This is a genomic window from Lacinutrix sp. Bg11-31, from assembly GCF_002831665.1.
GTDB lineage: Bacteria > Bacteroidota > Bacteroidia > Flavobacteriales > Flavobacteriaceae > Lacinutrix.
Genome location: NZ_CP025118.1, coordinates 2,479,874 through 2,537,544, shown reverse-complemented (window position 1 = coordinate 2,537,544; position 57,671 = coordinate 2,479,874). Strand labels below are relative to the sequence as shown.

The following is a 57,671-nucleotide window of genomic DNA, read 5'->3' as shown; positions in this document are numbered from 1 at the left end:
TGATCATTAATAAAGTAACCTACAAGTTTACCGTTTTTCATAATCACTTTTTCGATTCCTAATTTGGTAGCAGTCCATTTTAAGCGTACACTATCTAATAAATCGACTACTTGCGTTGGCAATTCTCCAAATCTATCTATTAATTCGGTTTCAAACTTAGCTAACTCTTCTTCAGTTTTAAAATTATTAAGTTGTGTGTAAAGGTTTAGTCTTTCGGCTATGTTATTAACATAATCGTCTGGGAATAGTAGTTCTAAATCACTATCAATAGTCATGTCTTTTACATATTCTTTGTCCTCGGGATCTTCATCATATAAATCCTTAAACTCATTTTCTTTAAGCTCTTCAATAGCTTCATTTAATATTTTCTGGTAGGTGTCGAAGCCAATTTCATTTATAAAACCACTTTGTTCACCACCTAATAAATCTCCAGCACCACGAATTTCTAAATCCTTCATCGCAATATTAAATCCGCTTCCTAAAGCAGTAAATTGTTCTAAGGCCTGAATACGTTTTCTTGCATCGTCTGTCATTGCAGAATACTCAGGCGTAATAAAATAACAGAAGGCCTTTTTGTTGCTTCGTCCTACACGACCACGCATTTGGTGTAAATCGCTTAGTCCAAAATTATTGGCATTATTAATAAAAATAGTATTTGCATTTGGTACATCGAGACCGCTTTCTATAATAGTTGTACTTACTAAAACATCAAAAGCGCCTTCCATAAAAGAGAGCATTAAAGTTTCTAGTTTTTTACCTTCCATTTGTCCGTGGCCAACACCAACTTTAGCATCTGGAACCAAACGCTGTATCATACCAGCAACTTCTTTAATGTTTTCTATACGATTATGAATGAAGAATACTTGTCCGCCACGCTGAATTTCATAACTCACAGCATCGCGAATGGTGTCTTCACTAAAACGAATAACATTGCTCTCTATAGGGTAACGATTAGGAGGAGCAGTAGTAATTACCGATAAATCTCGTGCAGCCATTAAGCTAAACTGAAGCGTCCTTGGAATAGGAGTAGCAGTTAAAGTCAAGACATCTACATTGTCTTTTATTGTTTTTAATTTCTCTTTTACTGCGACACCAAATTTTTGCTCTTCGTCTACAATTAATAAACCTAAATCTTTAAATTTTACTTTTTTATTTACCAGTTGATGCGTGCCAATAATAATATCTACATGGCCTTTTTCTAGCTTCTCTAAAGTCTCTCGTTTTTGTTTTGCAGTACGAAAACGGTTAACATAATCTACAGTTACAGGAAATTCTTTTAAACGCTCTTTAAAGGTTTTATTATGTTGAAATGCCAATATGGTCGTTGGCACTAAAACCGCGACTTGTTTACCATTATCGACCGCCTTAAAAGCAGCACGAATGGCAACTTCGGTTTTTCCAAAACCTACATCGCCACAAATTAAACGATCCATTGGTCGTTGGCTTTCCATATCTGCCTTAATATCTGCAGTTGCAGTAATTTGATCTGGAGTGTCTTCGTAAATAAAAGACGCTTCGAGCTCGTGTTGTAAATAACTGTCCTCTTTGTATTGATAACCTTTCTCTAGTTTGCGCTTAGCATAAAGCTTTATTAAATTAAAAGCAACGTGCTTAACTCTAGATTTGGTTTTTTCTTTTAATACCTTCCATGCTTTACTACCAAGTTTGTAAACCTTTGGTGGCTTCCCGTCTTTACCATTAAATTTAGTGATTTTATGTAAAGAATGAATGCTTAAATATAATACATCGCGTTCGCCATAAACTAATTTTATAGCTTCTTGCTTTTTCCCTTCTACATCTATTTTTTTTAGTCCACCAAACTTACCAATTCCATGATCTATATGTGTAACATAATCTCCAATATCGAGATTAGTAATTTCTTTTAAAGTAATCGCTTGCTTTTTTGCGTATCCATTTTTTAGATGAAATTTATGGTAACGCTCAAAAATTTGATGGTCTGTATAAACCACCATTTTATTACCATGGTCTATAAAACCTTGAAAAAGTGATAGTGTTATGGTTTGGTATTTTACATCTTGCTCTACATCATCAAAAATATCATGAAAACGTTTAGCTTGTTGCTCGCTTACACAGGCAATGTAATTTGTAAAACCGTTGTTATGGCTTTCGTTTAGGTTATTAATAAGTAAATCGAACTGTTTATTAAATGCAGGTTGTGGTGTGGTGTTAAATAAGATTTCTTCTTGTGGTTTTAGCCAAGAATCTGTACCAAACTCTACCACATTAAAATCTAAAAGCTGTTTTTTTAGTAATGTTGAATTACAGAATAACTCTACAGGCTCTGCATGTTTTACTTCGGTTGAAAGGCTTTTGAAGGCGTCTTCGGCTTTTATGAAGAATTCGTCTATTCTTGAGAAAAGCACTTCTACATTTTTTGTAAAAACTACGGTTTTTGAAGCAATGTATTTTAAGAAACTCTCACGAGACTCGTCTAAAAACTTGTTTTCAACATTTGGAATAATGCCAATTTTTTTAATCTGCTCGTTAGAGAGTTGTGTTTCTACATCGAAGGTTCTAATACTATCGACTTCGTCTCCAAAAAATTCAATTCTGTAAGGTTCGTCATGCGAAAAAGAAAATACATCTACAATACCACCTCTAACCGAAAATTCTCCAGGTTCTGTAACAAAATCGACACGTTTAAATTTGTATTCGAATAATACTTCGTTTACAAAATCGATATTTAAATCGTCGCCAACATTAATTTTTAACGTGTTACGTTCCAGCTCTTTCCTTGTAACTACTTTCTCAAAAAGTGCGTCTGGATAGGTTACAATTATTGCAGGTTTCTTACGCGAGTTTATTCTGTTTAAAACCTCTGCACGTAGCAGTATATTAGCATTATCTGTTTCTTCAATCTGGTATGGTCTTCTATAACTTCCAGGATAGAATAAAACATCTTTACCGTTTATAAGTTGCTCTAAATCGTTAAGATAAAAAGCAGCTTCTTCTTTGTCGTTAAAAATTAAAAGAAAAGGTTTTTCGGCAGTTTTAAAGCTTTCGTGTATTACAAACGAAAGTGCAGAGCCAACAAGGCCTTTTATATGCGTTTTATTTGTTTTTTCTTGAGTTTTGGCAATAGCGGTTTGTAGTTTTTGCAGTTGCAAAGACTGTGCATATGTTTGCGAGATTAGCAGTTTGCTCACGTATTAAAGTATTGGACAACAAATATAAGAGATAGAATGGTTAAATGGTAATTATGAAATTATTATTATAAAGTAATTGCTTTGTTTGAGTTATGTTTACCATCATGACAATAAGAACGTGCTTTATTCGTGTAGAAAACGATAGGATGGTTGCTTGGTAATGGAAATACGCTTAGAATTAAAGCTACTAAGCAAAGTAAAGATCATGTTTATGTAAAAAGTGTTTCAGTTAATGGGAGAGTTTTGAAAGACAATGTTCTGTCTCATAAAGATATAATTGGAGGTGGTGAAATTGTATTTGAAATGCATAATTTATATTAATACTTGTAGTAATAAAAAAAGAAAGATTTCATTTTAAAAGATTTGAACTTTAACTATCTTTGCTACTCTAAAACAATAAAATATATGTCATTTTCAGATTTATTCGATAGCGGATTTAAAAAGCGTAACGAGGACCATTTTGCATCAATTGTAAAAGTGGCAATGGACGATGGAATTATTACGGACGAAGAAAAAACATTTTTAGATCGTTTAGCACGTAATTTAGATATTGGTGAAAACGATTATAAGATAATATTAAAGGATTACCAATCGCACCCAATTAATCCACCAAGTTCTTACGATATTCGTTTGGAACGTTTATTTGATTTATCACGCATGGTTTATGTAGATCATATTAAAGGTGATCATGAGGAGATTTTATTACGTAAAATTGCTGTTGGATTAGGATTTAATCCAGACAACGTAAAATACGTAGTTGGTAAAGCATTAACTTTAGTTAGTAATGGTGTAGACTTAGATACGTTTATAGACGAAATAAAAGGAATGAATAGATAACTTATTTCATTTAAATAATTTAAAAAGCAAGCTATATAGCTTGCTTTTTTTGTATAATATATTTTAATTTTCTTAGTATTTCGGCTTTATCAAAAGGCTTACCAATATAACTATTTACGCTTCTCTGCTTACAATCGTTTTCTTCTTCTTTAGATGGGTTTTCGCTTATTACAACAATAGGTATTTTGTTAATGTCTTTATAGTCTGAATGCCTTATGTAGCGTGTAGTGTCCATGCCATCCATTTTAGGTAATTTAAGATTTAGTAATACTAAATTAAAAGTAGATTTATATAACTCTTCTATAACTTGATCTCCATTTTCTACAATAACAACATCACAATTTTTTAATTTACTAATAATCTCTAGAAGTTTTTCTTGATTACTTCGTAATGGTTCAGCAAGTAAAATTTTAATTTCATTTTTAGCTGTGTCTTTAGAGATTTTAGTGATTAGCTTATCTTCTTTTTGGTTAGGCGCTATTTTAAAGTCTAAAGTAACCGAAAATATAGAGCCTTTGCCAATTTTACTTTCTGCTTTTATTTCACCATCCAATGCAAGAACAAGTTTTTTTGTTATAGCAAGACCTAATCCTGCGCCATTATTAACCATGCTGTTATTAACTTGATGAAAACTATTAAAAATAGAGTCTATTTGTGCAGTATCAATACCAATTCCGGTATCTTTTATACTAAACATTAGTGTGGCAGAATCGCTAGTTTTAGTAACACATTTTGCTTTTAGCTCTATGGTACCTGTTGGCGTAAATTTAATAGCATTACCAATAAGGTTGTTTACTATTTGGGCAAGCCTATACTTATCTGCAATTACATATTTAGGACATTCAGGATCAATACTATATTTTAATGTTAGTCCTTTTTCTTTGCACTTAAGAGTATATATAGCAATAATAATGTTTAATTCTTCGAGTAGATTATAACGTGTTGTGAGTATAGAAAATCGATCAATTTCAATTTTTGAGATATCAATAATATCGTTAACCATTGTTTTTAACTTATCGTTTGTATTTTTAATTACGTTAAGGTTGTAGCGTTGGTTTTGTTCTAAATTAGTGTTTTCTAAAAGTGAAATAAAGCCATTAATGTTATTAATAGGCATTTTAATTTCATGACTAAAATTTGCAATAAAATTGTTTTTAAAGGCTTCTTTTTCTTGTAATATAATATTATTGTAATCAAGAAGTTGAGATTTAATTTCAGATACATTTCTTTTTTGTGCAGCCTTTTGGTGTAGAATATATTGTTTTGTTAATTCTTGAAAAACAAAAGCAGAAGGTTTTTTTTTGTCACTAGTATGCAAAACAGTATCAATAGTATAGTTAACACCATCAATATCTAAATTGATGCATTCAAAATTAAAGGTCTTATTTTTTTGAGGTAACAAGTCTAATAAACTTTCAAAGAAAGGATGTAAGCTCTTAATAGATTTACCTATGCAGTTTTTAAAAAGAATAGATTGAGCATCTAAAATAATCCCTTCATCACTAATAAGTAGTATTTGATTAGTGATTTCCTTATAAGGAATAGTATAATTTTCGAGCATATTTTATGTATTGACAAAAAATTAGAACTTTAAAGATACTATATTTTGTAATAATAATATAAAATGTTCGCTTTCTTACTTTAAGTTTTTTGTAATTATTTCTAATAACTGACTCTCGTTAAAAGGCTTCTTTAAAACATCGTCTATTCCAGCTTTTTTATAGCGTTTTAAATCTTCTTTATAAAGTTTTGCCGTCATAGCAACAATTGGTACTTTTTTCTGGTGTCGTTCTGGGAGTTTTCTAATTTGCTTTGCAATAGCGTCACCTTGAAATTCTTTGAGCTTTATATCCATTAAAACCAAATCTACTTCATGATCTAAACTAGTTATCCTTGTGATAACCTCGTCTGGTTTAGTAGCAATGTCTAAGAAAAAATGACCTTGAGATGCTAAAATTTTTAATACAGAGAGTTGAGTTATTTCAGAATCTTCAACTAATAATATATTGTATTTTTTTGAAGTGTCCAATATGGACTTCTTTTTGTTTTTACTTTCTTTAAGTGTTAAAGAGGATGAGGAAATAAAATTAATGTTTGTTGAAAATTTTGAACCTTTTCCGTATTCTGAACTTACACTTATTTTGCTCTTAGTAAGCTCTACTAAGTATTTTACGATTGCTAAACCTAATCCTGTGCCTTTAAACTCGTTAGCCCTGCTTACTTGTGTGAAACTTGTAAATATTTTGTTTAGATTTTCTTTTTCTATGCCTATTCCAGTATCAATTATTTCAAAGTGAATACTTGCTTTTTGCGCTCTAAGTTGGTTTAAAGATACATTAAAAGTAATACCACCATGATTAGTGAATTTTACTGCATTATCCAGTAAATTGGTTAAAACTTGCTGTAGTCTTTTTGCGTCTCCACCAATAATTTTTGGCAATTTCTCGTCAAAGTTAAAGCGAAATGTTAGTCCTTTTTGTTCGGCAATAATCTTGTACGTAAACTTGATTTCTTCTAATAACGCATGGAAATTAAAAGGTTCAATAGCTAATTCAAGATTTCCAGATTCAATTTTAGAAATATCAAGAATGTCATCAATCATTTTCTTTAAAAAACTTGATGAGGAATTTAATATTTGAACGTAATCCTTTTGTTGTAAGTCTAAATTAGTTTTACTTAATATATCTGTAAAAGTTAAAATACCAGTTAGTGGATCTCGCAACTCATGACTAAAATTTGCAATAAAAGTATTTTTAAAAGACTCTTTCTCTTTTAAATACGTGTTTTTAAGCTCTAGAATTTGTGAGTTTATAACAGATTCATTTCTTACTTGTGCAGTGGTTTGGTAGTTTTTATAATGAGAAGTTAAATCATGAATAATTAATAGTGGGTTTTTACCATCATTAAATGTTTGTAAAATAATATCTGCTGTAATAGTTTTATCTACAATATTAAGATGAATACAGGAAAAGATAGTTTCATTCTCTTCGGCAATTAGAAGTGAAGTGAGTGTTTCAAAAAACGGATGAATATCTCCAATATATTTATTTGAAAAGCCTAAAAACAAGGCATCGTCAGATTCTAAAACGTTTCCATTGAAGTTTAATATAGAATATTGTAAAACTACTTTTGTGTATTTTTTCTTGTATTCTTCTAGCATTATAAAGCTGTTCTTTTGCTTATTTAATAAGCGCCTCAGCTAAATTAGAGAAAATTAAATCAACTTTGTCTCCTGTCTTTGCACTTACATATAAATCTGTTAAACTACCAAAATTATCGTTGTTCTGCTTTAAATATGCCTTGGTGACCAAGTCTTCTTTGTTTCCAACAACAGTTATAGGTGTGTTTTTTTGCTTTTCTTTTAGGAAGTTTATTTCAGTTTGTAAGTTTTCGTAGGTAGCAGGTCTAGTAACATCGTAAACATAAATAAATGCATGAGTACCTAAAAGATAAGATAGTCTAGTATTATTTATATCATCATTACCTTCTAAATCCCAAATAACTAGAGATACATCTGCGCCTTTTTCAGGAATTGTAACATTTTTTTTAAAAATATGTACACCTATGGTTACTTTATAGTCTTCAGAAAAGGTGTTTTCTACAAAGCGCCTAATGAGAGAGGATTTACCAACACCAAAATGACCTAATAAGACTATTTTTTTAGAGACTTTCATTAATTGAAATATAGCTTTAGTTTTTGAATTAGCATAATGTAGCAAAAGTAATAAAAACCAAGCATTTTATATGTTTTTGAACCGATATTTGTTATTGAAAATATAGTTCCAACTTTTTAGAAAACGAATCGCTATCTTTTATATCATCTTTGTTAATATAATTCTGTGCAAAATCTAATAGTTTGTTTTCTAGCTTACTTTTAAAAATAACATTATATGGTCCAGAGATAATTATAGCCATGTAATAAGACGAGAAGTTTTGTAGGTGAATATGAAAGTTGTCATATTCGATGTATTGTAATTGTTGTTTGTCTTTTTCGAAGGCATCTTCTGCAAAACTTTTAATAGCAGTAAGCATACCAGCAACCATGTCTTCTTCTATAGCTTGTGTTTTAGAGTGTTCTGAAATTATAATACCAGAACCTTTTTCGATAACCATAACTTGTTCTATAACTGGTTGTGCGAGTTCTTGTATTATTAAGTCTGCTTCACTAACTCCTGTTCTTTTAGATTTAAATTTGCGCTTTAATGCTTCAAAAGAAAATGCGGTATTCATTTTTGCGTTTATCTGTTCAGATAGAATTTGCATCTCTTGTTGTACATACTTTTTTATCATTTTTCCAATAATTGGAAATAATGCTTCTACAACAGCATCTTGAGAGTTTTTAATTTCACTCTTTAATGCTTCGGTAATTACAGGTCCTAAAGTTTTTGGTATTTCTGTAACAAAATCATTGAGTTTTTGATCTATAATAGGATCTACACGTTTAGATAGTTGATTCTGTTTATTAATAATGTCTTCAACTATCTTAAGTTTTTCTTCAACTTTTTTGGCGTACTCACGCTCATCTGTTAGTAAGATGTCCTTTAAAATAGAAAGTTTTTCGTCTTGATTCATGGCGTGAGAATCAAATTAGTTACTTATTTTCTCGCCAAGTTTAATTAGTAGATCACCAAAAAGTTTGCGGTCTAATTTTTTCTCATCCAGAGTCTCTGCTTTGTCTTCTAGCGTGTTTTCTAGTTCTGTAATTCTAATATTAATATCTGTACTTAAGTTATCAATATTTTGAAGTAACTCAGACTTAACATCATCAAGTAAGTTCTCTAATTCTTTCTTCTTCTTGAGTATGTCTTGTTTTACAGCTTCAAATTCATGATTATATTCTTGGATATTTTCTCCAAAAATAAGCTGCTTAATCGCATCAATTTTAGAAGTAGAATCGGTTGCGTTTGTATTGTTAGTTATGCTATTATCGTTCTTTGCCATTACCATTTAATTTAATAAAACACGGTAAAAATAGCAAAATTAATTAGAATAAAGCCAATTATGTTTTAAAGTGAGTTATATAATTTGTTTTGAATGCGTATTGGTATAACATGTTTATTATGCCTTTTGCATAAACTCTTCAGCTTTTTCTACCATATTTTTACTTCCGCAGAAAAAAGGAACACGTTGGTGTAACTCTGTTGGTTCTATATCTAAAATTCTTGTAAAACCATCACTAGCCTTACCACTGGCTTGTTCTGCGATAAAAGCCATAGGATTACATTCGTAAAGTAAACGTAATTTTCCAGCAGCGTTTTTAGAGCTTTTTGGATACATGTAAATACCTCCTTTTATCATGTTTCTATGAAAATCGGAAACCAAAGAGCCAATATATCTTGAAGTGTAAGGTCTATTGTCTTCTTCTTTTTGGCAATATTTTAAATAGTCTTTAACACCTTGAGGGAAATGGTTGTAATTACCTTCGTTTATAGAGTAAATGTTACCATCTTCAGGGAACTTCATGTTTGGATGCGATAAATAAAGTGTTCCTAAAGCTGGATTTAATGTAAATCCGTTTACACCATCTCCAGTTGTGTAAACCAACATTGTAGAAGTCCCATAAACCACGTAACCAGCTGCTACCTGCTGATTTCCTTTTTGAAGAAAATCGTCTATTGTAACAGGTGTCCCAACTGGTGTTATACGTCTGTAAATTGAAAAAATAGTACCTACAGAAACATTAACATCAATGTTACTTGAGCCATCTAATGGGTCTATTAATACTACATATTTATTTTGGTTGTTTTCGTCTTGGCTATTTATAGAAATAAAATCGTCTTCTTCTTCACTTGCAATACCACAAACAATATTTCTGTTTGTTAAGGTTTGTATAAATTTTTCGTTAGCATAAACGTCTAGTTTCTGTTGGTCTTCACCTTGAATATTGGTGTCTCCTGCAGCTCCTAAAATATCTACCAAACCAGCTTTGTTAACTTCGTGATTTACTACTTTCGCAGCTAGACGAATGGAGTTTATTAATCTTGATAATTCACCAGAAGTGTATTTAAAAGATGATTGGTTTTCAATAATAAATTCTCCTAAAGTTTGATTTTTTCTAGACATAGTTTTAGACTTTCGCTTTTGCAAATATCGTTTTTTTTAACCAACTACAAGGTTTTCGTAAAAGTAATTATGTTAGCTTATTTAACTTTAAACTATATTTGGTTTTCAAATGTTTTAAATATGAAGAACTCAATACGTCTAGCAACTAAAAAGGATATGAAAAGTGTTCATAATCTAATCGTTGAGCTTGCTGTTTTCGAAAAAGAACCTGATGCTGTTGAGATTACAGTGCAAAATCTTGAAGAAGATGGTTATGGAAAACAGTCAAAATTTACTTGTTTTGTTGTAGAATCTGGTAACGAGGTTGTTGGAGCAGCCTTAGTTTATAAACGTTATTCTACTTGGAAAGGAGAAATTTTACATCTTGAAGATTTAATTGTTAAAAAAAGCATGAGAGGAAGCGGATTAGGCACTGTGCTCTTAGATGAGGTTGTAAAATACGGTAATAAAATGGGTGTTAAACGCATAAGTTGGGAGGTTATAGACTGGAATGAGCCTGCAATTGCTTTCTACGAAAAAAAAGGTGCAAATGTTAAACGCGATTGGGATGTTGTACATCTAGATGAAAACGGAATTAAAAATTATTTAAATAATATATAGTGCAGGTATTTAAGTTTGGAGGTGCTTCAGTAAAAGATGCCAACGGAGTAAAAAACGTTGTAAAAGTACTAGAAAAAGTAGGTTATGAAAATAGGCTTATTGTAGTGTCTGCAATGGGTAAAACTACAAATGCACTAGAAGTTGTAATCGATAAATATTTAAATGAAAGCAATGCTTTTAAGTCTGAATTAGAAACCGTAAAAAACTACCATCGCGATATTATGATGGATTTGTTTAACAACAAACAACACGCTGTCTTTAATACTGTTGATGCGCATTTTAAAGAATTACTACAGTTTTTTATAAGTAATAAATCACCAAATTATAATTTTATTTACGATCAAGTTATAGGTTATGGCGAATTAGTTTCTACAACCATTATTAGTCATTATTTAAACGAAATGCATTTAACTAACACATGGTTAGATGTAAGACAATGTATAAAAACAGACGATTATTATCGTCGTGCAAATGTAAATTGGGAAACCACCCAGAATAATATTATTAACAAGGTTAAAGAATCTACTTTATATATTACTCAAGGTTTTATAGCTAGCGATAGTAACAATTTCACAACCACTTTAGGAAGAGAAGGAAGTGATTACACAGCTGCGATTTTCGCATATTGCTTAAATGCCCAAAGTGTAACCATTTGGAAAGATGTTCCTGGCGTTTTAAATGGAGATCCACGTTATTTTAATAATACACAATTATTAAATACTATTTCTTATACCGAAGCTATAGAACTTGCCTTTTATGGAGCATCTGTAATTCATCCAAAAACTTTACAACCATTACAACGCAAAGAAATTCCTTTGCATGTAAAGTCGTTTTTAAATCCAGAAAATCCTGGAACAACAGTAAATAAGTCTCAAGGTATTGAGCCAAAAGTACCTTGTTTTATTTTAAAACAAAATCAAGTTTTAGTATCCTTATCTACTTTAGATTTTTCATATGTAGTAGAAGAAAATATTAGTGAAATTTTTAACTTACTAGCGCTTTATAAAATGAAGGTTGATATGATTCAAAACTCTGCTATTAGTTTTTCGGTTTGTTTTGAAAACACTTATAATAATTTAGAAAAATTACTGTTACATTTAAAAGCTAAATTTAAAGTAGAATGTCATGAAAGTGTATCATTATATACCATTAGGCATTATGACGAAGCATCAATTAAAAATTTAGAACAGGATAAAACAGTGTTGTTGAAGCAGTTATTTCAAGAAACTGTACAAGTTGTAACTCAATAATCTATTGCTTACATTTGTAAGCTTAAAAAAATTAATATTAATAATGTCTTTAGTCACTGCAAAAGAAGTTTCAAAAGCAATAAACCTTGAAAAATACGGTGTATTTGGAACGTTTATAGGTTGGTTATTGATGAAGGTTTTAAAAATCTCTACACTTAATAAATTCTATAACCGTAACAAGCACTTAAGTGAAGTCGAGTTTTTAGATGCTATTTTAAATGAGTTTCAAATTAAATTCGAAATACCAGAAGAAGATTTAAAAAGACTTCCCAAAGATGGTGCTTATATAACAGTATCAAACCATCCATTAGGAGGTATTGATGGCATCTTGTTGTTAAAATTAATGCTCGAACAAAGAGCTGATTTTAAAATAATTGCTAACTTTTTATTGCATCGTATAGAGCCACTAAAGCCTTATATAATGCCTGTTAATCCTTTTGAAGACCGTAAAGATGTAAAATCAAGTATTGCAGGTTTTAAAAGCGCTATTAGACATTTAAAAGAAGGTCACCCATTAGGTATCTTTCCAGCAGGTGAGGTCTCTACTTATAAGGATGGTAAACTAATGGTAGATAAACCTTGGGAGGAAGCAGCAATGAAACTTGCTCAAAAAGCTAACGTACCTATTGTTCCAATTTATTTTCATGCTAAGAATAGTAAACTTTTTTATACGTTGTCTAAAATTAGTGATACGTTTAGAACAGCAAAATTACCTTCAGAAATATTAACACAAAAGAGACGTGTAATTAAGGTAAGAATAGGGCGACCAATTTCTGTAAAAGACCAAAACGAACATGAAACACTTCAGAGTTTTTCAGAATTTGTTCGAAAAAAAACCTATATGTTATCTAATGCTTTTGAGCCTAAAGAGAATTTAAGAGATACAATTTCTTCAACTTTAAAAGTGCCAAAGCCAGTTAAGATACCAAAAAAAATAGTGACTCCTGTTAGCACGAAAGTAATGTTAAAAGAAGTAGAGTTCCTTCGTGAAGATGATAGTAGATTATTAAAAAGCAAAAATTATGAAGTCTTTTTATCATCAGCAAGAAAAATTCCAAACATACTAAGAGAAATTGGACGTTTACGCGAAATTACATTTAGAGAAGTAGGAGAAGGTACAAATGAAGCTATTGACTTAGACGCGTTCGATGGTTATTATCACCACATGTTTCTATGGGATTGTGAAGCTAATAAATTAGCTGGAGCATACAGAATGGGATTAGGAGCTAAGATTTTCGAAAAATATGGTATCGATGGTTTTTACCTTCAAGACTTATTTCGTTTTGAGCCAGAGCTTTATAAAATGATGAGCGAGTCTTTAGAGCTTGGACGTGCTTTTATTATAAAGGAATACCAACAAAAACCAATGCCTCTATTTTTACTTTGGAAAGGTATTGTACACACCACTTTACGTTACCCAGAACATAAATATCTTATTGGTGGTGTTAGTATTAGTAACCAGTTTTCAAACTTCTCTAAATCGTTAATGATAGAGTTTATGAAATCGCACTATTACGATCCTTACGTGGCCCAATATGTACACCCTAAAAAAGAATTTAAGGTAAAACTAAACGATGCAGATAAAGACTTTGTTTTCGACGCTACAGAAGCCGATTTAAATAAATTCGATAAGATTATAGACGAAATAGAACCAGGTGCTTTACGTTTGCCTGTACTACTTAAAAAGTACATTAAACAAAATTGTAGACTTATAGGCTTTAATGTCGACCCTTTATTTAATGATGCAGTAGATGGTTTAATGTACATTAAAATATCAGATTTACCAGAGAGTACAGTGCGTCCAGTAATGGAGGAGTTTCAAGCTGAACTAGAAAGTAAATTCCCTGGAAGTATTGCCGAGGATTAATGGCTTTGTTTATATGAAAAATGTTTTACTACTGTTAGTACTCTTTTTCTTTTTTTTAACTTCATTTGCTCAAGAATTAAAGGGTGTTGTTTTAAACGAAAACACTAATGAACCTATAATTGGAGCTTCAGTATATTTCGATAATACGTCTATTGGCACTACTACAAATTTTGATGGAGAATTCGTAATTACATTAAAACAAACAATTAATGCACCTTTGGTCATTTCTTTTGTTGGATATGAAAGAATAATTTATAAAATAGAAAATTTTGAAACTAATAAGATCTTTAAACTAAAAGAAGATGTAAATACATTATCCGAAGTTGTTTTAGATAGTAAAGACGAATGGTCTCGCGAGTTTAAACTTAAAAAATTTAAAAGAGAGTTTTTAGGACGCTCAGAATTCGCAGAAAAATGCACTATCTTAAATGAAGCTGCTCTTGTTTTAAATTTTAAACGTGATACGAAACAATTAATAGCTTCTGCAAAGGCGCCAATTATAGTTAAAAACGAAGCCTTAGATTATATTGTAAAATATGATATAAACAATTTTCATATTAACTATAATATGGATACAGAAGCTAATATAGACTTAGAAAAAGTATTTATAACAGTAGCTTCTGTTGGTTATTCTGGAACCACCTTTTTCGAGAATATAGAGTCTAAAAACCATAAGCGTGCTTTAAGAAATAGAGTAAAAGCGTATACAGGTTCGACATTACACTTTATGAGAGCGATTGCAAGTAATAAACTTAAGGAAGAAAAGTTTAAAATTTTTAAAGGGAGTTATCAAACAGATCCTTCGTTACATATTAAAACCTTTAAGAACGATACTTTAAACCTAACAGAGGTGTCACTTTCTCAAAAGCTTAACGTTCTTTGTAAAGGAAAACAATCATCGATTCAAAGCCAGGTTAAGCGCTTTTTTATTGATGCTTATGGTAATTACTCTCCAATAGATAAAGTATTATTTGGAGGCTTTATGGCAAAGCAGAGAGTAGGAGATGTTTTACCTTTAGATTACGGGTTGTTCTAATAAACTTTAATTTTGTTATTATTTATTCTCTCTTTATATATATTGTTTAAATTCGGAGTACTTATATAGCATATATAATTTTTTTAGAATTAATTCTTCAAAATTTAATTTTAATAAGCTACAATACCTTAGTTGAATACTAAATACTTAAATCAGATTTCTTATATGAAAAACGTAGTTTTAATATCATTGTTTATTTTGTCATTTTTAACCTCTATTGCTCAGGAATTAAAAGGAGTGGTTTTAAATGAAAAAACTAATGAACCTATTTTTGGAGCTTCGGTATATTTCGATAATACATCTATTGGTACAACCACAAATTTTGATGGTGAGTTTTATATTAATTTAAAGCAACATATAAGCACACCTTTAGTTGTGTCTTTTGTAGGTTTTAAAACAGAAATTCATAGTGTTAAAAATTTCGAAAGTAAAAAAACATTTAAATTAGAAGTCGATTTAAACGTTTTATCAGAAGTTGTTTTAGAAAGTAGAGATGAATGGTCTAGAGAATTTAAACTTAAAGAATTTAGAAGAGAGTTTTTAGGTCGTTCAGAATTTGGAAAGAAATGTGTGATTTTAAATGAAGAGGTTCTTGTTTTAAATTTTGAAAGAGAAACCAAGCAACTAATAGTTTCTGCCAAAGCTCCTGTAATTGTTAAAAACGAAAGTTTAGATTATGTTTTAACATACGATATTGAAGACTTTTATATTAACTATGATATAAAAATAAAAGGCAGAAAAAACTTAGAGAAGTTATCTAAAACGGTCACATTTATGTCTTACTCAGGGACTACGTTTTTTGAGAATATAGACTCAGGTAAACATAAGCTAGCTTTGTTAAATAGAGAAAAAGCTTATAAAGGTTCTACCTTACATTTTATGAGGTCTATTGCAAGTAATAGCCTTAATGAAGAAAATTTTCAAATTTTCAAAAACAGTACTAAAAGAGAGCCATCTCGTCATATTAGAATTTTAAAAAATGACAGCTTAAATATTACCAAAGTTGCAATAACATCAAAGTTAGATGTTTTATGTGATGGTAATAGGTCTAGTGTCGAAAGTAAAGTAGAAAGTTTTGAAATAGATAATCAAGGTAATCACTCTCCAATAGATAAAGTTATTTTTAGTGGTTTTATGGGTAATCAAAGAATAGGTGATGTTTTACCTCTAGATTACGGTTTGTAATTATTTGCAAAAGAAAACAGAACTTATATTACAATACTGTTTATTCTTTAGAGCAGTTAACCTGTGTCTTTACAAAGAAGTCGTTTATTAAACGTCTAGACTCATTTAATTTATCCTGGTTTATACTATAAAACAGGTTTTTACCTTTAATGGTTTGTTTTAATAATCCCGTTTTTCTTATTTCGGCAAGATGCTGCGAAATAGTTGGTTGTGCTAATCCAATTGCTTTTACAAGACTATTACAGTTACAATCTTTGTTTAGGCTAATATGCTGAATAATTGATACTCTAGCAGGATGCCCAATCATTTTTGTAAAACTTGCTATTTGATTTTGCTGCTCGTCAAAAATGTGTTTTTTAGTAAAGCCCATTGTTTTATGTAATTGTGATATTGCAATATTACGTTTTATATTTAAACAAAAAACCGAATACTATAAAATATTCGGTTTTTTAATTTTTATTTAGAACCAAGGTTTTCTACCTACTTGGTAAGTATTGTAAAATTCTTCGTCTGTTTTAGTTATATACATTATACCTTCAACTAAACCTACTACACTTACTATCATTGTTGGTATACCACATAAAAAGAAACCTAACACGCCTACTACAGCCATAATAATACCTTCTTTAGTGTAACCTAAAATAAACTTATGAACTCCAAAAGCTCCTAATAATATACCTAAAACTCCAGCTAAAACTTTTTTGTTTTCACCAGTAGCGCCTGTAAATGCTTCTTTTGCACTATCGGTAAAATCACTAATAGTTTCTTTAGCATCGTCTGCAAATTCACTTGCTTTTTCTTTAGCATCTTCTGCTAATTCACTAGCCTTATCTGCTGCTTTTTTTGCACCATCTTTTGCGTCTCCTAACATATCGTCAAGACCGTCTTTTAAATTTTTTTCGTCAGACATTATTTTTTGTTTTAGTAGTTGATTAATTATTCTTTAAAAGTACTAAAAAAAGGGTTGCCTACAAAAAAGCCTTATCTATTGGTTCCCAGAGTTCTATCTTGTTACCATCATTATCTAAAATCCAACCAAATTTCCCGTAGTCGTATTCTTCAACTTTTCCAACAATAGTAACGCCTTCTTCTTTTAAAGCAGCTAATAGTTCGTGTAAGTTTTCTACACGATAATTAAACATGAACTCTTTTTTTGAAGGCTCAAAATATGTTGTATCGTCCTTAAAAGGAGACCATTGTGTCGAGCAATCCTTTCCTTCTTTATCTTTTGTCCAGAAAGTACAACCATAATCGTCTGTATTAAAACCTAAATGTTTACTGTACCAATCTTTTGCTGCTTTTGGATCTTTACTTTTAAAAAATAATCCTCCAATTCCTGTAACTCTTTTTTTCATAAAAACTATTTTGTTTTTATTCCCTTGAAAAAGGGAATCTAGTTATAATTTATTTCAGAATTTCACAAATTGAATTCCTGAATAGTATTAAACTAATAATTATTTCTTAATTGCTTTCTCGTAAATTTCTATCCATTGTTCTACACTCATTTTACTAAGAAGTTCCTCGATTAAACTATAAGGAATATCGTCTGTTTTTTTAAACCTAATACAGCTTTTTCCCATGTCTAGTTTGTATTTGCAATGTTTAGGATATTCTGTTACAAACCAATCGTGCAGCTCTTTTTTAGCGTACATTCCTGAATGATATAATGCTATAAAATTTTTCTGAGAAGCTACATTTATAAATGGTAAAGGTGGAAATGGTTTGCAATGGTATCCATTTGGGTAAATAGATTTTGGCACATAGTAAGCTAACATTCCATAACTCATTCCTGCCTCTAAGCCTTTTGGCATGTGCTTTATTATAAGGTTGTTTAACTTTGTAATTGCTTCTTTTCTGTCTTCGGGAAGTTGCGCAATATAATCTTCGGGAGTTTTTGCTTTAGAGGTCATTTTGCTTAAAGTTAGTTAAAGCATAAAGTTAATAAAATTCTGCTTTAATCTTATCGACTATAGTTTGTGCCAATTTTTCTTTGCTTTCAATAGTCCAACCAGCGACGTGAGGTGATAATAACACGTTTTCAGACTGAATTAAATATTTAAAAGCCTCTGGCATATTATCGTGGCTAAACAGATTTTCGAACGATGCTTTTTCGTATTCCAAAACATCTAATCCTGCTCCTAAGATTTTACCACTTTTTAATGCAGAAACTAAATCTGAAGTGACTACACTTTTGCCTCTTGCTGTATTAATTAACCAAAAGTTTTTTTTAAACGAATTGATAAACGTTTGATTAACCATACCAACAGTTAAAGCTGTTTCTGGTGTGTGTAGACTTAAAACATCTGCTTTTTGTTGAAGTTCTTCTAGCGATACTTGTGTTGCATTATCATCTCCAATATTTGGTTTTAGGTCGTAACAAAGTACTTGCACATCGAAACCGCGAAGTTTTTTTGCGAATGCTTTTCCCATGTTTCCGTAGCCAATAAGTCCTACAGTTTTACCATCTAATTCTAGTCCACGATTGTCTTCGCGCAACCATTTGCCTTCTCTAACTTCACTATCTGCTTTGTTAAGTTTATTGAATAAAGATAGGAGCATAGCTAGACTATGTTCGCCAACGGCATTTCTATTGCCTTCTGGAGCTGCAATTAAGGTTATTCCTTTTGATTGAGCATAATCGCAGTCTATGTTTTCTAATCCTGCGCCTACGCGACCTATAAATTTTAAGTTTTTGGCTGAATCTATAAATTCACGATTAATACTAAAACGACTTCTAATAATGAAACCATCGTATTCGTGAATTATCTTTTGAATGATTTCTTTTGAATCTGAATAGTTTTCATGATTAGTAAAACCTAAATCGTTTAATTGGTTTATTAATAAAGGATGATTTGAATCTAAGTGAAGGATTTTCATATTAAAAGGTATTGCCTATTCGTTTTATTTTTTTTTGACTGAACTATTTTTATTAAACAGCTTTTAAAGTTACGAAGATTTGCGTTAAGGATGGAACGGCATGTTTGAGCTCTTTTTTGTTTTTCTCAAAAAAAGCGAGTAGTGACAGCCTGACCTTTAGGTAACGCCCAAAAAAGTAAAATTTGTTACAAGCAAAATATATTAAAAACCTAAAATAAATTTAGCAATTAAAAAGTAAGTTAAGATACCAAATACATCGTTACTTGTAGTGATAAATGGTCCTGTTGCAACAGCAGGATCGATACCTCTTTTGTCTAAAAATATTGGTACAAATGTGCCAATTAACGCAGCCATAACAATAACAGCAACTAAGGCAATGGCAATGGTAATTGAAACGTTGTATGGTGTGCCAAAAGCAAAATGGGTGATTAATAGGCCTATTATTGCAATAGCAAAACCGTTTACTAAACCTAAAAGAAATTCTTTAAAAAGGCGTTTTAAAATATTACCATCGAGACTGTTATTTGCAAGTGCTTGCACTACAATTGCCGACGATTGTACACCTACATTTCCGGCAGTTGCTTGAATTAATGGGACGAAACTAAGGAGTACTATAAAATCTCCCATACTATCGTTAAAGGATTCTATAATACTTGCAGCGCCTAAGCCACCAAACATACCAATTAAGAGCCAAGGTAGTCTTGCTATTGTTAGTTTTTTAATACTATCGTCTGCTTCTACATCTCGCGAAATACCGGCTGCCATTTGGTAATCTTTTTCGGCTTCTTCTTTTATTACATCTACAATATCGTCAATGGTAATTCTACCAACTAATATCTTGTTTATATCGACTACGGGAATGGCTTCCAAGTCGTATTTTTGCATGATTCTGGCGACTTCTTCTACATCTTCATTAACATCTACATAGTCTACTTTTGGTACGTAAACTGTAGAAATATGAGCTCGTGGAGAGGCCATTAACAAGTCTTTTAAAGATAAGCGACCTATTAGTTTTTCGTCTCCATCGACAACATAAATTGAGTGTACTCTTGTTACGTTTTCTGCTTGTGCTCGCATCTCTCTTACACATTCTGTTACAGTCCAGTTCTCGTTTACTCTTATTAACTCTTTTGCCATTAATCCTCCAGCAGTATCTTCGTCGTAAGTAAGAAGTTCCTGGATTTCGGCTTTGTGTTCTGCATCTTCAATGTATGCTATAACTTCTTCTTGTCGTTCTTCGGAAAGCTCCGAAATCATATCAGCAGCATCATCTGTATCAAGCTCCTCTATTTCCTCTGCAATTTCTTTTGTAGATAGTGTTGCTAAGATTTTCTCACGATCATCTTCATCCATTTCCATAAGGATTTCGGATGTTTTTTCACTATCTAAAAGTCTAATAATGTATGAGGCTTGATCTGTGCTTAGATCTTCAAGTATTTCTGCAATGTCTGCGTGGTGGTACTCGTTTAGCAGGTCTAAAATACCGTTATCGTTTTTAGAATCTACTAATTGCTCTACGTTTTCAATAAGCTGGTCGTTTATTGAGAATTTGATATTTTCGTCTTGTTCTTCCACTAAAAACATTTTTAATATTTTCCAATATGTTACCTCAAGTTTTGCCTAAAGGTTTTGGTAAATATTTGGTATTAATCTATTTGCTTTTCGTCTTTTTCTATTAAACTTGTTAAATCAATAAAAGCTTGAACATCTAGCTGTTCAGGACGTTTGTCAAATATAACATTTGCTTTTAAATTATCGCTTAATTCGAGTGTTTTTAAACTGTTACGTAATGTTTTTCTGCGATGCATAAAGGCTTGTTTTACTACTCTAAAAAATAGTTTCTCGTCGCATGGTAAACTAAAATCGGCTTTACGAGTAAGCTTTAATACTCCAGATTCTACTTTTGGTGGTGGATTAAAAACGGTTGGTGGTACAGTAAATAAGTATTCAGCATTATAAAAAGCTTGCACTAAAACTGAGAGAATTCCATAAACTTTACTACCGTTTTGAGAGCAAATACGTTTTGCTACTTCTTTTTGAAACATCCCTGAAAATTCAGGAATTTGATGTCTTAATTCTAAAGTTTTAAAAACAATTTGTGTAGAAATATTATAAGGGAAATTACCACATATTGCAAAAGGTTCGTCTCCAAAGGTTTCTGAAATATCGTACTTTAAAAAATCTTTTTCAATAATTCTTGGTGCAAGATTTAAGTAGTTGTTTTTTAGATACTCTACACTTTCTCTATCTATTTCGATAGCGTAAAGTGTTATTGGTTTTTTTAGTAAAAATTTGGTTAGAACTCCCATTCCTGGACCAATTTCTAATACTTTGTCGTAACCTTCTAATGATAATGCATCACCAATTTGTTCTGCAATAGTTTCGTCTTCTAAAAAATGCTGACCTAAAAACTTCTTTGCTTTTACTTGGTGTGGATTGTGGAATTTTTTTGCCATTGGAGAATACTTTTTTAGATAAATTCTGCTTTAAATACAGAACAACAAAATTAACTCTATTATTTAATATCTACTGAATATTCATCTATAACTTCTAGTTCTGTTCTAAAAGCAAGCATTTTATCTGCAAATAATTTTGCGCCATTATTGCGTAAACGGTCTGCATCTTCTTTGTAATACAAGTCTAATGCTTCGCGAGAATGCGCTCTGTATTGAATAGAGTAGGTTTGTCCACCCATTTCTTCTTCTATTAAAACTTTAGTAAGTTTTGCCTCTTTAAACTTACCTGTTGCTAATACTTGTGGAATATGTTCTTTAATCCATATTAGCCATTGGTCGTGAGCACTATCGTCTATGTTTATTGTAACGTTGTAAATTATCATTTTATATTATAATTTTTTTGCAAATAACAGCAGTTCTTCGTTATCCTCAAAAGGTTTTACTTTTTTTTCAAAGTGAAAGCCTAATTTTTCTAACAATTTTATAGAATTCTTATTTATTTCTAGTGCTATTGCTACTATTTTTTCAATTTTAAATTTCTCTTTTGCTAATTTAATAATGGCTTGCGAGGATTCAAAACCAAATCCTAAACCTTCGTATTCTGGTAACATAGCAAAACCAAGATCAATATTTTCTAATGTATCTCTTTTAATTAGACCGCACGTTCCTACGGGTTTTAAACTTTCTTTTAAACGTAAAACATAAAAACCAAAACCATGGTTTTTATAACTATTTAAATGACTGTTTGTTATTCTTTCTTCAGCTTGTTTTATGGTTTTAATATTTCTTTCTCCAATATATTTTAACCAGTTTGGAGTATTCACTAATTCCATAAAGAAAGGCGCGTCTTTAATTGTAAACTCTGAGATTATTAGCCTGTTGGTTTCTGCAACTATCATGGTTTTGTGAGATTAATTTAAAAGATAATATTTTATGGTTATTTACCTGGCAATTGAAGACCGTTTGCTTGTCTAATCAATTAATTGCATCACCACGTAAAGCGCGATATTTCTTTCTAGATTCTACAAAATAAATACTATCTGCATGCTCAAAAATAATGCTTTCGTAAAGTGCTTTTGCTTTTTTAGGTTGCTCTAGCTTATTGGCGAATATTTCTGCTAAAGCATAAATAGCATCATCTACTAATATGCCCTCTTTAAATTCTAAAATAATACGTTCGTAATTTTCCTTTGCTTTATTAAATTGCTCTTTTTCTTCAAACAATTGTGCTTGTTTTAAAAGTGTTTGTGCAACAATAGCTTCTGTTTTATGGTCTTTTAAAATAGTATTTAAGAGCGTGATAGATTCCTCTTTTTTATTCTGAAAGGCAAACAAATCTGCTTTAGCATACAGTTTTAAAGCGGTTTGTAAAGAATCTTCAGATTTGTTGTCTCCTATTAATAATTTTAAATCTAAAGCATCGTTTGCAGTAAGCTGTGATGTAGATGCTTTTAATATTTTAAGCTGAGATTCTGCCCATTTAAAATCGCCTTTATAGTAACTTGTTTTAGCTACTTTAAAACGCGCTTCTTGAGAAATAGTGCTATTTTTAAGACTACGCTGTATTTGAGTATAGTAAATTAATGCTTCGTTAAATTTTTCTTCTAAAACGAGAATATCACCTAGCTCCAACTTAATTTGTGCTAACTGGTAATTACCAAGCTCAAGTTTTAAGCTGTCTTTTAAAAATGCAACTGCTTCATTAGTTTGGTCAAGATAGAATGCTAAAAAATGACCATAAGCAATCTGTAAGTCTATTGTTCTTCCTGTTTTTCCAAAAGTTTCTAATAAAGTTAAATAACTTTCGTTTATCGCTTTGTAATCTTTTTTGGTTGCTTGTTCTGTTTCAATTTGAAGAAGATTGTAATGCCCATTAATTTTAATATCTATATCCTGAGTATTGTCTACAATAAATTGAAATATCTCTTTAGCGACTTCTGGTTGTTTTTGTGTGTATGCAATATTTGCTAATTCTTCTACGCGATCTAAAGATTCCATTTGCCTTTTATAAATAGCCTTTTCTTGTGTAAAAGCCTTTTTATAGTCTTTTTGCTGTATAAATAACCAGCTCAACAAATCATTCCATTTTAAATCTGGATCTGTTTGGATTTTTTTAAGGATAATTTTTCTTAAAATAGTATTGTTTTCATTGTCTTTATTTTCACTTATAAAACTACTAAATTCTCTTTTTATAGTGTTTATATAGGTTATATTAATTTCAGAAAACTCAATGTAACTGTTAAACATTTTTTCAATATTACCTTGCTCTCCATAAATACGAGCTAGTTGCATATTGTAATTTAATCCTGGTTTTGCAACCATCGCTTTTTTATAAGTTTCAATAGCTTGGTCTAAAAGCGAATAATCTTCAAACGTACGCCCAATTATTCCAGCATAGTTAGGCTTTAATTCTAATTCATGTAATGCTTTTTGGTAATTAATATTAGCATTTAAAGTGTCGTTTTGTAGTTTGTAATTGTAACCCAATTCTATAAGTGCTGGAGGATAATTTACAAGAGTAGTGTATTTTAAAAGTAAGGCTTCTGCTTCTTTGTATTGTTCTAACTGCTGATGTGTTTTTACTAACGCGCTTAAATATTTTCTATCTTTTATGTTTTTAGAATATAGTTTTTGGTAAGAAATCAAGGCTTTTTCAAATTTACCTTTTTTAAAATATTCACGCGCAACAATATCCTCTTGCGAAAACGCATTGAGGCTAAATAAAAAACATAAAATAAAAAGTAACCGCATAAAAAGTCTTTCCGTAAATATAGCAAATGTTATGCCTTAAGCAGTAAAATTAAAATATAAGACAAAAAAAATGCCTGAAATTAATCAGGCATTAGCCAATCTAAATAAATGTGCTATTAATCATTATATTTAACGATTCAATTACTCGACTGGGAATCTTTGTAATTTGAAAACTAATTTTATTTACTTACCATTACAATGGTAGTTGTTTTGTCTATTATAAGTTTGTCGAAATCCGACGCAAAAACTTTCATTGCTAAAACAATTAACGCAGCAAGTAGGAATAAGCGTTTAAAATTTTTCATTTTACTAGTTGTTTTGTTTTGAGAATTATAAATATGATATAAATATTCCTAAAAAAGAAATAAAAATCAGATTATTCGTTAAACAGCTTATTTTTTTATCTCTTTATCGTGTTTTTTTAAAATACAGAGCGATTTTGTAAGAAATATTACACTATTAATCAATGATAGAAAAACCAGTATAAGGCACTAAAGCTTCAGGAATTTCAATCCCTTTTTCTGTTTGGTAGTTTTCTAGAATTCCAGCTAAAACTCGAGGTAATGCTAAAGAACTTCCGTTTAGTGTATGCGCTAATTCATTCTTACCATCACTATTTTTAAAACGAAGTTTTAAACGGCTTGCTTGGTACGTTTCAAAATTAGAAACACTAGAAATCTCTAACCAACGGTCTTGAGCAGTCGAGAATACTTCAAAATCGTAAGTCATAGCAGCAGGAAAACCAGTATCTCCACCACATAATCTTAAGATTCTAAACGGTAATTTAAGCTCGCGTAAAATACCTTTTACATGCTCAATCATATCTTCAAAAGCTTTGTAAGAGTTATCTGGATGTTCCACTCTAATAATTTCAACTTTATCAAACTGATGTAATCTATTTAAACCACGAACGTGTGCACCATAACTTCCAGCTTCACGCCTAAAACAAGGTGTGTAACCTGTAATTCCAATAGGTAGTTCACTTTCATTTAATAAAACATCTCTAAAAATGTTTGTTCCAGGTACTTCTGCAGTTGGAATTAAATATAAATCGTCTCGAGAGTCATGATACATTTGCCCTTCTTTATCAGGTAATTGTCCAGTACCATAACAAGACGCCTCGTTTACTAAATGCGGTAATTGGTATTCTGTATAACCAGCAGCAGTATTTTTATCTAAAAAATAAGCGATTAAAGCACGCTGTAACCTTGCACCTTTTCCTTTATACACAGGAAATCCTGCTCCAGCAATTTTAGTCCCTAACTCGAAATCAATAATGTCGTACTTTTTTGCTAACTCCCAATGTGGTTGCGCACCATCGTATAATTTAGGAATGCTACCTTCGTTAAAAATCTCTTCGTTATCCTCTTCAGATTTTCCTGCAGGAACACTTTCATGAGGCACGTTTGGTAATTTATATAGTAAGCCTTGCAGTTTTTCTTCAGCAGCACTTAAATCTTCAGATAATGTTTTAGAATCCTCCTTTAAAGCACTCGTTTTTTCTTTAAGCAGGTTTGCTTCATCAGCTTTTCCAGATTTGTACAAGTTTCCAATTTCCTTAGAAAGCGTATTAGATTCGGCTAAAGTGTTATCTAATTTAGTTTGTAACGCACGACGTTCTTCGTCTAAATTAATTACTTCTTCTACTAAATCTTTAGCATCAAAATTTCGTTTTGCCAAACCTGTAATTACAGCTTCTTTGTTGTCTCTAATAAATGGTACTTGTAACATATTTTTTGTTTTTGCTTGTAATGAACTTACTTAATTGGGCGTTACCTAAAGGTCGGGCTGTACACTATATCTTTTTTAATAAAAATAAAAAAGGATGCCGTTTCCATCCCTAACGCGAAATCGTAACTCTTGTTTTAAAGTGGTAAAAATAGTAAGATTTTGTTAGCCAAAAAACAAGTATTGGTAATTGTTTTTATTTTGAAGGTAATATCCAGTCGTTATGTGTAAAGTAATTCCATTCTACATTTGCAAGATCTACTTTTTTGTCAATAAATGCTTTTTGCGGTTTGCCGTTTACACTTATTCTAGAATTAACAAAAACCTGTATGTCTTCGCCTTTATTTTTGTATTCTTTTTTTAAATATTGTGCAAATTGCCACATGCCATCTGGTTTAGCGCTTACCAAACGAATTTGTTTTTTTGTAAGATAGGAGTTTAAGTTAATTGGTGTTTCTGCTTTAGTGTTAATATTAACAACCTTAAAACTAGTATAACCAGACTTAGAACGTAACATCATACGCCAAGATAGCCTATGGCCTTCTTCGGTCCATAAAACATCATCTTCAATAAAATGATGACGTATTGGTAATAGTATCTGAATAATAAAATAGAGGCTTCCTAAAGTTACTAAAATTGGTTTGTAACTTGGTATTACAATTTCGGCTTTGCTATAATATTCTTTTCCTTTCAAAAAAATAGTTCTAATCGTTTCAGGACTAAAAAAGAATAATGAAAAGGCTAAAGATAAATAAGGGAATACACCAACCTGAAAAACAAAGGAGTTAAATAAATGAAAGAAAATTGAAGCAAAAAAAGCATACTTTCTAGTGCGTTTAAAAAGTAATAAAGGAATAATTAAACCATCAAATATAATACCACCATAACCAACAAGATATGGCATAAAACTATTTTGTAAAAAGCCACCAATAATAGGGTAATTTACTTTGCCTTGCATAAGTATTGTTGGCATAGTTAAATCTAGCCAGTCTGGATACATCTTTGCTTTGGATGCGTAAGTGTAGAGTATTAATAACTGAATTACAAATATCCATTTACACCAAGCAGGCATCGAGATGCTTTTTATTTTAGGGTTCAGTTTTACATCTATAGATGCATATTTGTTTGCAGGTAAAATAACCATAAAAGCACTTAGTAAAACCAATAAATAATAATGGTTATTATAAGACGTTTTTTGCATAAAATAAACAGAACTCCACATTGTAAAAAACATAAACGCGCTCAATCTATATTTATAGCCTAGCATTATAAGTAAGCCAAAACTACCCATAACCACATAATATATATACATCCAATTTCCTGGTAATGGTTGTAACCATCCGAAACCTAAAAAAGTAAATGTAAATTTAGGCTCTACAAGTGTTCGTGTTATCCATCCTGTAAAAATGGCACCAACAGATTCTAAAAAACATAACAGCCCAAAAATAATTCTAAAAACTATTAAAGCGCTATTGTCTATATGTTTAAAAAGAAATTTATTGAGCATGATTACTTATAAACTGTAAAGCGTTGGTTTTATCTTTTAATAGTTGTTGCTTAAGCGTATCAATCGATTCAAATTTTTCTTCATCACGAAGCCTTTCTAATAGCTCGATGGTTAATGTTTTATTGTATATCTTTTTTTTAAAATTAAAAAAATGAACTTCTATTGTTTCCGTTTTTCCATTAACAGTTGGGTTTGTGCCAATATTCATCATGCCAAAAACGGTTTCTTTATCGATGATAGATTTAACGACATAAACACCTTGTTTTGGTATTAGTTTGTAATTTTCACTAATCTTAATATTTGCAGTAGGGAAATCTATTGTTCTTCCCAAACCTTTACCCCTAACAACGTTTCCTGAGATAATAAACGGGTAGCCTAAAAAACTGTTTGCAGTTTGTATATCTCCTTCGGTTAATGCTGTTCTAATTTTAGTAGAGCTTACTGCTACATCGTTTATATCTTGAGCTGTTATTTCTTCTACCTCAAAATTATAATGCTTACCAAAAGCTCTCAAATCGTCAATATTAGCAGTTCTGTTTCTACCAAAATGATGATCGTAACCTATTATTACATGTTTTACATTTAATTGTTTAACTAAAATGGTTTCAACAAATTCCTCAGCGGTTAATCGAGAAAATGCTTTAGTGAATTTTTTAACTACTAAATTTTCAAGACCAAACTGTTTAAGTATTTGTTCTTTTTCATTTAAAGTATTTAAGAGTTTTATGTCTGCATCTTTTTGCAGTACCATTCTTGGATGTGGAAAAAAAGTAAGAATTGTTGGTGTGAGATCCTTAAGTTCTCCAACTTCAATAAGGCGCTCAATTATTTTTTGATGCCCAATATGCACACCGTCAAAGGTGCCAATGGTTACTACTGTATTTCTTTTTTCGATTAGATCTGGTTTCAACGCTTAACAATTTAATTACAAAAATAGAAAAAGCGGATTGAAATTACTTTCAATCCGCTTTTAAATATTTAATGAGTAAAATTACTCTTTAATAAACTTTATTGTTTTTGATGCATTAGCTGTGTTTAATTTTAAAAAGTAAACACCATTAGCAATTGCGCTAACATTTATTGTTTCTAAGTTAGTTGAAGCAGTTATTACTCTTTTACCAGTAACACTATATACTTCAACGCTTTCTAGAGTTGTCTCTAATCCTTTTATGTTTAATATGTCATTTGTAGGGTTAGGGAATATTGAAACTCCAGATAAACCAAACTCATCTACGCTTAATGCTGCTAAAACATTAAGTGTATAATCTTCAGTTTCTCCGTCATGAGCATTATCACAAGCTACAGGAGCATTTGCTCCTCCAGTGTTACCTGCCCATTTTGTAATAACACGCATAACTGTTGTTCCTACTGTAGCTCCAGCAGGTATAGTAATTGCAAATGGAGAACCTGAACTTGGTCCATGGTCTACATTTTGAGATTCACCAAGATCATATTCTTCTCCTGCGTCATTAAAACTACAATTTTGGTTCCAGTCAATCCATACTTTGGTACTTACATAATAATTACCATCAGTATTTACATTAACAGTTAAAGCATGTGAAGTTTCTTTAATTACGTCAGTAGACATTGCTGTAAAATCTGAATAGCCATTATCCACATCGTTAGGATGACCAGGGTTATTATTTAAATTAATAATTGTATTAAAAATAACACCTGTTGTGCTCGTTAAATAAGTGTCTGTAGAGTTACCAACAGAAGCACAAGGTCCAGCTGCTGCAGTTAAAGTAAAGCAATTAGAATCTGTATCATTACAAGCACGAGCATCTCCTGCTGTAGATACAGATACATTAATATCATGATTACCTGTAGAAGATGTCATTGAAGGTAATGTTACTATTTCAGACTCTCCATAAGCTAGAGCTCCAGACCAAGTATAATTTGTTGATGTACCATTATCTATATCGTAAGCAATTGTTGCTGTTGTTAATGTTGCTGTTCCCCAGTTAGTAATAATAACAGCAGGATTTAGTTCTGTTCCGCAAGCTACGTTAGTACTTTCTACGGCAATTTCAACGTCTGTAGCTACAGATGTTGGAGGAGTGGCAGCATTAGATGTTGTTAAACCACTTCTTACATTTGCCAAAACTGCTTGAACTCTATCTTTTTGCCCTTGAGTATATGTGTTCATACATGTATCATCTGTGTAGTCCATGTAGTTTTCAACCATATCTACACCAGCATCAGTAGGGCAGCTATCTGTTCCTGCAGGACATCCAAAATTTGGAGTTGCTACAGCAGGAGTATCTGCTACTTGGTCACCACCAGTACAACCACCTTGAAAAGTGTGGAATAATCCTAAATAGTGTCCAACTTCATGAGTCATAGTACGACCTTTATTATAAGGTGCGTTTAAAGGGAATGTTCCATAATCTGAACTACCAAATGTTGTATAATTAGAAACTACACCATCAGTAGTTGCTCCTCCACCTGGAAATTGAGCGTAACCTAATAATCCTCCATTATTAAAAGCTACAGACCACATATTCATGTATTGAGAAGAGTCCCAAATTGAAGCAGGTTTTAAAACTTGCATTTGTGCAATTAAATCGTTAGTAATTTGGTCGTTATTGGCTCCAACACCAGTAATACCATCTTGACAAATATTAACTCTATCTATTCCATTTGTTGGACAGCCATCTGGCGTACGTTGTGCTAATACAAATTGAACTTCTGAATCAACTCCACCCATAGTACTTTGACCTGGCGTACCCATCATCATTCTAAAGTCTTCATTCATTACTGTAATTTGAGAAACAGCTTGATCGTATGAAATGTTTGGTCCTGTTCCTATTGGTTCTCCATTATGGAATACATGTATAACTACAGGTATAGTTACAACAACCATCCCATTTGAGTTTGAGGTTCTTAAAGCTTTAGCTTTAGCTATTTCAGTAGCTATTTTAGATTTAAAAGAATCACTACCCATCATATTTGGATTGTCTTCTAATAATTGAGCATTGTATAGATCAGATCCACATTTATTGATTTGATCACCAGTTTTGCTTTGCGCTAACACTAGAGTGGGTAAGCAAAACAATGTAAGGAGTAATAGTTTGAAAGTAATTTTTTTCATGTCAATATGGTATAAATTAATTATGTATTAAAATTTTCATAAAAATAGTAAAAATTTGTACTATAAAGAAATTCTTGATGTTAATTTATTTTCCATTAAAACCATTCATAGTGTTGCTTATTCCTGCTAGGCCAAAAGATTTTATTATTTCTATCCCTTTTTCTAAACGTTCGTCTAATTTACTGTTTTCTTCATTAGTCCATTCTCCTAAAACATAATCGACTTGTCTACCTTTTGTAAACGCATCACTAATACCAAATCTAAAACGATTGTACTTTGTAGTGTTTAGCTTGTCTTGAGTGTCTTTTAAGCCATTATGCCCACCATCACTTCCTTTTGTTTTTATGCGAATACTCCCAAATGGAAGGTTTAAATCGTCTGTAATAACTAATAAATTTTCTAAAGGAATTTTTTCTTTAGTTAGCCAATATAAGATTGCCTTTCCACTTAAATTCATATAAGTATTTGGTTTCAACAAAATAAAAGTTCTACCTTTTAATTTATAAGTGGCAATATCTCCTAGTTTTTGAGTTTCAAAAGTTAATGCTTCAGTTTTAGCAAAATTATCTAATACTTTAAACCCAATATTATGGCGTGTATTTGCATACTTTTCGCCAATATTTCCTAAGCCAACAATTAAAAATTTCTTCATAAGGTCTTGTTCTTCACTAATGCTTGCTTTCTTGTTTTTTTTGAAAAATTGAATAATACAGTCAAACATATTTAGAATTATTTTAGTAAAAATAAAAAAGCATCCTGAATATTTCAGGATGCTTTAATAATTTTTTTAAAAGAATGAATCTTTATTCAGCTGCAGCTTCTTCAGGTGCATCTCCTTCTTCTCCTTCTTCATCTTCGTCTACTGTAATAGCAGCTCTAGAACGTCTTACTAAACACACAACAGTATTGTCTGGGTGCATGAATGTGTAATCTTCAGATGCTAATTTACTGATGTAAAGTTTGTCACCAATTTTAAGATCTTCGATGTTGGCATCGATAAAATCTGGTAAGTTTCCTGGTAAAGCTTTAACTCTTAAGCTACGTTTGTTTTTACGTAAAACACCACCATTTTTAACTCCTCTTGGGTTCCCAACATAGTTTACTGGAATATCCATAGTAATTTCTTTATCCTCGAATACTTGGTAGAAATCTACGTGTAAAATTCTATCTGTAACTGGGTGAAATTGGATGTCTTGTAGAATAGCATTAAAAGTGTCTCCACTGGCTAATTCGATTACAACTGTATGCGCATTAGGTGTGTACACCAATTTTGAGAATGCTAATTCAGCTGCTGAAAAATGTACTGATTTGTCTCCTCCGTATAATACGCAAGGAACCTGACCAGCATTACGTAAGGCTTTAGTTGCTTTGCCGCCCACGCTTTCTCTTTGAGATCCGTTGATTGTAATTGACTTCATTTTTGTTATTTAAATTTAATTATTAATATATTTATTTGGATAACCTAAAGGGTTACATTAAAAATTTAGAGCTTATAGATTTATTGAAATGTACATTATGCATTACTTCTGCAAATAAATTTGCACAACTTATAACTTTAATTTTTTTACTTTCTTGTTTTAGCGGAATAGAATCTGTTACAATTAATTCCTCTAATTTAGAATTTTCTATTCTTTCGTAAGCACTGCCAGATAATATTGGATGTGTACATATTGCTCTTACGCTTAGTGCACCGCGTTCCATCATTAAATCGGCCGCTTTTGTTAATGTTCCAGCAGTGTCAACCATGTCGTCTACTAAAACTACGTTTTTACCTGTTACGTCACCAATTAATTCCATGTGAGAAATCACATTAGCTTTGGCGCGTTGTTTATAACATATTACTACATCGCTTTCTAATGCTTTAGAATAGGCATAAGCTCTTTTGCTTCCACCCATATCTGGAGAAGCAATCATTAAATTATCTAAATTTAACTCCTTTAGATAAGGTAAAAATACAGTGGATGCAAATAAATGATCTACTGGTTTTTCAAAGAACCCTTGGATTTGATCTGCATGTAAATCCATGGTAATTATTCGAGTAGCTCCTGCTACTTCTAGCATTTTCGCAACTAATTTTGCTGCAATTGGCACTCTTGGTTTGTCTTTTCTATCTTGTCTTGCCCAACCAAAGTATGGTAAAACTGCTGTAATATGTCTTGCAGAAGCACGCTTTGCAGCATCAATCATTAATAACATTTCCATTAAATTTTCAGAACTTGGATTTGTAGATCCAATTATAAAAATTCTTGTACCACGAATAGACTCTTCGTAAGATGGCTGGAATTCACCGTCACTATAAGTCGATGTAATTACGTTACCTAATCGCACTCCGTAAGCTGCAGCAATTTTCTCGGCTAAAGCTTTACTTTGCGTTATTGAAAAAATTTTTGCGTCTGGCTTAGTATTTGGCATCGTAAAAATGTTTTAAAGTAGTGGAAAACACTACGTTATTTTTAATGAGGTGCAAATTTATAACTTTTTTTCATCTATGAAGCATAATCACTACTATTTTTAAGGTATTTACGCAAAAAAAGATATATTTTTGTATTCCAGTAATTGCTCAAATGGCGGAATTGGTAGACGCGTTGGATTCAAAATCCAATTTCTTCGGAAGTGTGGGTTCGATTCCCACTTTGAGTACAATAAAAAAAGCATTAACTTTATAGTTGATGCTTTTCTCTTTTTATTATATATTTACATCACCCAAAATATTATCTACAATGCTACAAGAGTTATGGTTTAACATACAGTATGGTATTAATCACGTACTAGATATTAATGCTTACGATCACGTTTTATTTTTAATAGTTTTAACAGTTCCTTATTTATTTAAAGATTGGAAACGTGTTTTTATGCTAGTAACTATTTTTACCGTTGGGCATACTTTATCACTTATACTTTCTACATATGGAGCAGTCAAGGTTTCTGGGGATCTTGTAGAGTTTTTAATTCCTGTTACTATTTTAATTGTTGCACTTTTTAATGTGTTTACCTCTGGAAAAGGAGCGCAGAAAGAGAAAATAGGTGTGCTTTTTATCTCAACATTGTTTTTTGGTTTAGTGCACGGTTTAGGTTTTGCTAGAGAATTTAAGCTGTTAGTAGGAGGAGAGAGTAATAAGCTTTTAACACTTCTTGAATTTGCTTTAGGTATAGAAATAGCTCAGGTAATAATTGTATTTATTATTCTGTTTTTGGGATATATTACGCAAACTGTTTTTAGGTTTACTAAACGAGATTGGATCATGGTTGTATCTGCAATAGTAGTAGGTTTGGTTATTCCTATGTTAATAAAGAGCCCTTTATTAAAATAGCATACGATAAAGTTTTCATAAATCTTCATAAATCTTCATTAATTGAATTGTAATTAAAATACTAACACGCTATATTCGTTGTTAGTAGTGTAGTATGCGCAATGAATTTTCTATATTTGATATTAAACTGAATGAACTTCGGGTATTTCAGTATTAAAAAAAATCAGAAAGACTTAATAGTAAATATGTCAAAAATTAAACAAAACAAATACGATAAAGCTTATTTAAGGATCGCAAAAGAATGGGGCAAATTATCGCATTGCGAACGTAAGCAAGTTGGTGCATTAATTGTAAAAGGACGCATGATTATTAGCGACGGTTTTAATGGTACTCCAACGGGTTTCGAGAACTATTGCGAAGACGACGAAGGTTATACAAAATGGTACGTTTTACACGCAGAAGCTAACGCTATTTTAAAAGTAGCATCATCAACACAATCTTGTAAAGGCGCAACTTTATATATAACATTATCACCTTGTAAAGAATGCAGTAAGTTAATACATCAAGCAGGTATAGTTCGTGTGGTTTATAAAGATGGATATAAAGACGATTCTGGTTTGATGTTTTTAGAAAAAGCAGGCATCGAAATTGTTAAAATTGAAGAGTTAACAGCTTAAAAAAAGTTTAATATAAATGAAATTAAAAAGAAAATACCTACCGTTACTTTTAGGGGCTGCAATTGCGGCTGGTATTTTTATTGGTGGCTCTTTGGATTTTAATGATAAATCTGATAGTTTATTTACCTCAAATAGTAAAAAAGACAAACTTAACAGACTTATAGATTATATAGATCATGATTATGTTGAAGATGTAAATACGGATAGTATAGTAGACGTTACAGTTAATGGTATTCTAGAAAACCTCGATCCGCATTCTGTTTACATACCTAAAGAAGATATGCAAAGCGTTACCGAGAACATGAAAGGCGATTTTGTTGGTATTGGGATTAGCTTTTATACACATAAAGATACTATTACCGTAATTAGAACTATAGAGAATGGACCTAGTGAACGTGCTGGTTTAAAAGGTGGAGATAGAATAATTACGGCTGATGGCGATTCGTTATTTGGAAGAGATTTAACAAATGGTGATTTGGTTAAAAAGCTCAAGGGTGAAAAAAACACAGATGTTACTTTAGAAGTTGTTAGAAAAGGAGAGGCTAAGCCGTTAAAATTCAAAATAACTAGAGGTAATATTCCAATTGTTAGTGTTGACGCTGCTTATATGTTAACAGAAACTCTAGGCTATATAAAAATTAACCGTTTTGCAGAATCTACTTATAAAGAATTTAAAAAAGCATTAACCAAACTTGAAAAAGCTGGAGCTACAGAAATTGCTTTAGATTTAAGAGAGAATCCTGGTGGTTTTTTAGGAATAGCAGAAAAAATTGTAGACGAATTTTTAGAAGATGATAAACTTATATTGTTTACTAAAAACAAAAGAGGTAAAATTGAAAAAAGTTTTGCCACACGTAAAGGATCTTTTGAAAATGGTCATGTTTATGTTTTAATAGACGAAAATTCTGCTTCAGCCAGCGAAATTGTAGCAGGCGCTTTACAGGATAATGATAAAGGGACTATTGTTGGTCGTCGTTCTTACGGTAAAGGTTTAGTGCAACGCGAAATGCAGTTGGGAGATGGAAGTGCTGTAAGATTAACCGTTTCTAGATATTACACACCAACTGGTCGTTCTATACAACGTGCTTACGAAAAAGGGAATAGAGACTATTTCGACGATTATTATTCTAGAATAGATAGTGGAGAGTTACTTGATCCAGAAAAAATTGAAATTGCAGATTCTTTAAAATTCACAACTCCAAAAGGTAAAATTGTTTATGGTGGTGGCGGAATAATTCCAGATGTTTTTGTGCCTTTAGACGAAGGCATGCAAAACGAAACCATAACTTTTTTACAACGACGTGGTTATATAAATAACTTTGCTTTCGAGCAATTGGAAAAAGACAGAACTGCTTTTGAAGAAATTGCTAAAGAAGACTTTTTAATTAATTTTGAAATTACAGATCAAGTGGTTCAGGATTTTCAAGATTATTTAAATGGAAGACGAAAAACTAATATTGTTTTTGTTGCTTATAAAGAAGAGATGAAGCAATATTTAAAAGCAGCACTTGCAGATCAGCTTTTTGGAAATGGCACTTATGAAGAAGTCTTAAACCAAAGAGATAACATGATTAATGAAGTTATAAACTTAAGTTTAAATAAAGAATTTACAGACTAGTTTTATCGTGAACCTTTGTCTGTTTTCCATTATTCCAAAGTGTTAAAATATCTGTAGCAACATGGGCTCCACTTCCAGAAGCTATTGCAAATTGGCTACGCCATCCTGCTAAAGTTCCTGCGACATATAAGTTTTCTTCAATTAAATGATTTGTGTTTTCAAGCCAGATTCTATCTTTTTCGATAGCAGCTCTTGGATGTGGTTTTGTATAGCTTTCTAAACCTTCGATGTTTAATAAATTGGTGTAACCAACTGCAATAACCACACGTTTAGTATTGTATGTTTTTTTATTTGTAGTGACTAAAAAACCTTCAGCTACTTTAGAAATTTTATTTACTTTTTCATTTTCAATTTGAAAAACCTCAGGATACAAGTCTGTTAATTGTTGTATGCCATCGATTAAAATATCTTTACCTAAAGTACCTGGTTTTAAGCCTAGTACATTATTAAATAAAGCATTTTGTAAGTGAGACGTTTTTTGGTGTATAATTATGGCTACTTTTTTATCTTCGGCAAATGGCTTTTTTAATCCAGAGCCTAAAACCAAAGCACAAGATAAGCCAGCTGCTCCACCACCAATAATTATAGTGTCTAACATTAGCCTTTGCTTTTTTCTTCTATCTTTTTAGAAACTCTTAAAACCTGAAGTAGTAAGATAGCACAAAGTGAAGCTAGTATAGTAATTGCGGCAATCATGCTTTCTCCTTGAAAAAATTCTTGAAAATTTAGTTTTGTTGCGTTGTAAATTATTAATACAACAGCGATAATATTAAGTACAAGTGTGAGTGTTTTCATGTGTCTATATATTTATTTTCAATTGTCACATGCTGTTTGTTATTATTAATTCCGATAGATAATAACGTTTTTAACAAGCTCGTTTCATATTGTAAAGTTAAGCAAAAAGAATTTTAACGTTATGAGCAAATAATTTAATTGAGATAGCTAATAGTATAACACCAAATACTTTTCTAATAATACTTATTCCATTCTGTCCTATAAAGCGTTCAATTCTACTTGATGTTTTTAGCACGATATATATTAAAATAACATTCATTAATACGGCAACAATAATGTTGCTTATTTCGTATTCTGCTCTAAGCGATAGTAGTGTAGTTAAACTTCCAGGACCTGCAATTAATGGAAAAGCTAATGGAAAAACAGAAGCAGTCATTGGGTTAGTGTCTTCTTCCTTATATAGTGTAATGCCTAAAATCATTTCTAGGGCAATAAAAAATAAAATAAAAGATCCTGCCACAGCAAAAGAACTTACATCTATACCAATAAGGTTTAATATACTTTTTCCTAAAAACAGAAAAGCAATTAATATTACTCCAGCAATAATTGAAGCCTTTTCACTTTGTATGTGTCCAGCTTTTTTGCGTAAGTCTATGATAATTGGAATGTTACCTACAATATCTATTACGGCAAACAGTACCATAAATACTGTAAATATTTCTTTAAAATCGAAATTCATAACTCAGTTTCTTAAATTTTCGGCAAAAGTACTCCTTAATAACAGATTTTCAATATTAATTTAATGTTAAATTTTAGTTGAAGTTTATTATCTTCTACTTGAAGAATTTCGCGCTATCTTTGTACTTTATTAGAGATTAAAAATAAGTATGTTTCAATTAGGAAAAACAATAGTTTCAGAGTCTATTATAGAAAACGATTTTGTGTGCAATCTTTCTGCATGTAAAGGTGCATGTTGTATTGATGGAGATGCTGGTGCACCATTAACAATAGAAGAAGCGCAAATTCTTAAAGACATTTATCCAAAAGTAAAACCGTTTTTAAGACAAGAAGGAATTGATGCTATCGAAGCACAAGGCACTTCTATAATAGCAGATTTCGATGAGTTAGAAACGCCTCTAATTAATGGGGCAGATTGTGCTTATGTTATTTTTGATGAAAGAAAAACTGCATTATGCGCTATCGAAGAAGCTTATAATCAAGGTGAGATAACATGGAAAAAACCTGTGTCTTGTCACTTATATCCTATTAGAATAAAGGATTATACAGAGTTTTCTGCTGTGAATTATGATAAATGGGAAATTTGCGACGATGCTTGTAGCTTAGGCAAAGAGCTTCAAGTGCCTGTTTATAAGTTTGTAAAAGAAGCATTGATTAGGAAATTTGGCGAAGATTGGTATACCGAATTAGAAAAAGTTGCTGCAACAATGAAATAGCTATTAAGCTGTTTTTAAACCATGTGTTTCTTTAATAGGGATTTCTATAATAACTTTAGTACCAATTGGTTTTCCGTTATTATATAGGTCTTCTATATTTAATTTATAGGAATTGGTGTAATTTTTAGAAAAATGCTCCAAACGTTGCTTGGTTAAATCAATACCTACAGATTTTCTTTTTAATAATTTTTTTTCTTTAATTTTTGCGGAAGCTTTTCTCCCTATACCATTATCTGTAATACATATGATTACAAAGTCTGAAGTTTTTTTAGAAACATGAATTGTCATTGTCTTGTCTTCTTTTTTAGAAGATAAACCATGCCATAAAGCATTCTCTAAAAACGGTTGAAGCACCAATGAAGGAATTTTAACGCTACCAATATCAATACCATTATCTACAGAATGACTGTAGCTTATTTCATTAGAAAAACGAATATTTTCAATATTCATATATAAATCCATAGTCTCTAATTCTTCGGCTAAAGAAATTTCTTTTTCAGTTGAAGCAATTAAAATTTTACGAATTAATTTAGAAAATTTGTTGAGGTAGTAAACCGCATTCTCTTTTTCGTTGTTAATAATATAAAGTTTAATGGAGTTAAGCGAGTTAAAAATAAAATGAGGATTCATTTGGCTGCGCAACATGTCTTGCTCTAAGGTTAAAATTTTCTTTTCGTTTTTAACTCGTTTATGTCTATTAAAAAAGAATAATCCAGCAACTAAGAGAAATAATGCAATAATAGTGGCAATAGCAGTTTTTCGGTTTTCGTCCAATTTTAAATTTGCTACTTCATTCTGTTTTGCCAAAAATTTTATTTGAGTATTTTTCTTTTCGGTTTCATATTCAAACCTTACGCTATTTATATATTGCGCATTCTCTTTATTTATTATGCTTTGTTCAACTTCTACTGCTGTTTTGTATTGTTTTAAGGCTAATGAAGGATTTCCTAATTTTTCATTTAACAAAGAAAGTTGCTTATTTGCGCTTGCAACAGAGGACATTAAATTATAGTTTTCTGCCATTTCTAACCCTTTCTCTAAATTTTGTTTAGCTAAAGTAGTCTTGCCTAATTGGCTTTGTGCCCAGCCAAGTGTTATGTAAGCAGATGCAATATAAAATTTATCACCTTTTTTTTCTGCTAAAGCTATTGTTGGTTCAATTATTTCTAGAGCAGCTTCAGGTTTGTTTTGCTTAACATAAATAGCGCCAATACTGTTTTTACAGATTACTCTGCCGATGTCGGAATCGATATGCTCATTATATTCTAAAGATTTAAAATAGCTTGCTAATGCATCTTCAAGTTTGTCGTGTGCTTCGTAAACAGCACCAATATTATGATAGTTTATAGCTAGACCTAGTTCGTTCTTTGCTGCAATTTCTATTGCGAGAGATTTGTTAAACTCTTCTAATGCTTGATCATATTGCCTAATACTTAGGTAAATATTACCCATACTATTATGGCTTACTGCAATACTTTTTTGAAGGCTTTTTGTTTTTACTGGTTGTGCTTCTGCAATTGCTAAAGCTTCTTGATGGTAATCTAAGGCTGAGCGCACATTGTCTTGTCTTCTATCTATTACACCAAGCATGTTAAGGCTAACAATCTTAAATTCTAATAAATTATGGTCTTTAGATATTTGTAATGCATTATTTAAAAATGTTCTCGACTTATTAAATAAAGATTTATTTCGGTATTGATTACCTAGCATAATATTAGCAAAACTTTGTCCTTGAGGATAATTTGCATCCTTACTTTTGTTTAATAATACACGCATTTTTAGAGTGTCGTACTTGTTTTTATAAATTACGTATTCTAAATCGCTATAATTTTTATGGTTTACTTTTATAATACTATCTGCAAATACATTAAAATCTTGTCTGTTTTTTTGAGCTTGAACTAGGGTAATAGTACATAACAATAAGAGTAATGTTAAGCAGTGGTTTTTATACAAGATGATTTTTAATGTCATTATTATAGTTTTTCCAGGAAGTCCGATTTTCTTTGTCGTGCAACTGGTATTTTGTGATTAGATTCCATAATAACATAACCATCGGTTTTTAAGAATTCTTTAATTTTTAAAAGGTTTATTACATATGAATTATGAATCCTAAAAAAATCGCCTTTAGGTAATAAAGCATTTACTTCTTTTAGTTTTTTTGTTACTAATACCTTTTGTCCATCGTTTAAAAATATAGTACTGTAATTACCATCAGACTCTACAAAAATAATATCCTCAATATTTAAGAATAATAATTTACCATCTGTATTAATGGTAATCTTCTTTTTGTTTTTAGTGTTTGTAAAATTTATTAGTATGTCTTCTATCTTATCAGAATTTATAATACGAGACCTAAATTTTTTAATTTTAGAAATGGTTAATTTTAAATCGTCTGAATCTACAGGTTTAAGCAAATAATCTAATGCTTCGTTTTTTAGCGCTTTAATAGCATACTCGTCATAAGCAGTTGTAATAATAACAGCAATATCTTTTTGGTTGAGTTGTTCTAAAAACTGAAAACCATCCATTGTAGGCATTTGTATGTCTAGAAATAAACAGTCTGGAGTATTCTTGCTTAAATAGTCTAGTGCATCTTCTGGTATAGAAAACGTTTTTACAATTTCTATTTCATCACTAAAATTAGTAAGTTCCCAACTTAGGCCTTGTATAGCCTTTGGTTCATCGTCAACAATTACAGCTTTAAGCATATTTAAGAAGATTATTACATAAATATAGTACATATAAAAGACTTTGTATTGCTATTATGTGTGAGTGGTAAATAAAGGTGTGTAAGTAGTATTGTATTCTTCATTTTTAGAATCTGTTTTGTATTGATGTAAACCAAGCATACAAAATGCTAGACCAATTATACATTTTCAGGTTTTAATTTTAGGAATAGAAACTATATTTATCTAAGATTAGTTTTAATTAGTTTAAAACGGTAAAGCAACCTTTTTAATAAGTTGCTTTATAAAGATTACGCTATTAATCAACCACCGAAAATGAGCAACACAATGTGTTGCTCATTTTTTTTTTTTTTTTTTAGATTTTTTTTTTTTTTGAAATTATAAAGTAGTATGTACAATATTCTTGCATTTAAATTTTTAATGTTGTTTTTCAAGAAGTGGACTTCTGTTTTAATTTTATAAAGTAGTTGTATCGTTAATTTGTCAAAATCATCGATTAAAGTCTTTACATAAATATCATTCAATATTTTAATTAAGTTTTATAGCAAAATAAGTGTGATTAAAAAAAAATCAAGAATGCTTATTTCACTGCTGCTAAGAGATTATGATTATTTCAACTAATTAAAAATCAATTATTTACATATTTTATAGAGAACGCCCTAAAACAAAGGGCTTTACCGTTTTGTTAAAAACTTGTTGAAAACGTTTACAAAAGGACCTTTCTTTTTAAGCTACAATTAGCAATCTTTGTTGAGGGCAAAAAGAGTACATTTTTTATGTTCTTAAATAGAAATAGAAATTAATTTTTTTAGAAAGCTCACCATATTATTCCTTTTAAAAGGAAAATTTTAAACCATTTTTACAGATTAACCATTAAAATTGAATGACACTAAGCGTTCTCGTGTCACTTTAGCTATTAATATAAGAAATATGGAGATTACACAAATTATAAAAAGAGATTACGAAACAAGCCCTTTTGTTTTAAATAAAATCTCTAATGCTATTGAAAAAGCAATGCTTTCTGTAGGTAACGGAACAAAAGAAGATGCGAATTCAATTTCTGTAAGCGTTTTAAAAACGTTATTAGATAGAAAGGAAAAGGATTATAAATATGTGCCAACTGTAGAGCAGGTACAAGATCTAGTTGAAGAAAAACTAATGGGAAGTCAATTCCCTAATGTTGCAAAAGCTTATATATTATATAGAGATGAGCAAACTAGAAATAGAAAAACAAATATTTTTGAAAAACGTATAAACTTAAAACCTTACGAGTACCCAGCACTTAATGATTATGTAGATGCTATTAGACACTCTTACTGGATTCACTCTGAGTTTAATTTCACAAGTGATATACAAGACTTTAAAACAAAATTAACCATAGTAGAGCAAAATGCTATTAAAAACACAATGCTAGCAATTTCGCAAATAGAAGTTGCAGTTAAAAGTTTTTGGGGAGATTTGTATAATAAAATGCCTAAGCCAGAAATAGGATCTGTAGGGGCTACTTTTGCAGAAAGTGAAGTTAGACATCATGATGCTTATTCGCATTTGTTAGAAATTTTAGGATTAAACAATGAGTTTAAAAACCTAAAAAAGAAACCGGTAATAATGCGTCGTGTTCAGTATTTAGAAACAGCATTAAAAAACGCAAAAAGCGAAGACAATAAAGAATTTGCAGAATCTATTTTATTATTCTCACTGTTTATAGAGCATGTGTCTTTATTTTCTCAGTTTTTAATAATTATGGCTTTCAATAAGCATAAAAACATGCTTAAAGGTGTGTCTAATGTAGTTGAAGCAACTTCTAAAGAAGAACAAATTCATGGTGATTTTGGGATTGATATTCTTAAAATAATTAAAGACGAAAACCCAACATGGTTTGATGCAGAACACGCAGCTCAAGTACAAGATTTATGTAAAGAAGCATTTGAGTCTGAAAGTAATATTGTAGACTGGATTTTCGAAGCAGGCGAATTAGATTTCTTACCGAAAGACGTTATTAACGAGTTTCTTAAAAACCGTTTTAACAACTCTTTAGAAAGTATTGGAATTGAAAAAGTATTTGAAGTAAACGAAAAATTAATTGCACAAACCGAATGGTTTGACGACGAGATAATTGGAACTAAACATGGAGATTTCTTTGTTAAGCGATCAATAAATTATAGTAAAAGAACAAAAAGTATAACTAGCGACGACCTATTTTAAATATGAGCAACCAAACAAAACAAAACACCGAAGCAAATCTAGGCCAAGAGGCTAAAACATCTAACAACGATGAATTAATTAACGCTAGAAAAGAAACCCTAAAAGAAGCTAGTAAACAACCAGAAATAAAATGGTTAACAGAAAACAGTCGTAAATTTCTAGCTTCAGGTTATCTAACAGGTGATACAACTCCAGAAGAACGTATTAGAGAAATTGCAGAAAATGCAGAATCTATTTTAAAAATAGATGGTTTTGCAGATAAGTTTTATGGTTATATGGCAGAAGGCTATTACTCATTAGCTTCTCCAGTGTGGTCTAACTTTGGTAAAAAGAGAGGTTTACCAATTAGTTGTTTTGGTTCGCATATAGATGACGATATGGGAGATATTCTATATACGCAGTCTGAAGTAGGAATGATGTCTAAATTAGGAGGTGGTACTTCTGGTTACTTTGGTAAATTACGCCATAGAGGTGCTCCTGTTAAAAATAACGGAGAATCTTCTGGAGCTGTACATATCATGCAACTGTTTGAAAAAATGGTAGATGTAGTAAGTCAAGGTTCTGTAAGAAGAGGTCGTTTTTCTCCATATTTACCTATCGAGCATCAAGATATTGGTGAGTTTTTAGAAATAGGTACAGAAGGAAATCCAATACAAGAGTTAACACATGGTGTAACCGTTGGAAACGACTGGATGCAAGAAATGATTGATGGAGATCAAGAAAAAAGAGCAGTTTGGGCAAAAGTATTACAACGTAGAGGAGAGATAGGTTACCCTTATATCTTCTTTAGAGATAATGCTAATAATGCAGCTCCAGATGTGTACCAAGATAAAAATCATGAAATTTACGCAAGTAATTTGTGTTCGGAAATCATGTTGCCTACAAACGAAAGATGGTCTTTTGTATGTGTATTGTCTTCTATAAACGTATTACATTACGATAAGTGGAAAGATACAGATGCAGTAGAAACTATGGTGCAGTTTTTAGATGCCGTTTTAGAAGAGTTTATTACTAAGTTAGAAGATTATAGAGATTCAGATAATAGAGACGATAGGCAAACATTCATGTTCATGGAGAAAGCTTATAATTTCTCTAAAGAAAACAGAGCTTTAGGTTTAGGTGCTTTAGGATGGCACTCTTTATTACAATCTAAAATGTTGCCTTTCGATAGTCAAGAAGCATTTAATTTAAATAGTGAAATATTTAAAACCATTCAAGAAAAGTCTATTAAAGCATCAGAAGGATTAGCGGAGTTATTTGGCGAGCCAGAAGTATTAAAAGGATACGGAAGACGTAATACTACATTAAATGCAGTAGCACCAACAACATCATCTGCTTTTATTTTAGGACAAGTATCTCAAGGTATTGAGCCAATTTGGTCTAACTGTTATGTAAAAGATATAGCAAAAATAAAAACGACTATTAAAAACCCGTTTTTGGTAGATCTTTTAAAAGAAAAAGGATTAAACACTGTAGATACCTGGAAGAGTATACGCGATTATGATGGTTCTGTACAGCATTTAGAAGGACTTACAGATCAGGAAAAAGAGGTGTTTAAAACCTATTCTGAAATAGACCAAATGACATTAATCTATCAAGCAGCAAATAGACAAAACCATATAGATCAAGGACAATCTTTAAACATAATGGTGCATCCAGATATGCCAGTTAAAGAGATTAATAATATATATGTTACAGCTTGGAAACTAGGAGTTAAATCTCTGTATTACCAACACAGTATGAATGCAGCACAGAAATTCAAGCAAAAGAAAGAGTGTGCTAGTTGTGAAGGATAATTAGTAAGATTTTATTGAAATTAAATATAGAAGTGCCTTGATAAAGACAATTCAAGGCACTTTTTTTAGTGCGTAAATTGAAAAGGAAAAACGACAATAAATAACTGTATATCAGTTTTTTATGTATTTTTTTAAAGAGTTTGTAAAAATGGAAATTAATAAAGAAGGTATATGTAGATAATAATAAAGCTGAAGATAAGTACTGAAAAAAGGGACATTAAGAAACATCCCTCTTGGCTTTTTTTACAATAATTGGTTTGCGGCCTATTTTGTATTAAAAAATACGAGATTAAAATCTCTTACTTTCTTCTTCAAAGAAACAAAAAAATAAACAAAATTTGATTCTTCTTGCCAAGTTAAATATTTCTTAAAAAAAGATTAGTCATAAAAACTCAGTATTAATAAGGGTTTTAAGACGAATTAATTATCAACAGGTTCTTGTTAATAAAAGAATTCAAGAACTGAAAACAAGAGAAACATAATGGAAACATTTATTATTTTTCGAGTGGCACTCGTTAACAAAGCTAAAGAAGAACAAGTCTTAAGTCATTTCAATGGTGAAAACGATTTATTAGAAGTTTGTAATCAGTCTTATTATTCTTTAAGAAAGAATAAGGCTGACTATATGGACAGTCAAGGAAACAAAAGAGTTTTTTCTATTAGTTCTGAAATCGATTTTTTAAGAACAGAAAGGATGCTAATCACACATTTTGATTCTGCTTACACAGGCGATGAACCTGAAATAAGAAATGGAGAGACTAATACTTTAAATTACAAAGTTAGTAATACAGAGTTAATAACAAGAAAACTATTTTCATTATGCTATATCCCTAAAAATTCAAAGTATGGATATGTAGTTTTTGAAACTAAAGCAAAACATGGTGTTAAAATAATGTTTGAAAGACAATTACAAACATTCTTAAAATCTGCTGGCTATAATGACTATAGAATTGTCCTAACACCTGCTTTAAATTATAATTACTTATCTAATTTTATTATTAATGGTAAGCTTAAGAAAGTAAGGTTAATTGAAAACACTTTTAAAGAGCCAGTGCAATTATCCTTATTTAGGGAGGTCGCTACGGATTTAGTTTCTCAATCTGCAAGAGAGATTAAGTTTAAGAGCAAGACAGAGATATACGTTATTAAGAATGAATTATATAATCTATTCTTTTCTGAGTCAAATGAACATGATAAGATCAATTTTATGAATATTAATGGAATTGACGATGTTTCATTTGAGATTAGTTGTAATGGTTCTACTAAAATATTTTACACAAAGGACAGGAGTCGTATGAGACCTATTATAAATGTCTCTAAATTATTAGAATATGTAGATGGCGAACCATTATATAATTCTATGATTGAAGTTGCTATGACTTCGATTAAAGAAATATTAGGTTTTAATTCTCTAGATATTGATAAGGCAGCTTAAAGAAAGTCTTTATTTTGTACAAAAAAGCCATCTCAATTGAGATGGCTTTTTTTATAAATATATAATTTTCACTTCAATTAGTTCGATGCCATTAAAGCAAAAAACTTATCGATATTTGGAAGTAGAATTATTCTAGTACGTCTGTTTTTAGAACGTCCCTCTCTAGAGTCGTTATCTGTTAACGGTTGGTAACTACTACGTCCAGAAGCGATTAATTTTTCTGGAGATACATTAAAGCTGTTTTGTAATTTTCTTACGACAGATGTTGCTCTTAAAACACTTAAATCCCAGTTATCTGAAACTTTAGCAGTACTAATAGATCTTGCATCTGTATGGCCTTCTACCATAACATCTATGCTTGGTTCAGAGTTAATAACATCTGCTAATTTTTGTAAAATACCGTTAGCTTTATTGCTTAATTTGTAGCTTCCGCTGTTAAAAAGCATTTTATCACTAATAGAAATCATAACTACAGTTTCGTTAATATTTACAGAGATATCTTCATCTTCATTTAAAGAACTTGTATCAATTACACGATTTAAACTGTATTCTACAGCAAGATTCATAGAATCTTTTAAAGTTCTAGCCTGACTCAATTTGTAAGGATCTACTTTAGTTAATGTGTTACGCATTTGCTGTTTAGTTAAATTTGAAGCTACTGTACCATCTGGTGAAATATCAAGTTTGCTATCGTTTTCCAACTGTAAACCTTCGTTGTCTGTAACTAGAGAATTAATTTTTGCATTGTAATCGCTTACACGAGCTTCAATTTTAGCAAATTTTGCTTCAAGTTCTTCTTTTTCAACCTTAGTCTTAGTTAGTTCACTAATTACTTCTCCTTTTTCTTGTTCTAATGCAACGTATTTCTTTTTTGAAACACAACTTGCTAAAATAATAAATGCGAATACTGAGATTGCTGTTTTTTTAATAGTCATAATTAAGTTTTAGAGTTTTATATAGTTACGTTGAATTTGTATTTGTAGACTTCTTAGAATTTAGATTTTAAATAAATTTTAACAAATAGGAATCTGTTTAGTTTATCAATAGATTAATTATATTCATACTTTTAAAACTATAAAGCAAATAATGAATAATAAGCTTAAAGAAGTTGCACAAGTATTTTTTAAATTAGGATGTTTTGCTTTTGGTGGTCCAGCAGCTCATATTGCTATGATGGAAGATGAGGTTGTAACAAAAAGAAAATGGATGACGCGAGATTATTTTTTAGATCTTATTGGGACTACTAATTTAATTCCAGGACCAAACTCTACCGAAATGACTATGCATTGTGGTTACGAACGCGCTGGAAAGAAAGGGCTTTTTGTAGCAGGTATATCTTTTATTTTTCCAGCAATAGTAATAACAGCTTTATTGGCATACTTATATGTTAAATATGGTGAGTTGCCAGAAGTAGCACCATTTATATTTGGTATTAAACCAGCGGTATTAGCTATTATAGCTTCTGCTGTATTAAAGCTAGGCAAGAAAGCTGTTAAAACTACAGAATTAACTGTTTTAGGCGTGTTAGTTTTAATTGTTACACTACTAGGTGTAAATGAAATTACAGCGCTTTTAAGCGCAGGAGTTTTAGGTATGCTATATTTTTATATTAAAGAAAAAAAGACAACAAGCTTAAATAGTTTTTCGCCAATGCTTTTTTCTTCTGGTTTGGCATTAACAAAACTATCTACATTAAAAATTTTCTTAGTGTTTTTAAAAGTAGGCGCCATTTTATATGGAAGTGGTTATGTGTTATTTGCTTATTTAGATGCAGAGTTAGTTACAAGAGGCTGGTTAACTAGAACAGAATTAATAGATGCTATTGCTGTAGGGCAGTTTACACCTGGTCCTGTATTATCAACATCTACTTTTATTGGCTATCAACTTTCTGGATTTACAGGAGCATTAGCAGCAACAACTGGAATGTTTTTGCCTTCTTTTTTGTTTGTCTTAATTCTTAATCCGTTTATTCCAAAAATGCGAAACTCTAAAGTACTGCGTTATTTTTTAGATGCAGTAAATGTTGCAGCAGTTGCTGTTATGCTTTCAGTATTAATTGTCATGACTAAAGAAACAGTCTTAGATTGGAGAGGAATAGTAATAGCTTTAATTGCTACAGTTTTAGTTTTTAGAACGAAAGTGAGCCCGATTTGGATTATTATAATGGGAGCTTTACTTGGTTATGTTCTAATCGAGTTCTTGTGATTTTTAAAAACAAAAAAGCCATCATTTTAAAATGATGGCTTCCTTAATACTTAAATGTGTAATCTATTCTTCAGTATCAGGAATAGTTGCTATTTCTACAGAACTATCATGAGAGCCATGATATTCTTCTAGTAAGTTCATTGTTGCCGATAATAAATCTTTAGTTTCTAGTAATAAACTGAAGTATAATGTTGTGTTTTTTGGGCTAGATTCTTCAGTTCTTGTACGTGCTACTTGCTTTACAATTTTAGAAGTTACTAAATCAAATAAATCTTTTTTACGACCAATAATATCTCCAATTTGTTCAAAAGATCTAGAATCGAAAGCATTTTTTGTGTCATTAAAAAGTGCTTCTAATGCATCATTAACTTCTTTTAATTCTTTAATCTGACTAAATTTAAGGTTTTTGTGATTATTATTAATGTGTTTATGACTTGTTTTAGATATGTATTCTAAAGACTGTGTCATATCTTGTAAGTAGCCTAAAATATTAATATAAAAACTACTCGCTCTTAAACTTGTTTCGTCTAAATTTTTAATAAAGTAGAAAATGTTATCTCTTAAGCTATCTACTTCGTCAGATAATTTAGTGACTTGTTTTTTATTCTTTTTAAGTAGCGAAGTATCTTGTTTTGCAAGACCTCTAATGGCATTACTATAAATAGTGTTTCCACGTTTTACAACACTAGCAATATTACTAGCACTTTCATGTATAACACCTTGTACAGAACTACTTCCTGTTTCTTTTAAGCTATCTTCTTCTACTGTTTTGTTTGAAGATTTTTTGTGTGATAAGTAGTTTCTAATTAATAAGAAAGCTGTTATTAATAATAAAATAGGAGTCATTACTTGTGGGTTCCAGTTTATTAAAAACACGACAAGTCCAGCTGCTACAAAAGCACCAAAGGCAGTACCAAACCAACCACCAATAACATTTAATACACCAGCAACTCTGTAAACAGCACTTTCTCTTCCCCAAGCACGATCGGCAAAAGAGGTTCCCATAGCAACCATAAATGTTACATAAGTTGTAGACAAAGGTAGTTTCATTGAGGTTGCGATAGCAATTAATACACCAGCAACCATTAAGTTTACAGAAGCTCTAATCATATCGAAAGCAGGAGCATCTATACTCTGGTCTTTATTTAAAGCAGCAGTATCAGGTTTTTCGAAACTTTTACCCATACTTTCTTGAAGAGACTTAGGTATAATAGAATTTATGGCATTAGATAACCAAGTTGTTCCTTTTACAACACCTCTTGATAGCATGTTTGGTTCAAATTTTTCGTGGGTATCTCCTTGACGAGATAGACTTAACTCTGTTTCTGCAACTGTTTTTGCTTTTTTAGAAAACCACAATGTTAATACCATTATTGCACCAGCAATAAACAGTAGAAAAGGCTCTGCAGGCATTTTTTTGCTTAATATAGACATAGACATTGTGCTATCCATACCTCCAGCAATCCATGCTTCGTAAGAGTGATACGCTGCCATTGGTACACCAATAAAGTTTACTAAATCGTTACCAGAGAATGCTAATGCTAAACCAAAAGTACCTACTGCGATTACTACTAATAAGATTGATTTTTTTGTTACGGCTTGAAATGCAAACGAAACACCTGTCCATAGTAAAAAGCTGCCAAGGATAATAAGGATTTCTTGGCCTTCAATAAAATCTTTTAACTCATTATAATATGGAGATCCTTTTAATCCTTTTAAAAAGATAAAGTATGTAATGGCTGTTAAACAGAAAGCACCAAAAAAGGCACCAAAGTTTTTTATTCTTTTTTCATACTGAAATGTAAAGACTAGTCTAGATATCCATTGTACTAACGCACCAACAGTAAAGGCTATAAAAACGGACATTACAATACCTCTAATAATTTCAATGGCCTTTTTAGTGTTAATATAACTACTAATATCTGATAAAGTTTGTGTGCTATCTGGAGCATTAATTTTTATTAAAGACATTACAACTGCAGCACCTAGCAAATTAAATACAATAGAAACTGTTGTAGAAGTAGGTAAGCCTAGAGTGTTAAAGAAATCTAGTAATAAAATGTCTGTAATCATTACAGCCATAAAAATGTACATAATCTCTTCGAAACTAAACATGCTAGGGACAAAAATACCTTTACGTGCTACTTCCATCATTCCGCTAGAGAATACAGCTCCAATGAAAATACCTAAACTAGCTACTATCATAATAGTTCGCATAGAAATGGCTTTTGAACCAATTGCTGAGTTTAAGAAATTAATTGCGTCGTTACTAACTCCAACTACAATATCAGCTACTGCTAAAACCGTAATGGCAATCAACATAAATAAATAAATATTATCCATAATTTTTAATTAAAATAAGTTTGCAAATATCATAAATGTTATTGAGTATAATGTTATCTCAATGTTATGTTTTATTTCTGTTTAGAAATGAAAATCGAATCCTATTCTAAATGTAATATTATCATCATTTCCATCTAAAGTAGTGTAGCTAATATCACTTTGTACTTTTAATTTGTGACCTACTACGTATTTAGATCCACCTAGAGTATATTGTTCTTGAGGCAAACTACCTGTAATAGTATCATAATCTACTGTTGTAAATCGTCCAGCAATTTCGTAATTACTTTTAAATAGATAACCAGCTTGTAAATTTAAAGCGTTTCCAGTTAAAACGACATCACCAGTTGGTATACCATCTAAATCTATAGCAACTGCATTTTCTGCACTACGAGTTGCATATTCACCCATAAAAGAGAATCCTTGATATTTAAACATAGCGTCTACAAAAATGGTAGTTTGGTCTGTTTCGTATAATGAATCATCACTTCTAAACATGTAATCACCTAATCCGCTACGTTCTCTTACAGCATCTTGGTTATAGTTGTAAGTAGTACCAACCATTAATTTAGGTGTTACTTCACGTTTTAAATCTGCTTGAACATAATCGCCTTTAGATTTAAACTCACCAAGTGGTAAAAATTCAACACGTCCAGTATATTGTAAACCTCCAATGTTTCCTTCGGTAACATTACGTCCTTCTCCTTGAGAGATTGATAATTTTTGACGCATTAAAAAGTTACCTCCTAGGTTAGATTTGTGACGTAATTGAATACCTAAATCGCGATCAATATTAAAACGACTGTTTAATAAAGAACGATCTACTAATTGAAGATTTGCAGAAGAGACAACACGTTCAATATTACCTGGTAATTTTGTTTGTCCAGCCCAAAGTTCCCAATTGTCTGCAAAATTCCACATTAAAACAGCATCTAAAATAATACGAGGTGTGTTTCTGTTAAATTCATTAGCGCCAGAAACATCTCTATTCGATAAACCTAATTCTATTTTATATTTTAATTTTGTAGTGTAAGCAAATCCGCTAAACTTTAAACGTGCACGACGTACAATAAAGTTATGATCTGGACTTTCGTATTTATTTCCATCATGATCCCAAGAAGACATTGAGCGCACTTGAAAACGAGGTGCGAATTTTATACTAAACGAGCTGTCTTTGGCTGTAAAGTTTATTAATCCTTTTCCAAATTTAGTGTCACTTATTTCTTGAGCATTTGTAGAAATAAAGGCGCACAGCAATAATGCTGTAAGTGTAATTTTAAGTCTCATTATAATCTTTAGTTTTTTGTCGATGCAAATAACTGACTCTAATGTTAACTAAATGTTTCTAAATGATTAATTTTTAAGTGATTTTGAATAAAAAAAAGACTGCTTCGGCCAAAAGCAGTCTCATTAGAAATCATAATAATGTAGTCGACAAAAACTAATAGATTATATGAAAAACTAATTGGTTTGTCTTAAGACATGGTAAAGATGGTGAGTTTACTTAAAGTTAATGTAAACCTAATATTAAGTAAATATTAAATTTTTTAATGTTAAATATTTTTTACAGCATATTGATATATAGTATTTTACACGCCCAATGTTAATTTAATGTTATGTAATTGTTGCGTAAATGTTATGAAATAACTATATTTGGATTATAATGTTAAAACCCATAATTATGAAGAAATCAATTTTATTTTCAATTGCCTTTTTAATTGCTGTGGTAACTTTCGCTCAAGATAAGCGAGATTTAAAACTTAACAAAGACACTAATTTAATTGAAGTTGTTTATTATCATGACAATGGAGTTGTAAGCCAAACAGGTGCTTATACTGTAGATGGTAAATTACAAGGAGAGTGGCTTAGTTATAACGCACAAGGCAAGAAACAAGTTTCTGCAAATTATGATAATGGTAAAAAAGTCGGCAAGTGGTTAATCTGGAAAGATGCCACTCTTAAAGAAGTAGATTATAACAATAATGCTATTGCAAGTGTTAGTGAATGGAAGATAAAAGCTCCTGTTGCTGATAACAATTAAGTTATTGAAATTAAACAAATAAAAAAAGCATCTTCAAATTGAAGATGCTTTTTTTATTTGTAAAGTTATTACTCGTTATTGAACAGTCCAGTTTGCTCCCCAAGTAGTATAGTCTGTACCAGTTGCAGTACCTTCATTTGTGTAAAAATCTGCAATTGTAAAAGTAACAGTTGTATCGTTTTTCATATTTAATGTAACATCAACAAAAGTAACTCCAGTAACTTGTAAATCGTCGCTTACTACACCATTTCCTGTATCTAAATCGTCTAAATCAAAACCTTCAGCATAACCAGTAATATGAATGTTAGAAAAGATACCTTGAGTACCTGCTCTTAATCTTACAGCTTCCGAAGAGTTTGCAGAACCTTCACCAACAATTGTTACATTGTTTAATGTTGGCTTAGAGAAAACACCAGTAGCATTACTAAAGTCTGTATTGTAACCATCTGCTTCAATTGCTTTATCATCTGTAGCTCTATTAGAGATGTAAACATCTGTTAATGTTCCAGAAAAACCTTCCGTCCAATCTACCGAGTCATCTTCGGCATTTATAACAGAGATAAAACTAGCGTTTACTGTACCTCCAAAAAACTCAATACCATCATCTTTTCCTTCGATAGCTTGTATGTGGTTTACAGTTGTACCATTTCCTACACCATAGAATGAAAACCCGTTGTTTTCAGATTGTCCATCTGCTGCACCACCAGAATATTCAACTCTTACATAGCTTAAAGAACCAGAATTATCATTTGCAGTATTTCCACCGTAAGGTAAACTAGCAATTTCTGAAGTAGCAGTAGCTGTTCCTGTTACAGAGTTTATTGGCGCTTTTCCTAATAAAATTAATCCTCCCCAATCTCCAGCTAATGGATTAGATGAATCTGAAGTAAATACAATTGGACAACTTGCTGTACCGTTTGCTATAATTTTAGCACCTTGAGAAATGGCAACATAAACATCTGCACCAGAAGATAAAGCTTCAATAGTCATGCAAGGAGGAATAGTTAAAGTTGTTCCGCTTGCCATAATTAAAGAACCATTGATTTTGTATGTGTTGTTAGCATCAAGAGTTAAATCTTCAGTATAAGTACCAGATAAGAAAATTGTTGCTGGATCAGTTTCACCTCCACCACCAGTAGTGTTGTTTGTTGTAGAGTTTATTACAATGTCAGAAGTATCGTCTGTTGTGCAAGAAAATACCGAAGCTAATATTGCTAAGCCTAAAATTAGTTGTTTTTTCATCGTGTTCTTTTTAATTTGTTTTTAATTAAGAGTTGTAGTTAAAATTTATATTTAAGTTGAAGGTTTATGTTTAATCCGCGTTTGTAGTTTGTAATACCTTTTCCGTTTGCCGAAGTCACAAATATGTCGCCAGCTCTGGCATCTTCTCTTACATATTGTATAGAAGGATCTAATATGTTTTTAGCACTAAAGTTGATTTCAAAACCCTTGTTTATGGTGTTTTTCCAAATAAAATCTAAAGTAGGAACTCCTTTTTCTACAATGTTTCCTAAGTCTCCAGATCCTAAAGCATCAATTCTGTCTGAGAAATAAGAGAATACTAGGTTAGCTACTGGTTTGTAATTTTTAAAAGTTGGAGAATAGCTTATGTCTGCATTTAATATTAATGGTGAAGCACCTTGTAGTTCGTCTTCCGTTTTATTGAAAGCTAAATCGAAAGTTTCATCTATTGTTGGGTACAAGTCTTGCTTAGTTTTCATGTAAGTAGCATTAATACCAAAAGATAAGTTTGTATTATCTTCATTATCAACTAAAATATTTTTTCTTAATTCTACTTCAATACCATATACGGTAGCTTTGTCTCCCGTTCTAACATAACGCTGTGTTCCAGTGGCATCACCAACTACAACTAAGTTAATTGGATCGTTAATTTGTTTAGTAAAAGCACCTACAGAGAAGATTTCACTTCTACTAAAGAACCATTCGTATTTTAAATCAATATTTAAAATTTTAGAATAACCTAAAACATCTGGGTTACCACCAATTCTTGTAGATACATCTTCGTATACAAAAGGAGCAACTTCTTTAAATTCTGGAACAGAAACAGTTTGACTAGCAGAGAAACGTAGGTTTTGATCTTCGTTTAAAGCATATTTTACATTTAAAGTAGGAAGAATAAAAGTCTCTTTAAACGAGCGTTCGCTGTTTCCTTGATTACCTAGGTTAATAACGTTGTATTTAATAGACTGGTCGAAAGATTCTAATCTAACACCAGGAACAAATAACCATTTTTCGCCAGCTTTAATTTCAGCATCTGCATAACCAGCAGCAATACTTAATTTACCAGAATAAGTGTTTTCTGGTAAGCCAGGTAGGTTAGTATTTCCTAAAGTTTGATTTGGATCTGTTGTGCTTACAGGAATGCCGTTTATTACTGAAATATCGTATCCTGTTGTGTTGCTATCAAAACTAATGTTCGATAAGGTAAAGAAGCTATCAAAGTTATTTACATCTGTTACTGCATATCCATTATCCTGGATGTCGTAACCATAACGGATGTTATCAAATTGTCTTGTTTTGTATCTTCCGTTGTAACCAAAATTTAATTTAAGGTTCTCATTAGCTTCGTAAGCTAAGTTAAGTTTACTATTGTACTCATCGTCTTCAATATTTTGGAAATAACGTTGATTATCGAAATCTACATTACTATAAAAACTTGGGTTTGTAGTAGGATCATTATCAAAAGCAAGGTGGTAGTTTTCTAAACTTATACGCTTTCTATCTGGTTGGTTTGCATATACTTTATTGTATCCAAATCCCCAATCTAATTCGTATTTCCCAGATTTATGATTTCCTAATAATTGGTTTACAAACATTCTAGTTTGATCGAACTGTACATTCATTTGGTAAAAACCTTCGTCTGTATTAAGAATTGCATCTCTGTTTTTTCCTTTACCATCAATACCGTAATAACCAATTTCGTCTGAAGAGCTATTAATAAATACAGAGTTGAATTTTAAACTATTATCACTATTTATTCTATAGTTTAAGTTTGTCATAGCAGTTGTAGTTGTGCTATACTCATATTCTTCGGCTGCATCAAAACGCTTTTTTTCTACAGTCGAAAAATCTACTGCTTTACCAAATCTGTACTCGTAATTGTTTTCGAAAGAAGCAGTAGCAAAAACACTTAAACGAGATTCGTCATTAAATTCAAACGTGTTACCTATAGATGCTCCGTAGTTAATGTTTATAGGTGAGCTTACATTTTCTGGATCGATACCATGAGATAAAATAATAGCAAAAGGATTATGCTCATATCTGCCATAGTAACCAAAATATCCAGTGCCTTCACTTCTTACAAAGTTTTTATCTATTGCGTTTGTGTTAAAACCAGAGCCAGTCGATACATTAAAAGATAAATTACCTTTATGTTCTTTTGAAGTTATATCTATGTTTCCAGCAGAAAAATCGCCATAGAATCTAGAAGAGTATGCTTTACTTATAGATACGTTTTGTATAACGTCTGAAGAAAATAAATTTAAGTCGATGTTCTTTTTATTAACATCGTTAGATGGCAATGATAAACCATTCATAGTAGTGTTTAAGTATCTATCACCAAGTCCACGTACATAAACATTACTTGATCCTTCTTGTTTAGATACACCAGAGATTTTAGCAACTGCACCAGCAGCATCACTAACACCTTTTCTAGATAATTCGTCTGCTCCAATACTTTGCTTAATTTCGACTGCTTTCTTTTGGTCTAAAAGTAAAGCGGTTTCGCTTTCACGTTTTGTAGTGGTTTGTAATACAACTTCGTCTAGAGCAGCAGCGCTTGCTTTTAAAGTAATGTCTAAAACCTTATTCTCATTTGCTTTTAATTGAAAAGGGATGTTTTGTGTTTCGTAGCCAATAAAGCTAAATTCAATAATATAATAACCAGCGTCTAAATTTTCAATCTTATAAAGCCCATCAAAATCTGAAGAAGTTCCTTTATCCGTTCCTTTAATTAGAACGTTTGCAAAAGGTAGCGGTTGGTTGTTAAACTCTTGGTCTAATACTTTTCCGGAAATAGAAGTGCTGTTCTGGGAGAAAGTAAGTAATGATGTTAGTAAGGTAATAGTAAATAAAAATTGTTTCATTTTATAGTTTAATTTCTGCTGCAAAGAAACCATCAACATGTAAAGTCAAGGTTAACTAGAGGTTAAACCTTTTTCATCAAAACGTTAGTTTAATGTTATCAAGGTGATTATGTTTTTATAATTAGGAAACCTTAATTTAACATTGAAATTTATATCTTGCATGCAATTAATAGCTTACTATGAATTGGGAACAACTACTATCGTTAAAACGTTTTGGCGACACAAATAAAAGATTACGTAAAGAACAGGATGAAACACGTTTAGGTTTTGAGGTCGATTACGATCGTATTATTTTTTCTTCGGAATTTAGAAGCCTTCAAGATAAGACACAAGTTATTCCATTATCTCAAACCGATTTTGTGCACACGCGTTTAACACACAGTTTAGAAGTTAGTGTTGTTGGTCGCTCTTTAGGACGACGTGTTGGACAGAAAATATTAGAAAAACATCCGCATTTGCAAAATATTCATGGCTACCAAGCACACGATTTTGGAGCTATTGTAGCTGCTGCAGCTTTAGCACACGATATAGGGAATCCACCTTTTGGTCACTCTGGAGAAAAAGCGATTGGAGAATTCTTTAAGTCTGGAAAAGGAAAAGAGCATAAGGAGAAATTAAATAAAAAAGAATATCAAGACTTATGCGATTTTGAAGGTAATGCAAACGGATTTAAAATTGTTACACAAAGTAGAATAGGCAGAGA

At 31.1% G+C, this 57,671-nt stretch carries 52 protein-coding genes and 1 tRNA gene (2 of these 53 running past the window's edge); 18 read left to right on the top strand and 35 right to left on the bottom strand.

What is annotated here, in order from left to right; translation table 11 throughout:
• Positions 1-3,167, bottom strand: partial view of a transcription-repair coupling factor gene (gene mfd / locus CW733_RS11455; RefSeq protein ID WP_100997308.1) — the 5' portion only. 181 nt of this gene lie to the left of the window's left edge; the window shows 3,167 of its 3,348 coding nt (coding positions 1-3,167); the start codon lies at positions 3,165-3,167; its stop codon lies beyond the left edge, outside the window.
• A gap of 150 nt (positions 3,168-3,317) precedes the next feature.
• On the opposite strand from mfd, the gene CW733_RS11450 reads away from it, so the two are divergent.
• Both CW733_RS11450 and CW733_RS11445 read left to right on the top strand, forming a co-directional pair.
• Positions 3,318-3,488 (top strand): glycoside hydrolase domain-containing protein, encoded by a 171-nt coding sequence (locus CW733_RS11450; protein WP_232730354.1) that lies wholly within the window; start codon positions 3,318-3,320, stop codon positions 3,486-3,488.
• A gap of 84 nt (positions 3,489-3,572) precedes the next feature.
• Positions 3,573-4,004 (top strand): TerB family tellurite resistance protein, encoded by a 432-nt coding sequence (locus tag CW733_RS11445; RefSeq protein ID WP_100997306.1) that lies wholly within the window; start codon positions 3,573-3,575, stop codon positions 4,002-4,004.
• A gap of 31 nt (positions 4,005-4,035) precedes the next feature.
• Here the strand turns inward: CW733_RS11445 and CW733_RS11440 are convergent, their stop codons facing one another.
• From CW733_RS11440 to fbp, 6 genes are all read right to left on the bottom strand, one after another.
• Complete coding sequence (locus CW733_RS11440; protein ID WP_100997305.1) at positions 4,036-5,565, bottom strand: ATP-binding protein; 1,530 nt, start codon at positions 5,563-5,565, stop codon at positions 4,036-4,038.
• A 75-nt stretch (positions 5,566-5,640) separates the two neighbouring features.
• Entirely contained in the window at positions 5,641-7,164 is a 1,524-nt protein-coding gene (locus CW733_RS11435; RefSeq protein ID WP_100997304.1) for an ATP-binding protein, read from the bottom strand.
• 19 nt (positions 7,165-7,183) lie between these two features.
• Complete coding sequence (locus tag CW733_RS11430; RefSeq protein ID WP_100997303.1) at positions 7,184-7,678, bottom strand: Rab family GTPase; 495 nt, start codon at positions 7,676-7,678, stop codon at positions 7,184-7,186.
• Positions 7,679-7,769: 91 nt separating this feature from the next.
• On the bottom strand, positions 7,770-8,576 hold the full coding sequence (locus CW733_RS11425; protein ID WP_100997302.1) for a cell envelope biogenesis protein OmpA: 807 nt from the start codon (positions 8,574-8,576) through the stop codon (positions 7,770-7,772).
• Between the two features lie 15 nt (positions 8,577-8,591).
• Positions 8,592-8,945 (bottom strand): fructose 1,6-bisphosphatase, encoded by a 354-nt coding sequence (locus tag CW733_RS11420; RefSeq protein ID WP_100998804.1) that lies wholly within the window; start codon positions 8,943-8,945, stop codon positions 8,592-8,594.
• Between the two features lie 117 nt (positions 8,946-9,062).
• Positions 9,063-10,067 (bottom strand): class 1 fructose-bisphosphatase, encoded by a 1,005-nt coding sequence (gene fbp, locus CW733_RS11415; protein ID WP_100997301.1) that lies wholly within the window; start codon positions 10,065-10,067, stop codon positions 9,063-9,065.
• A gap of 120 nt (positions 10,068-10,187) precedes the next feature.
• On the opposite strand from fbp, the gene CW733_RS11410 reads away from it, so the two are divergent.
• From CW733_RS11410 to CW733_RS11390, 5 genes are all read left to right on the top strand, one after another.
• Positions 10,188-10,667: a GNAT family N-acetyltransferase gene (locus CW733_RS11410; RefSeq protein ID WP_100998802.1), complete on the top strand. Its 480-nt coding sequence runs from the start codon at positions 10,188-10,190 to the stop codon at positions 10,665-10,667.
• Positions 10,667-11,917: an aspartate kinase gene (locus tag CW733_RS11405; protein ID WP_100997300.1), complete on the top strand. Its 1,251-nt coding sequence runs from the start codon at positions 10,667-10,669 to the stop codon at positions 11,915-11,917. Before CW733_RS11410 ends, CW733_RS11405 begins: the two co-directional genes overlap by 1 nt.
• A gap of 43 nt (positions 11,918-11,960) precedes the next feature.
• Positions 11,961-13,784 carry a lysophospholipid acyltransferase family protein gene (locus CW733_RS11400; protein ID WP_100997299.1) on the top strand — a complete coding sequence of 608 codons (1,824 nt, stop codon included), beginning with the start codon at positions 11,961-11,963 and terminating at the stop codon, positions 13,782-13,784.
• A 13-nt stretch (positions 13,785-13,797) separates the two neighbouring features.
• Complete coding sequence (locus CW733_RS11395; protein WP_100997298.1) at positions 13,798-14,820, top strand: carboxypeptidase-like regulatory domain-containing protein; 1,023 nt, start codon at positions 13,798-13,800, stop codon at positions 14,818-14,820.
• 165 nt (positions 14,821-14,985) lie between these two features.
• Positions 14,986-16,005, top strand: a complete 1,020-nt coding sequence (locus CW733_RS11390; protein WP_100997297.1) for a carboxypeptidase-like regulatory domain-containing protein — start codon at positions 14,986-14,988, stop codon at positions 16,003-16,005.
• Between the two features lie 40 nt (positions 16,006-16,045).
• On the opposite strand, the gene CW733_RS11385 is transcribed toward CW733_RS11390, so the two are convergent.
• The 18 genes from CW733_RS11385 to CW733_RS11305 form a co-directional block, all read right to left on the bottom strand.
• Positions 16,046-16,375, bottom strand: a complete 330-nt coding sequence (locus tag CW733_RS11385; protein WP_100997296.1) for a helix-turn-helix transcriptional regulator — start codon at positions 16,373-16,375, stop codon at positions 16,046-16,048.
• A 90-nt stretch (positions 16,376-16,465) separates the two neighbouring features.
• Entirely contained in the window at positions 16,466-16,915 is a 450-nt protein-coding gene (locus CW733_RS11380; protein ID WP_100997295.1) for an NINE protein, read from the bottom strand.
• 58 nt (positions 16,916-16,973) lie between these two features.
• Positions 16,974-17,360 (bottom strand): VOC family protein, encoded by a 387-nt coding sequence (locus CW733_RS11375; protein ID WP_100997294.1) that lies wholly within the window; start codon positions 17,358-17,360, stop codon positions 16,974-16,976.
• Positions 17,361-17,459: 99 nt separating this feature from the next.
• The gene (locus CW733_RS11370) at positions 17,460-17,915 is read right to left on the bottom strand and encodes a DUF1801 domain-containing protein (protein WP_100997293.1); all 456 of its coding nucleotides are present in this window, start codon (positions 17,913-17,915) and stop codon (positions 17,460-17,462) included.
• 28 nt (positions 17,916-17,943) lie between these two features.
• A complete protein-coding gene (locus CW733_RS11365; RefSeq protein WP_100997292.1) occupies positions 17,944-18,882 on the bottom strand; it encodes a 2-hydroxyacid dehydrogenase in 939 nt (312 codons plus the stop codon).
• A 201-nt stretch (positions 18,883-19,083) separates the two neighbouring features.
• Positions 19,084-20,466: a magnesium transporter gene (gene mgtE, locus CW733_RS11360; RefSeq protein WP_100997291.1), complete on the bottom strand. Its 1,383-nt coding sequence runs from the start codon at positions 20,464-20,466 to the stop codon at positions 19,084-19,086.
• Between the two features lie 62 nt (positions 20,467-20,528).
• Positions 20,529-21,338, bottom strand: a complete 810-nt coding sequence (gene rsmA, locus CW733_RS11355) for a 16S rRNA (adenine(1518)-N(6)/adenine(1519)-N(6))-dimethyltransferase RsmA (RefSeq protein ID WP_100997290.1) — start codon at positions 21,336-21,338, stop codon at positions 20,529-20,531.
• Positions 21,339-21,397: 59 nt separating this feature from the next.
• On the bottom strand, positions 21,398-21,721 hold the full coding sequence (locus CW733_RS11350) for a DUF4286 family protein (RefSeq protein ID WP_100997289.1): 324 nt from the start codon (positions 21,719-21,721) through the stop codon (positions 21,398-21,400).
• A gap of 6 nt (positions 21,722-21,727) precedes the next feature.
• On the bottom strand, positions 21,728-22,237 hold the full coding sequence (locus CW733_RS11345) for a GNAT family N-acetyltransferase (RefSeq protein WP_100997288.1): 510 nt from the start codon (positions 22,235-22,237) through the stop codon (positions 21,728-21,730).
• Positions 22,238-22,313: 76 nt separating this feature from the next.
• On the bottom strand, positions 22,314-24,089 hold the full coding sequence (locus tag CW733_RS11340; protein ID WP_100997287.1) for a tetratricopeptide repeat protein: 1,776 nt from the start codon (positions 24,087-24,089) through the stop codon (positions 22,314-22,316).
• A 179-nt stretch (positions 24,090-24,268) separates the two neighbouring features.
• Positions 24,269-24,394 (bottom strand): hypothetical protein, encoded by a 126-nt coding sequence (locus CW733_RS16710; RefSeq protein ID WP_255411457.1) that lies wholly within the window; start codon positions 24,392-24,394, stop codon positions 24,269-24,271.
• A 154-nt stretch (positions 24,395-24,548) separates the two neighbouring features.
• Positions 24,549-25,820: a serine--tRNA ligase gene (gene serS, locus CW733_RS11335; protein ID WP_100997286.1), complete on the bottom strand. Its 1,272-nt coding sequence runs from the start codon at positions 25,818-25,820 to the stop codon at positions 24,549-24,551.
• Between the two features lie 193 nt (positions 25,821-26,013).
• Positions 26,014-27,324: an HTTM domain-containing protein gene (locus CW733_RS11330; protein ID WP_100997285.1), complete on the bottom strand. Its 1,311-nt coding sequence runs from the start codon at positions 27,322-27,324 to the stop codon at positions 26,014-26,016.
• Positions 27,314-28,234, bottom strand: coding sequence for a bifunctional riboflavin kinase/FAD synthetase (locus CW733_RS11325; RefSeq protein WP_100997284.1), 921 nt, complete (start codon positions 28,232-28,234; stop codon positions 27,314-27,316). The genes CW733_RS11330 and CW733_RS11325 overlap by 11 nt, the downstream gene beginning before the upstream one ends.
• A gap of 81 nt (positions 28,235-28,315) precedes the next feature.
• Positions 28,316-30,418 carry a M43 family zinc metalloprotease gene (locus tag CW733_RS11320; RefSeq protein ID WP_100997283.1) on the bottom strand — a complete coding sequence of 701 codons (2,103 nt, stop codon included), beginning with the start codon at positions 30,416-30,418 and terminating at the stop codon, positions 28,316-28,318.
• A gap of 85 nt (positions 30,419-30,503) precedes the next feature.
• A complete protein-coding gene (gene pth / locus CW733_RS11315) occupies positions 30,504-31,070 on the bottom strand; it encodes an aminoacyl-tRNA hydrolase (RefSeq protein ID WP_100998800.1) in 567 nt (188 codons plus the stop codon).
• Positions 31,071-31,221: 151 nt separating this feature from the next.
• Positions 31,222-31,836: a 50S ribosomal protein L25/general stress protein Ctc gene (locus CW733_RS11310; RefSeq protein ID WP_100997282.1), complete on the bottom strand. Its 615-nt coding sequence runs from the start codon at positions 31,834-31,836 to the stop codon at positions 31,222-31,224.
• Positions 31,837-31,888: 52 nt separating this feature from the next.
• A complete protein-coding gene (locus tag CW733_RS11305) occupies positions 31,889-32,830 on the bottom strand; it encodes a ribose-phosphate pyrophosphokinase (RefSeq protein ID WP_100997281.1) in 942 nt (313 codons plus the stop codon).
• A 146-nt stretch (positions 32,831-32,976) separates the two neighbouring features.
• Between CW733_RS11305 and CW733_RS11300 the strand changes: the two genes are divergently transcribed.
• From CW733_RS11300 to CW733_RS11285, 4 genes are all read left to right on the top strand, one after another.
• Positions 32,977-33,058 (top strand) — tRNA-Leu (locus CW733_RS11300).
• A gap of 80 nt (positions 33,059-33,138) precedes the next feature.
• The gene (locus CW733_RS11295; RefSeq protein ID WP_100997280.1) at positions 33,139-33,729 is read left to right on the top strand and encodes a HupE/UreJ family protein; all 591 of its coding nucleotides are present in this window, start codon (positions 33,139-33,141) and stop codon (positions 33,727-33,729) included.
• A gap of 185 nt (positions 33,730-33,914) precedes the next feature.
• A complete protein-coding gene (locus CW733_RS11290) occupies positions 33,915-34,346 on the top strand; it encodes a dCMP deaminase family protein (protein WP_100998798.1) in 432 nt (143 codons plus the stop codon).
• Positions 34,347-34,362: 16 nt separating this feature from the next.
• Positions 34,363-35,964, top strand: coding sequence for a S41 family peptidase (locus CW733_RS11285; RefSeq protein WP_100997279.1), 1,602 nt, complete (start codon positions 34,363-34,365; stop codon positions 35,962-35,964).
• Here the strand turns inward: CW733_RS11285 and CW733_RS11280 are convergent.
• The 3 genes from CW733_RS11280 to CW733_RS11270 form a co-directional block, all read right to left on the bottom strand.
• Positions 35,954-36,562: an NAD(P)/FAD-dependent oxidoreductase gene (locus CW733_RS11280; protein WP_100997278.1), complete on the bottom strand. Its 609-nt coding sequence runs from the start codon at positions 36,560-36,562 to the stop codon at positions 35,954-35,956. The two genes, CW733_RS11285 and CW733_RS11280, sit on opposite strands and share 11 nt — an antisense overlap.
• Complete coding sequence (locus CW733_RS11275; protein WP_100997277.1) at positions 36,562-36,759, bottom strand: hypothetical protein; 198 nt, start codon at positions 36,757-36,759, stop codon at positions 36,562-36,564. The genes CW733_RS11280 and CW733_RS11275 overlap by 1 nt, the downstream gene beginning before the upstream one ends.
• A gap of 97 nt (positions 36,760-36,856) precedes the next feature.
• Positions 36,857-37,438 carry a MarC family protein gene (locus tag CW733_RS11270; RefSeq protein WP_100997276.1) on the bottom strand — a complete coding sequence of 194 codons (582 nt, stop codon included), beginning with the start codon at positions 37,436-37,438 and terminating at the stop codon, positions 36,857-36,859.
• Positions 37,439-37,586: 148 nt separating this feature from the next.
• Here CW733_RS11270 and CW733_RS11265 point away from each other — a divergent pair, with 148 nt between their 5' ends.
• On the top strand, positions 37,587-38,153 hold the full coding sequence (locus tag CW733_RS11265) for a DUF3109 family protein (protein WP_100997275.1): 567 nt from the start codon (positions 37,587-37,589) through the stop codon (positions 38,151-38,153).
• A gap of 3 nt (positions 38,154-38,156) precedes the next feature.
• On the opposite strand, the gene CW733_RS11260 is transcribed toward CW733_RS11265, so the two are convergent.
• Complete coding sequence (locus CW733_RS11260; protein ID WP_100997274.1) at positions 38,157-40,124, bottom strand: tetratricopeptide repeat protein; 1,968 nt, start codon at positions 40,122-40,124, stop codon at positions 38,157-38,159.
• A gap of 2 nt (positions 40,125-40,126) precedes the next feature.
• Positions 40,127-40,861 carry a LytTR family DNA-binding domain-containing protein gene (locus CW733_RS11255; RefSeq protein WP_100998796.1) on the bottom strand — a complete coding sequence of 245 codons (735 nt, stop codon included), beginning with the start codon at positions 40,859-40,861 and terminating at the stop codon, positions 40,127-40,129.
• Positions 40,862-41,770: 909 nt separating this feature from the next.
• Between CW733_RS11255 and CW733_RS11245 the strand changes: the two genes are divergently transcribed.
• From CW733_RS11245 to CW733_RS11235, 3 genes are all read left to right on the top strand, one after another.
• Positions 41,771-43,045, top strand: a complete 1,275-nt coding sequence (locus tag CW733_RS11245) for a ribonucleotide-diphosphate reductase subunit beta (RefSeq protein WP_100997272.1) — start codon at positions 41,771-41,773, stop codon at positions 43,043-43,045.
• Between the two features lie 2 nt (positions 43,046-43,047).
• A complete protein-coding gene (locus CW733_RS11240) occupies positions 43,048-44,841 on the top strand; it encodes a ribonucleoside-diphosphate reductase subunit alpha (protein ID WP_100997271.1) in 1,794 nt (597 codons plus the stop codon).
• Between the two features lie 505 nt (positions 44,842-45,346).
• Positions 45,347-46,276, top strand: a complete 930-nt coding sequence (locus CW733_RS11235) for a hypothetical protein (protein ID WP_157811570.1) — start codon at positions 45,347-45,349, stop codon at positions 46,274-46,276.
• Between the two features lie 77 nt (positions 46,277-46,353).
• On the opposite strand, the gene CW733_RS11230 is transcribed toward CW733_RS11235, so the two are convergent.
• Positions 46,354-47,205: an OmpA family protein gene (locus CW733_RS11230; RefSeq protein WP_100998794.1), complete on the bottom strand. Its 852-nt coding sequence runs from the start codon at positions 47,203-47,205 to the stop codon at positions 46,354-46,356.
• Between the two features lie 157 nt (positions 47,206-47,362).
• Here CW733_RS11230 and chrA point away from each other — a divergent pair, with 157 nt between their 5' ends.
• Positions 47,363-48,481 carry a chromate efflux transporter gene (gene chrA, locus CW733_RS11225; RefSeq protein ID WP_100997269.1) on the top strand — a complete coding sequence of 373 codons (1,119 nt, stop codon included), beginning with the start codon at positions 47,363-47,365 and terminating at the stop codon, positions 48,479-48,481.
• A gap of 63 nt (positions 48,482-48,544) precedes the next feature.
• Here the strand turns inward: chrA and CW733_RS11220 are convergent, their stop codons facing one another.
• Together CW733_RS11220 and CW733_RS11215 are read right to left on the bottom strand one after the other, a co-directional pair.
• Entirely contained in the window at positions 48,545-50,824 is a 2,280-nt protein-coding gene (locus tag CW733_RS11220) for an inorganic phosphate transporter (RefSeq protein WP_100997268.1), read from the bottom strand.
• Between the two features lie 81 nt (positions 50,825-50,905).
• Complete coding sequence (locus tag CW733_RS11215; protein WP_100997267.1) at positions 50,906-52,108, bottom strand: porin; 1,203 nt, start codon at positions 52,106-52,108, stop codon at positions 50,906-50,908.
• Positions 52,109-52,502: 394 nt separating this feature from the next.
• On the opposite strand from CW733_RS11215, the gene CW733_RS11210 reads away from it, so the two are divergent.
• Positions 52,503-52,862 carry a toxin-antitoxin system YwqK family antitoxin gene (locus tag CW733_RS11210; RefSeq protein ID WP_100997266.1) on the top strand — a complete coding sequence of 120 codons (360 nt, stop codon included), beginning with the start codon at positions 52,503-52,505 and terminating at the stop codon, positions 52,860-52,862.
• A gap of 75 nt (positions 52,863-52,937) precedes the next feature.
• On the opposite strand, the gene CW733_RS11205 is transcribed toward CW733_RS11210, so the two are convergent.
• Both CW733_RS11205 and CW733_RS11200 read right to left on the bottom strand, forming a co-directional pair.
• Positions 52,938-54,104 carry a multidrug transporter gene (locus CW733_RS11205; RefSeq protein ID WP_100997265.1) on the bottom strand — a complete coding sequence of 389 codons (1,167 nt, stop codon included), beginning with the start codon at positions 54,102-54,104 and terminating at the stop codon, positions 52,938-52,940.
• A 38-nt stretch (positions 54,105-54,142) separates the two neighbouring features.
• Positions 54,143-56,968, bottom strand: a complete 2,826-nt coding sequence (locus CW733_RS11200) for a TonB-dependent receptor (protein ID WP_198520072.1) — start codon at positions 56,966-56,968, stop codon at positions 54,143-54,145.
• 179 nt (positions 56,969-57,147) lie between these two features.
• On the opposite strand from CW733_RS11200, the gene CW733_RS11195 reads away from it, so the two are divergent.
• Positions 57,148-57,671: the start of a deoxyguanosinetriphosphate triphosphohydrolase gene (locus CW733_RS11195; RefSeq protein WP_100997263.1), read on the top strand. It continues 817 nt past the right edge of the window; only the first 524 of its 1,341 coding nucleotides appear in the window; its start codon is at positions 57,148-57,150; its stop codon lies off the right edge, out of view.

What these genes read in the sequence shown, in the direction of transcription:
- CW733_RS11445 (WP_100997306.1), top strand. Translation starts at nt 3,573, where the DNA reads ATGTCATTTTCAGATTTATTCGATAGCGGATTTAAAAAGCGTAACGAG.
- CW733_RS11440 (WP_100997305.1), bottom strand. Translation starts at nt 5,565, where the DNA reads ATGCTCGAAAATTATACTATTCCTTATAAGGAAATCACTAATCAAATA.
- CW733_RS11435 (WP_100997304.1), bottom strand. Translation starts at nt 7,164, where the DNA reads ATGCTAGAAGAATACAAGAAAAAATACACAAAAGTAGTTTTACAATAT.
- CW733_RS11430 (WP_100997303.1), bottom strand. Translation starts at nt 7,678, where the DNA reads ATGAAAGTCTCTAAAAAAATAGTCTTATTAGGTCATTTTGGTGTTGGT.
- CW733_RS11425 (WP_100997302.1), bottom strand. Translation starts at nt 8,576, where the DNA reads ATGAATCAAGACGAAAAACTTTCTATTTTAAAGGACATCTTACTAACA.
- CW733_RS11420 (WP_100998804.1), bottom strand. Translation starts at nt 8,945, where the DNA reads ATGGCAAAGAACGATAATAGCATAACTAACAATACAAACGCAACCGAT.
- fbp (WP_100997301.1), bottom strand. Translation starts at nt 10,067, where the DNA reads ATGTCTAGAAAAAATCAAACTTTAGGAGAATTTATTATTGAAAACCAA.
- CW733_RS11410 (WP_100998802.1), top strand. Translation starts at nt 10,188, where the DNA reads ATGAAGAACTCAATACGTCTAGCAACTAAAAAGGATATGAAAAGTGTT.
- CW733_RS11400 (WP_100997299.1), top strand. Translation starts at nt 11,961, where the DNA reads ATGTCTTTAGTCACTGCAAAAGAAGTTTCAAAAGCAATAAACCTTGAA.
- CW733_RS11395 (WP_100997298.1), top strand. Translation starts at nt 13,798, where the DNA reads ATGAAAAATGTTTTACTACTGTTAGTACTCTTTTTCTTTTTTTTAACT.
- CW733_RS11390 (WP_100997297.1), top strand. Translation starts at nt 14,986, where the DNA reads ATGAAAAACGTAGTTTTAATATCATTGTTTATTTTGTCATTTTTAACC.
- CW733_RS11385 (WP_100997296.1), bottom strand. Translation starts at nt 16,375, where the DNA reads ATGGGCTTTACTAAAAAACACATTTTTGACGAGCAGCAAAATCAAATA.
- CW733_RS11380 (WP_100997295.1), bottom strand. Translation starts at nt 16,915, where the DNA reads ATGTCTGACGAAAAAAATTTAAAAGACGGTCTTGACGATATGTTAGGA.
- CW733_RS11375 (WP_100997294.1), bottom strand. Translation starts at nt 17,360, where the DNA reads ATGAAAAAAAGAGTTACAGGAATTGGAGGATTATTTTTTAAAAGTAAA.
- CW733_RS11370 (WP_100997293.1), bottom strand. Translation starts at nt 17,915, where the DNA reads ATGACCTCTAAAGCAAAAACTCCCGAAGATTATATTGCGCAACTTCCC.
- CW733_RS11365 (WP_100997292.1), bottom strand. Translation starts at nt 18,882, where the DNA reads ATGAAAATCCTTCACTTAGATTCAAATCATCCTTTATTAATAAACCAA.
- mgtE (WP_100997291.1), bottom strand. Translation starts at nt 20,466, where the DNA reads ATGTTTTTAGTGGAAGAACAAGACGAAAATATCAAATTCTCAATAAAC.
- rsmA (WP_100997290.1), bottom strand. Translation starts at nt 21,338, where the DNA reads ATGGCAAAAAAATTCCACAATCCACACCAAGTAAAAGCAAAGAAGTTT.
- CW733_RS11350 (WP_100997289.1), bottom strand. Translation starts at nt 21,721, where the DNA reads ATGATAATTTACAACGTTACAATAAACATAGACGATAGTGCTCACGAC.
- CW733_RS11345 (WP_100997288.1), bottom strand. Translation starts at nt 22,237, where the DNA reads ATGATAGTTGCAGAAACCAACAGGCTAATAATCTCAGAGTTTACAATT.
- CW733_RS11340 (WP_100997287.1), bottom strand. Translation starts at nt 24,089, where the DNA reads ATGCGGTTACTTTTTATTTTATGTTTTTTATTTAGCCTCAATGCGTTT.
- CW733_RS16710 (WP_255411457.1), bottom strand. Translation starts at nt 24,394, where the DNA reads ATGAAAAATTTTAAACGCTTATTCCTACTTGCTGCGTTAATTGTTTTA.
- serS (WP_100997286.1), bottom strand. Translation starts at nt 25,820, where the DNA reads ATGTTACAAGTACCATTTATTAGAGACAACAAAGAAGCTGTAATTACA.
- CW733_RS11330 (WP_100997285.1), bottom strand. Translation starts at nt 27,324, where the DNA reads ATGCTCAATAAATTTCTTTTTAAACATATAGACAATAGCGCTTTAATA.
- CW733_RS11320 (WP_100997283.1), bottom strand. Translation starts at nt 30,418, where the DNA reads ATGAAAAAAATTACTTTCAAACTATTACTCCTTACATTGTTTTGCTTA.
- pth (WP_100998800.1), bottom strand. Translation starts at nt 31,070, where the DNA reads ATGAAGAAATTTTTAATTGTTGGCTTAGGAAATATTGGCGAAAAGTAT.
- CW733_RS11310 (WP_100997282.1), bottom strand. Translation starts at nt 31,836, where the DNA reads ATGAAGTCAATTACAATCAACGGATCTCAAAGAGAAAGCGTGGGCGGC.
- CW733_RS11305 (WP_100997281.1), bottom strand. Translation starts at nt 32,830, where the DNA reads ATGCCAAATACTAAGCCAGACGCAAAAATTTTTTCAATAACGCAAAGT.
- CW733_RS11295 (WP_100997280.1), top strand. Translation starts at nt 33,139, where the DNA reads ATGCTACAAGAGTTATGGTTTAACATACAGTATGGTATTAATCACGTA.
- CW733_RS11290 (WP_100998798.1), top strand. Translation starts at nt 33,915, where the DNA reads ATGTCAAAAATTAAACAAAACAAATACGATAAAGCTTATTTAAGGATC.
- CW733_RS11285 (WP_100997279.1), top strand. Translation starts at nt 34,363, where the DNA reads ATGAAATTAAAAAGAAAATACCTACCGTTACTTTTAGGGGCTGCAATT.
- CW733_RS11280 (WP_100997278.1), bottom strand. Translation starts at nt 36,562, where the DNA reads ATGTTAGACACTATAATTATTGGTGGTGGAGCAGCTGGCTTATCTTGT.
- CW733_RS11275 (WP_100997277.1), bottom strand. Translation starts at nt 36,759, where the DNA reads ATGAAAACACTCACACTTGTACTTAATATTATCGCTGTTGTATTAATA.
- CW733_RS11270 (WP_100997276.1), bottom strand. Translation starts at nt 37,438, where the DNA reads ATGAATTTCGATTTTAAAGAAATATTTACAGTATTTATGGTACTGTTT.
- CW733_RS11265 (WP_100997275.1), top strand. Translation starts at nt 37,587, where the DNA reads ATGTTTCAATTAGGAAAAACAATAGTTTCAGAGTCTATTATAGAAAAC.
- CW733_RS11260 (WP_100997274.1), bottom strand. Translation starts at nt 40,124, where the DNA reads ATGACATTAAAAATCATCTTGTATAAAAACCACTGCTTAACATTACTC.
- CW733_RS11255 (WP_100998796.1), bottom strand. Translation starts at nt 40,861, where the DNA reads ATGCTTAAAGCTGTAATTGTTGACGATGAACCAAAGGCTATACAAGGC.
- CW733_RS11245 (WP_100997272.1), top strand. Translation starts at nt 41,771, where the DNA reads ATGGAGATTACACAAATTATAAAAAGAGATTACGAAACAAGCCCTTTT.
- CW733_RS11240 (WP_100997271.1), top strand. Translation starts at nt 43,048, where the DNA reads ATGAGCAACCAAACAAAACAAAACACCGAAGCAAATCTAGGCCAAGAG.
- chrA (WP_100997269.1), top strand. Translation starts at nt 47,363, where the DNA reads ATGAATAATAAGCTTAAAGAAGTTGCACAAGTATTTTTTAAATTAGGA.
- CW733_RS11220 (WP_100997268.1), bottom strand. Translation starts at nt 50,824, where the DNA reads ATGGATAATATTTATTTATTTATGTTGATTGCCATTACGGTTTTAGCA.
- CW733_RS11215 (WP_100997267.1), bottom strand. Translation starts at nt 52,108, where the DNA reads ATGAGACTTAAAATTACACTTACAGCATTATTGCTGTGCGCCTTTATT.
- CW733_RS11210 (WP_100997266.1), top strand. Translation starts at nt 52,503, where the DNA reads ATGAAGAAATCAATTTTATTTTCAATTGCCTTTTTAATTGCTGTGGTA.
- CW733_RS11205 (WP_100997265.1), bottom strand. Translation starts at nt 54,104, where the DNA reads ATGAAAAAACAACTAATTTTAGGCTTAGCAATATTAGCTTCGGTATTT.
- CW733_RS11200 (WP_198520072.1), bottom strand. Translation starts at nt 56,968, where the DNA reads ATGAAACAATTTTTATTTACTATTACCTTACTAACATCATTACTTACT.